General features: G+C 64.3%; 54 protein-coding genes, 1 tRNA gene, 2 pseudogenes and 1 riboswitch (1 of these 58 only partly in view). Of the genes and pseudogenes, 32 read left to right on the plus strand and 25 right to left on the minus strand.

The annotated features are described in order from the left end of the window. The first annotated feature begins 3 nt into the window (after positions 1-3). Genes FJ973_RS04530 through FJ973_RS04540 form a run of 3 tightly spaced genes read left to right on the plus strand, consistent with a single transcriptional unit; the run spans position 4 to position 1451 of the window. Positions 4-567 (plus strand): XRE family transcriptional regulator, encoded by a 564-nt coding sequence (locus FJ973_RS04530; RefSeq protein WP_140555380.1) that lies wholly within the window; start codon positions 4-6, stop codon positions 565-567. A 4-nt stretch (positions 568-571) separates the two neighbouring features. Continuing rightward, entirely contained in the window at positions 572-880 is a 309-nt protein-coding gene (locus FJ973_RS04535; protein WP_140516495.1) for a hypothetical protein, read from the plus strand. 49 nt (positions 881-929) lie between these two features. Then, the gene (locus tag FJ973_RS04540) at positions 930-1451 is read left to right on the plus strand and encodes a GNAT family N-acetyltransferase (RefSeq protein ID WP_140554973.1); all 522 of its coding nucleotides are present in this window, start codon (positions 930-932) and stop codon (positions 1449-1451) included. A gap of 3 nt (positions 1452-1454) precedes the next feature. Here the strand turns inward: FJ973_RS04540 and FJ973_RS04545 are convergent, their stop codons facing one another. Further along, positions 1455-2342 carry a LysR family transcriptional regulator gene (locus tag FJ973_RS04545; protein WP_140554974.1) on the minus strand — a complete coding sequence of 296 codons (888 nt, stop codon included), beginning with the start codon at positions 2340-2342 and terminating at the stop codon, positions 1455-1457. A 118-nt stretch (positions 2343-2460) separates the two neighbouring features. Between FJ973_RS04545 and FJ973_RS04550 the strand changes: the two genes are divergently transcribed. Further along, positions 2461-3612, plus strand: a complete 1152-nt coding sequence (locus tag FJ973_RS04550; protein WP_140554975.1) for a gamma-butyrobetaine dioxygenase — start codon at positions 2461-2463, stop codon at positions 3610-3612. Next, positions 3609-4199, plus strand: coding sequence for an HD domain-containing protein (locus tag FJ973_RS04555; RefSeq protein ID WP_140495362.1), 591 nt, complete (start codon positions 3609-3611; stop codon positions 4197-4199). The genes FJ973_RS04550 and FJ973_RS04555 overlap by 4 nt, the downstream gene beginning before the upstream one ends. Before the next feature lie 73 nt (positions 4200-4272). Here FJ973_RS04555 and FJ973_RS04560 read toward each other — a convergent pair whose 3' ends face one another. Next, positions 4273-6075: an NAD(P)/FAD-dependent oxidoreductase gene (locus FJ973_RS04560; RefSeq protein ID WP_140554976.1), complete on the minus strand. Its 1803-nt coding sequence runs from the start codon at positions 6073-6075 to the stop codon at positions 4273-4275. Positions 6076-6520: 445 nt separating this feature from the next. Here FJ973_RS04560 and FJ973_RS04565 point away from each other — a divergent pair, with 445 nt between their 5' ends. The 9 genes from FJ973_RS04565 (at position 6521) to FJ973_RS04605 (ending at position 17292) form a co-directional block, all read left to right on the plus strand. Then, a complete protein-coding gene (locus tag FJ973_RS04565; protein ID WP_140554977.1) occupies positions 6521-8302 on the plus strand; it encodes an acetolactate synthase 3 large subunit in 1782 nt (593 codons plus the stop codon). An 82-nt stretch (positions 8303-8384) separates the two neighbouring features. Further along, positions 8385-8957, plus strand: a complete 573-nt coding sequence (ilvN, locus tag FJ973_RS04570; protein ID WP_023676680.1) for an acetolactate synthase small subunit — start codon at positions 8385-8387, stop codon at positions 8955-8957. Between the two features lie 109 nt (positions 8958-9066). Next, positions 9067-9663 carry a LysE family translocator gene (locus tag FJ973_RS04575; protein ID WP_140554978.1) on the plus strand — a complete coding sequence of 199 codons (597 nt, stop codon included), beginning with the start codon at positions 9067-9069 and terminating at the stop codon, positions 9661-9663. A gap of 215 nt (positions 9664-9878) precedes the next feature. After that, positions 9879-11165: an efflux RND transporter periplasmic adaptor subunit gene (locus FJ973_RS04580; protein ID WP_140554979.1), complete on the plus strand. Its 1287-nt coding sequence runs from the start codon at positions 9879-9881 to the stop codon at positions 11163-11165. Continuing rightward, positions 11162-14323, plus strand: coding sequence for an efflux RND transporter permease subunit (locus FJ973_RS04585; protein WP_140554980.1), 3162 nt, complete (start codon positions 11162-11164; stop codon positions 14321-14323). Before FJ973_RS04580 ends, FJ973_RS04585 begins: the two co-directional genes overlap by 4 nt. A 73-nt stretch (positions 14324-14396) precedes the next feature. Next, positions 14397-15020: a nitrile hydratase subunit alpha gene (gene nthA / locus FJ973_RS04590; protein WP_140554981.1), complete on the plus strand. Its 624-nt coding sequence runs from the start codon at positions 14397-14399 to the stop codon at positions 15018-15020. After that, positions 15017-15676 carry a nitrile hydratase subunit beta gene (nthB, locus tag FJ973_RS04595; RefSeq protein ID WP_140554982.1) on the plus strand — a complete coding sequence of 220 codons (660 nt, stop codon included), beginning with the start codon at positions 15017-15019 and terminating at the stop codon, positions 15674-15676. The genes nthA and nthB overlap by 4 nt, the downstream gene beginning before the upstream one ends. Continuing rightward, positions 15663-16025: a nitrile hydratase accessory protein gene (locus FJ973_RS04600; RefSeq protein WP_181167329.1), complete on the plus strand. Its 363-nt coding sequence runs from the start codon at positions 15663-15665 to the stop codon at positions 16023-16025. The genes nthB and FJ973_RS04600 overlap by 14 nt, the downstream gene beginning before the upstream one ends. Before the next feature lie 139 nt (positions 16026-16164). Further along, on the plus strand, positions 16165-17292 hold the full coding sequence (locus FJ973_RS04605) for an ATP-dependent RecD-like DNA helicase (protein WP_140516474.1): 1128 nt from the start codon (positions 16165-16167) through the stop codon (positions 17290-17292). Here FJ973_RS04605 and FJ973_RS04610 read toward each other — a convergent pair. Continuing rightward, complete coding sequence (locus FJ973_RS04610) at positions 17285-17686, minus strand: STAS/SEC14 domain-containing protein (protein ID WP_140521265.1); 402 nt, start codon at positions 17684-17686, stop codon at positions 17285-17287. The two genes, FJ973_RS04605 and FJ973_RS04610, sit on opposite strands and share 8 nt — an antisense overlap. Before the next feature lie 112 nt (positions 17687-17798). Between FJ973_RS04610 and FJ973_RS04615 the strand changes: the two genes are divergently transcribed. The 3 genes from FJ973_RS04615 to FJ973_RS04625 all read left to right on the plus strand — a co-directional run bounded on the left by FJ973_RS04615 (position 17799) and on the right by FJ973_RS04625 (position 21643). Continuing rightward, the gene (locus FJ973_RS04615) at positions 17799-18539 is read left to right on the plus strand and encodes a pyridoxine 5'-phosphate synthase (RefSeq protein ID WP_140516468.1); all 741 of its coding nucleotides are present in this window, start codon (positions 17799-17801) and stop codon (positions 18537-18539) included. 103 nt (positions 18540-18642) lie between these two features. Beyond that, positions 18643-20562: a potassium transporter Kup gene (locus FJ973_RS04620; protein ID WP_140554983.1), complete on the plus strand. Its 1920-nt coding sequence runs from the start codon at positions 18643-18645 to the stop codon at positions 20560-20562. 40 nt (positions 20563-20602) lie between these two features. Then, positions 20603-21643 carry an aldehyde reductase gene (locus FJ973_RS04625; RefSeq protein WP_140554984.1) on the plus strand — a complete coding sequence of 347 codons (1041 nt, stop codon included), beginning with the start codon at positions 20603-20605 and terminating at the stop codon, positions 21641-21643. A gap of 39 nt (positions 21644-21682) precedes the next feature. Here FJ973_RS04625 and FJ973_RS04630 read toward each other — a convergent pair whose 3' ends face one another. Further along, positions 21683-22576, minus strand: a complete 894-nt coding sequence (locus FJ973_RS04630) for an SDR family oxidoreductase (protein WP_140554985.1) — start codon at positions 22574-22576, stop codon at positions 21683-21685. A gap of 134 nt (positions 22577-22710) precedes the next feature. On the opposite strand from FJ973_RS04630, the gene FJ973_RS04635 reads away from it, so the two are divergent. Beyond that, positions 22711-23121, plus strand: a complete 411-nt coding sequence (locus FJ973_RS04635; RefSeq protein ID WP_140495388.1) for a helix-turn-helix domain-containing protein — start codon at positions 22711-22713, stop codon at positions 23119-23121. Between the two features lie 80 nt (positions 23122-23201). On the opposite strand, the gene FJ973_RS04640 is transcribed toward FJ973_RS04635, so the two are convergent. Continuing rightward, positions 23202-23939, minus strand: coding sequence for a glutathione S-transferase family protein (locus FJ973_RS04640; protein WP_140554986.1), 738 nt, complete (start codon positions 23937-23939; stop codon positions 23202-23204). A 100-nt stretch (positions 23940-24039) separates the two neighbouring features. Here FJ973_RS04640 and FJ973_RS04645 point away from each other — a divergent pair, with 100 nt between their 5' ends. The 3 genes from FJ973_RS04645 to ilvC all read left to right on the plus strand — a co-directional run bounded on the left by FJ973_RS04645 (position 24040) and on the right by ilvC (position 26348). Further along, positions 24040-24498, plus strand: coding sequence for a MarR family winged helix-turn-helix transcriptional regulator (locus tag FJ973_RS04645; RefSeq protein WP_140516702.1), 459 nt, complete (start codon positions 24040-24042; stop codon positions 24496-24498). A gap of 150 nt (positions 24499-24648) precedes the next feature. Then, complete coding sequence (locus tag FJ973_RS04650) at positions 24649-25302, plus strand: TetR/AcrR family transcriptional regulator (protein WP_140554987.1); 654 nt, start codon at positions 24649-24651, stop codon at positions 25300-25302. A gap of 26 nt (positions 25303-25328) precedes the next feature. Continuing rightward, positions 25329-26348, plus strand: a complete 1020-nt coding sequence (gene ilvC, locus FJ973_RS04655) for a ketol-acid reductoisomerase (RefSeq protein WP_140495398.1) — start codon at positions 25329-25331, stop codon at positions 26346-26348. A 69-nt stretch (positions 26349-26417) separates the two neighbouring features. Here ilvC and FJ973_RS04660 read toward each other — a convergent pair whose 3' ends face one another. After that, positions 26418-26987: a BA14K family protein gene (locus FJ973_RS04660; RefSeq protein WP_140554988.1), complete on the minus strand. Its 570-nt coding sequence runs from the start codon at positions 26985-26987 to the stop codon at positions 26418-26420. Positions 26988-27175: 188 nt separating this feature from the next. Here FJ973_RS04660 and FJ973_RS04665 point away from each other — a divergent pair, with 188 nt between their 5' ends. The 3 genes and pseudogenes from FJ973_RS04665 to FJ973_RS04675 all read left to right on the plus strand — a co-directional run. Beyond that, complete coding sequence (locus tag FJ973_RS04665) at positions 27176-28288, plus strand: endonuclease/exonuclease/phosphatase family protein (RefSeq protein ID WP_140554989.1); 1113 nt, start codon at positions 27176-27178, stop codon at positions 28286-28288. A gap of 3 nt (positions 28289-28291) precedes the next feature. Further along, positions 28292-29008: a hypothetical protein gene (locus FJ973_RS04670; protein WP_140495404.1), complete on the plus strand. Its 717-nt coding sequence runs from the start codon at positions 28292-28294 to the stop codon at positions 29006-29008. An 85-nt stretch (positions 29009-29093) separates the two neighbouring features. Beyond that, positions 29094-29342: pseudogene (locus FJ973_RS04675) on the plus strand (PIN domain-containing protein); the annotation flags it as partial. Positions 29343-29366: 24 nt separating this feature from the next. Here FJ973_RS04675 and FJ973_RS04680 read toward each other — a convergent pair. From FJ973_RS04680 to FJ973_RS04690, 3 genes are read right to left on the minus strand one after another with little or no spacing between them, the layout of a single operon-like run. Further along, positions 29367-30584 carry an ABC transporter permease gene (locus tag FJ973_RS04680; RefSeq protein WP_140554990.1) on the minus strand — a complete coding sequence of 406 codons (1218 nt, stop codon included), beginning with the start codon at positions 30582-30584 and terminating at the stop codon, positions 29367-29369. A 2-nt stretch (positions 30585-30586) separates the two neighbouring features. Continuing rightward, entirely contained in the window at positions 30587-31294 is a 708-nt protein-coding gene (locus FJ973_RS04685) for an ABC transporter ATP-binding protein (protein WP_140516445.1), read from the minus strand. 4 nt (positions 31295-31298) lie between these two features. Beyond that, on the minus strand, positions 31299-32591 hold the full coding sequence (locus FJ973_RS04690) for an efflux RND transporter periplasmic adaptor subunit (protein ID WP_140516443.1): 1293 nt from the start codon (positions 32589-32591) through the stop codon (positions 31299-31301). Positions 32592-32721: 130 nt separating this feature from the next. Between FJ973_RS04690 and FJ973_RS04695 the strand changes: the two genes are divergently transcribed. Together FJ973_RS04695 and FJ973_RS04700 are read left to right on the plus strand one after the other, a co-directional pair. Continuing rightward, complete coding sequence (locus FJ973_RS04695; RefSeq protein WP_140554991.1) at positions 32722-33654, plus strand: PhzF family phenazine biosynthesis protein; 933 nt, start codon at positions 32722-32724, stop codon at positions 33652-33654. Between the two features lie 107 nt (positions 33655-33761). Continuing rightward, a tRNA-Lys gene (locus FJ973_RS04700) sits at positions 33762-33837 on the plus strand. A 128-nt stretch (positions 33838-33965) separates the two neighbouring features. Here the strand turns inward: FJ973_RS04700 and FJ973_RS04705 are convergent. Genes FJ973_RS04705 through cbiE form a run of 8 tightly spaced genes read right to left on the minus strand, consistent with a single transcriptional unit; the run spans position 33966 to position 40588 of the window. Then, positions 33966-34229: a hypothetical protein gene (locus FJ973_RS04705; protein WP_140516441.1), complete on the minus strand. Its 264-nt coding sequence runs from the start codon at positions 34227-34229 to the stop codon at positions 33966-33968. Positions 34230-34268: 39 nt separating this feature from the next. Continuing rightward, positions 34269-35279, minus strand: coding sequence for a nicotinate-nucleotide--dimethylbenzimidazole phosphoribosyltransferase (cobT, locus tag FJ973_RS04710; RefSeq protein ID WP_140495559.1), 1011 nt, complete (start codon positions 35277-35279; stop codon positions 34269-34271). 24 nt (positions 35280-35303) lie between these two features. Then, positions 35304-36080, minus strand: coding sequence for an adenosylcobinamide-GDP ribazoletransferase (cobS, locus tag FJ973_RS04715; RefSeq protein WP_140554992.1), 777 nt, complete (start codon positions 36078-36080; stop codon positions 35304-35306). A 3-nt stretch (positions 36081-36083) separates the two neighbouring features. Next, complete coding sequence (locus tag FJ973_RS04720) at positions 36084-37397, minus strand: cobyrinate a,c-diamide synthase (protein WP_140554993.1); 1314 nt, start codon at positions 37395-37397, stop codon at positions 36084-36086. Next, positions 37394-38212: a uroporphyrinogen-III C-methyltransferase gene (gene cobA, locus FJ973_RS04725; RefSeq protein ID WP_140495562.1), complete on the minus strand. Its 819-nt coding sequence runs from the start codon at positions 38210-38212 to the stop codon at positions 37394-37396. Before cobA ends, FJ973_RS04720 begins: the two co-directional genes overlap by 4 nt. Further along, positions 38209-38973 (minus strand): precorrin-4 C(11)-methyltransferase, encoded by a 765-nt coding sequence (gene cobM / locus FJ973_RS04730; RefSeq protein WP_140495563.1) that lies wholly within the window; start codon positions 38971-38973, stop codon positions 38209-38211. The genes cobA and cobM overlap by 4 nt, the downstream gene beginning before the upstream one ends. Continuing rightward, positions 38970-39356, minus strand: a complete 387-nt coding sequence (locus tag FJ973_RS04735; protein WP_140554994.1) for a cobalamin biosynthesis protein — start codon at positions 39354-39356, stop codon at positions 38970-38972. Before FJ973_RS04735 ends, cobM begins: the two co-directional genes overlap by 4 nt. After that, the gene (cbiE, locus tag FJ973_RS04740) at positions 39353-40588 is read right to left on the minus strand and encodes a precorrin-6y C5,15-methyltransferase (decarboxylating) subunit CbiE (RefSeq protein ID WP_140554995.1); all 1236 of its coding nucleotides are present in this window, start codon (positions 40586-40588) and stop codon (positions 39353-39355) included. The genes FJ973_RS04735 and cbiE overlap by 4 nt, the downstream gene beginning before the upstream one ends. A gap of 1 nt (position 40589) precedes the next feature. Between cbiE and FJ973_RS04745 the strand changes: the two genes are divergently transcribed. Continuing rightward, complete coding sequence (locus tag FJ973_RS04745; RefSeq protein WP_140554996.1) at positions 40590-41351, plus strand: cobalt-precorrin-6A reductase; 762 nt, start codon at positions 40590-40592, stop codon at positions 41349-41351. Here FJ973_RS04745 and FJ973_RS04750 read toward each other — a convergent pair. The 8 genes and pseudogenes from FJ973_RS04750 to FJ973_RS04785 form a co-directional block, all read right to left on the minus strand. Next, positions 41315-42079, minus strand: coding sequence for a precorrin-3B C(17)-methyltransferase (locus FJ973_RS04750; RefSeq protein ID WP_140521149.1), 765 nt, complete (start codon positions 42077-42079; stop codon positions 41315-41317). The genes FJ973_RS04745 and FJ973_RS04750 overlap by 37 nt on opposite strands. Beyond that, on the minus strand, positions 42076-42846 hold the full coding sequence (locus FJ973_RS04755) for a precorrin-2 C(20)-methyltransferase (RefSeq protein ID WP_140554997.1): 771 nt from the start codon (positions 42844-42846) through the stop codon (positions 42076-42078). The genes FJ973_RS04750 and FJ973_RS04755 overlap by 4 nt, the downstream gene beginning before the upstream one ends. After that, positions 42843-43475, minus strand: a complete 633-nt coding sequence (locus FJ973_RS04760) for a precorrin-8X methylmutase (protein WP_140554998.1) — start codon at positions 43473-43475, stop codon at positions 42843-42845. The genes FJ973_RS04755 and FJ973_RS04760 overlap by 4 nt, the downstream gene beginning before the upstream one ends. After that, positions 43399-44959 (minus strand): annotated as a pseudogene (gene cobG / locus FJ973_RS04765) (precorrin-3B synthase). The gene FJ973_RS04760 and the pseudogene cobG overlap by 77 nt, the downstream one beginning before the upstream one ends. Next, on the minus strand, positions 44956-48699 hold the full coding sequence (locus tag FJ973_RS04770; RefSeq protein ID WP_140555000.1) for a cobaltochelatase subunit CobN: 3744 nt from the start codon (positions 48697-48699) through the stop codon (positions 44956-44958). Before FJ973_RS04770 ends, cobG begins: the two are co-directional and overlap by 4 nt. 16 nt (positions 48700-48715) lie before the next feature. Continuing rightward, a complete protein-coding gene (gene cobW / locus FJ973_RS04775; RefSeq protein WP_140495572.1) occupies positions 48716-49768 on the minus strand; it encodes a cobalamin biosynthesis protein CobW in 1053 nt (350 codons plus the stop codon). A gap of 2 nt (positions 49769-49770) precedes the next feature. Continuing rightward, a complete protein-coding gene (locus FJ973_RS04780; protein ID WP_140495573.1) occupies positions 49771-50217 on the minus strand; it encodes a DUF1636 family protein in 447 nt (148 codons plus the stop codon). A gap of 37 nt (positions 50218-50254) precedes the next feature. Beyond that, positions 50255-50459: riboswitch (cobalamin riboswitch) on the minus strand. A gap of 29 nt (positions 50460-50488) precedes the next feature. Next, positions 50489-51688, minus strand: a complete 1200-nt coding sequence (locus FJ973_RS04785; protein WP_140495574.1) for a winged helix-turn-helix domain-containing protein — start codon at positions 51686-51688, stop codon at positions 50489-50491. A gap of 333 nt (positions 51689-52021) precedes the next feature. Between FJ973_RS04785 and FJ973_RS04790 the strand changes: the two genes are divergently transcribed. The 5 genes in view from FJ973_RS04790 to FJ973_RS04810 are tightly spaced (at most 4 nt apart) and all read left to right on the plus strand, a layout consistent with a single transcriptional unit that may run on beyond the window. Beyond that, a complete protein-coding gene (locus FJ973_RS04790) occupies positions 52022-52387 on the plus strand; it encodes an NADH-quinone oxidoreductase subunit A (protein WP_140495575.1) in 366 nt (121 codons plus the stop codon). After that, positions 52378-52959, plus strand: coding sequence for an NADH-quinone oxidoreductase subunit B (locus FJ973_RS04795; RefSeq protein WP_140495576.1), 582 nt, complete (start codon positions 52378-52380; stop codon positions 52957-52959). Before FJ973_RS04790 ends, FJ973_RS04795 begins: the two co-directional genes overlap by 10 nt. A 4-nt stretch (positions 52960-52963) precedes the next feature. Further along, positions 52964-53566: an NADH-quinone oxidoreductase subunit C gene (locus tag FJ973_RS04800; RefSeq protein WP_140495577.1), complete on the plus strand. Its 603-nt coding sequence runs from the start codon at positions 52964-52966 to the stop codon at positions 53564-53566. After that, a complete protein-coding gene (locus FJ973_RS04805; protein WP_140495578.1) occupies positions 53566-54756 on the plus strand; it encodes an NADH-quinone oxidoreductase subunit D in 1191 nt (396 codons plus the stop codon). Before FJ973_RS04800 ends, FJ973_RS04805 begins: the two co-directional genes overlap by 1 nt. Then, positions 54757-55659: the 5' portion of an NADH-quinone oxidoreductase subunit E gene (locus FJ973_RS04810; protein WP_140495579.1), read on the plus strand. 375 nt of this gene lie beyond the right edge of the window; 903 of the gene's 1278 nt are visible here — the first part of the coding sequence; it begins with the start codon at positions 54757-54759; its stop codon lies beyond the right edge, outside the window.

Raw genomic sequence — 55659 nt, forward strand, 5'->3', positions numbered from 1 at the left:
CGAATGGATGATATAGCGAACGACATCTCCTCGACAATCGGCAGGCGGATACACGCCGAGAGGACGATACGGGACTGGTCCCTGGCCGAACTCGCCGAGCGCTCCGGCGTCTCCAAAGCCATGCTGAGCACGATCGAGCGTGGCATAACCAGCCCGACGGCAGCGCTCCTGGTGCGGATCGCCGCCGCCTTCGGCATGACGCTGTCGACCCTTATCGCACGCGCGGAATTGCAGGGTGGGGGCTTGCTGCGGGCGAGCGACCAGCCCGTTTGGCGGGATCCCGACACCGGCTATGTCAGGCGGCATCTTTCGCCGGCCGGCGACATGCCGCTCGAACTGATCAGGGTTCATCTGCCGGCGGGCGCCAAGGTCAGCCTGCCCGCGGCATCCTACGCCTTCATCAAACAGCAGATATGGCTGATCTCCGGACGGCTGGAATTCACCGAGGGCGATCTGGTGCACAGGCTCGAGCCCGGCGACTGTCTGGCGCTCGGCGCGCCGTCGGACTGCACCTTCCATGCACTCGAGGCGGGCGCCGACTATCTCGTCGCGCTGGTCAGGGCCTGACATCATGCCGAGACGTCCAAAGCGCTCCCACAATGGGGGACCGCCGCTCGACGACTACAAGGGGCCGCCATGGGGCAAGGGCGATCCTTATATTTTCCTGGCCTGGCAGGCCGCGCATGCCAAGGCGTGGAAAGCACCGAGCCGCGACGTCATGCTGATGCGCGTGGACAAGGCGGAACGGCTGGGACTTACCTATGAGGAATACACGCTCGAACTCCTCGAACGCGGACGCCACCTTCAGGAAGAGGACACCGAACGCATCGCCGCGATCAAGGCGGCGCGCAAGGGAAAGCGATTCAGCGCTTTCGATTGACGCCCGTTCGACCGTATCGATCCTTCCATCTCAGCCAGGCAGAACGAGCATGCATTCCATCGAGATCAGAATGTTGACGCAGGACGCGCGGACACAGGCGTTGCTTGGCGATCTTCTGGTCGAAACGGTTGCCGCGGGCGGGTCGGTGAGCTTCATGCATCCGCTGGCGCCGGAAACCGCCCGCAGGTTCTGGGACACGTCGCTGACGGCGGCCGCAAGAGGTGAGCGGGTGGTGCTTGGCGCGTGGGAGGCAGACACGCTGGTCGGCACGGTCACGCTGCTGCTCGACTGTCCGCCCAACCAGCCGCACCGGGCCGAGATCGCCAAGCTGATGACGCGCCTCGATCGTCGAGGCAAAGGCGTGGCGACCCGCCTGATGCAAGCGGCCGAGGCCCTTGCGGTGGAGAGGGGCCGCACGCTTCTGGTTCTGGATACGGCGACCGAAGAGGGGGCGTCCGGGCTCTATGAGAGGCTGGGCTTCACGCTGACCGGGGAAATACCGGGCTATGCATTGAAGCCCCATGGCGGGCTGACCGGCACGCTCATCTACTGGAAGCGCATCGGCCGGTGAACGTCATGTCGGAGATGGCTCGCCGAGGCGCGACAGCAGCCATTGGCGGAAATCCTGCTCGGCACCGGTCAGTCGCGCGATCGGTGCCTTGGTCAGAAAATGCCCCGATGTGCTCGGGAACTCGAAATCGGAAAGCCTGGCCAGGGCCTTGCTTTCGAGTGCCGCGTCAATCAGCGGCCGCGAGCCCAGAAGCACGCCCGCGCCGGCTCGCGCAGCCTCCATCGCAGCCACGAAGCTGTCGAAGCGATGCGAGCGCCTGGGGTGACCGGCCAATCCCGCCGCGGCGAACCATTCCGCCCACATCTCGCGCGCACCGGCGACCAGGAGCAGCGGCAGGGATGTCCAGTCGGCATCACTGGCCAAGGCCGGGGCGGCCACCGGCACAAGCCGCTCGGCGGTCAGCCTGTCGGCCAGGCGTCCGGGAAAGGATCCGTTGCCGAAACGGATGTCCAGCGCTGAGCCCGGCAGGTCATAGTCGGTCGGGCGATGGATCGTCACCAGGTCGACATGGATGCGCGGCAGCGCCTTGGCAAGGTCGGGCAGCTTCGGAACGAGCACCAGCAAAGCGAAAGAGATCGGCGCTCGCAAGGTGACGGTCTCGACGGCGCGGGGCTCGAACAGTTCCGCCGTGCTGCTGCCGATGGTGGCGAAGGCTGATTGGATGTGGGGCAAGTAGGCGGCGCCCTCCGGCAACAGTGCGACGCCCCGCGCCAGCCGTGAGAACAGACGCGTCTTCAGCCGATCCTCGAGCAGCCGGACATGCTGACTGACGGCCGCCTGGGTCAGGCCGAGCTCGGCGGCGGCCGCCGTAAAATTCGAAAGTCGCGCCGCTGCCTCGAAGCTGCGCAGCCAGTCGAGCGGGGGCAATGTGGGGACGGTTCTCGCAGCCATTACGGTTTTCCAGCCATTGACCGAAAAATGATAATTTCAATTATACCTTCCGCTCGATCAACATGCAATCGAGGCCCCGCTGAGCGGACTGCGGGGCGCAATGGACAGGAACATCTCTATGTTGACCGATGCGCTGATAGGCGACGCAGGAAGAATGATCGAACTGGGCTGGAAGGACGGGACGCGCTGCCGGTTCCATGCCATGTGGCTTCGCGACAACGCACTCGACGACAAGACACGCAGCGCCGGCAACGGCCAGCGACTGATCACCATCCTCGATATTCCAGCCGAGACGCGGATCGGTGCCGCTTCGATCAAGGGCAATGCCGTGGAGATCAGATTCGTGCCCGAGAAGAAGACGGTCAGCTTTCCCGAGGCGTGGCTTCGAGCCAATGCCTATGATCGCGCCGAGGCCCGTCAGTCCGGATGGACCGCCGACGCGGTGCAGCGCTGGACAAGGGCGACGATGCAGAATTCGGTGCCGCGCGCCGGTTATCCGAAGGCAAGCCGCAGCCGCAGTGTGCTGCGGGAATGGCTCTTGGCGGTGAGGGCCTACGGTTTTGCAGTGATGGACGGACTGCCGGCCGAATCCGGCGCTCTGTGCAAGGTCTCCGACCTGTTCGGCTACATTAGGGAGACCAATTACGGGCGCTGGTTCGAAGTGCGCGCCGAGGTCAATCCGAACAATCTGGCCTACACCAATCTCGGCCTCCAGGCGCACACCGACAATCCTTATCGCGACCCGGTGCCGACGCTGCAGATCCTGTCCTGTATCGAGAACACGGTGGAGGGTGGTGAGTCCAGCGTGGTCGACGGGTTCGCCGTGGCGGCCGCCTTGCAGGCCGAGAATCCCGAAGGCTTCCGACTCCTGAGTTCGCATCCTGCCCGTTTCGAATATGCCGGATCGTCCGGCGTGCGGCTGCAGGCGAAGCGGCCTATGATCGAACTCGGGCCGGACGGCGAACTGATCTGCATCCGCTTCAACAACCGCTCGCTGGCGCCGACCATCGACGTGCCTTTCGCCGAGATGGATGCCTACTACGCCGCCTATCGCCGCTTTGCGGAGTTGATCGAGGATCCGGCTTTCGAAGTAACGTTCAAGCTTGAGCCGGGGCAGGCCTTCATCGTCGACAACACCCGCGTCATGCATGCGCGCAAGGCGTTTTCGGGAACCGGGAAACGCTGGCTGGAGGGCTGTTATGCCGACAAGGACGGCCTGCTGTCGACGTTGGCGGCGATCGAGCACGGTTTCAAGGAGGCGGCGGAATGAACGCACATGATCTGAACGCCGGCAACATCGTCGAATTCATCGCCGATATCTTCGAGCGCCGGGGAGCCGAATCCTATCTCGGCGAGCCGGTGACGATGTCCGAGCATATGCTGCAGGGCGCCTGGCTCGCAGAGCAGGATGGTGCGCCGGAAGAACTGGTGGCAGCAGCCCTGCTGCACGATATCGGCCACTACACCAGCGAGTTCGGTACCTATTCGCCCGATGACGTCGAGGACAAGCACCATGACGAGGCCGGCGGCGAGGTGCTGGCGCCGTTCTTCCCGCCGGTCATCGTCGAATGCGTCAGGCTGCATGTCTCGGCCAAGCGCTATCTCTGCGCCACCGACCCGACCTATTTCGACAAGCTGTCGCCGGCTTCGGTTCATACGCTGTCGTTGCAGGGCGGGCCGATGAGCCCGGACGAGGTGGCCGGGTTCCGCAAGAACCCGTTTCACGAAGAGGCGGTGCGCGTCCGCATCTGGGACGAGGGCGGCAAGGTCGCCGACATGAGGACGCGCACGTTTCGCGACTATGTGCCGTTGCTAGAACGCGTGGTGGCGCGGTTCGCGGCCGACCAGGCGGCGTAGCCGATCGCACCGATCAGGAAAGGGAGGCGCGGTCCAAAACCGCGCCTCCCTCGGTTTTTCGCCACGATCTGGCTTATCCCTTGTGGTGAACCTGCTGCAGCCCATAGACGGGCGTCGCAATGCCTTCCTGCCTGGCCTTCAACTGCAGCGACAGGAACTGCGAATAATGGCGCGACTGGTGCAGGTTACCGCCATGGAACCAGAGCGCCTCCTGCTGCGTCGGCTTCCACATGTTGCGCTGCTCACCTTCCCATGGGCCGGGATCCTTGGTGGTGTTCGAGCCGAGTCCCCAGCATTTGCCGACCTTGTCGGCAACCTCCTTTGAGATCAGCTCCGCCGCCCAGCCATTCATCGAGCCGTATCCGGTGGCGTAGACGATGACGTCCGCCGGCAGTTCGGTGCCATCGCTGAGCAGGATGGAATGTTCTTTGATCTCGGCCACATCGACGCCGCTCTTGAGCTTGATGGCGCCATCGATGATCAGCTGCGAAGCGCCGATATCGATGTAGTAGCCGGAGCCACGCCTGAGATATTTCATGAACAGGCCGGAGCCGTCGTCGCCCCAGTCGAGCATGAACCCCGCCTTTTCCAGGCCCTTGTAGAACGCCGCGTCGCGCTCCTTCATCTTCTCATAAAGCGGAATCTGGAACTCGTGCAGGATCTTGTAGGGCAAGGAGGCGAAGATGAGGTCGGCCTTGGCGGTGGTCATACCGTTCTGCACCGCCTGCTCCGAGTAGAGCGCGCCAAGCCCGATATCCATCAGCGTGTCGGATCTGACGATGTGGGTGGTCGATCGCTGCACCATGGTGACGTCGACGCCGGCTTCCCACAGTGCTGCGCAAATATCGTGCGCGGAATTGTTGGAGCCGATGACGACAACCTTCTTGCCGGCATATTGGTCGGGGCCGGGGTGCTTGGAGGAGTGGTGCTGATCGCCCTTGAAATTCTCCATGCCCTTGAACTTCGGCAGATTGGGACGGCCGGACATGCCGGTGGCCAGCACCAGCTGCTTCGGCTTCAGCGTGATGTCCTTGCCGTCGCGGTGGACGACAACCGTCCATTCCTTCTTCTCCTCGTCGTAGGAAGCGCTCTTGGCCTCGGTTGAGGACCAGTAATTCAGCTCCATCACCTTGGTGTACATTTCCAGCCAGTCGCCGATCTTGTCCTTGGGCGAGAAAACCGGCCAGTTCCGGGGAAAATCGATGTAGGGCAAATGGTCATACCAGACCGGATCGTGCAGGCAGAGCGACTTGTAGCGCTTGCGCCAGCTGTCGCCGGCACGTTCATTCTTCTCGATGATGATCGTCGGCACGCCGAGCTGCCGGAGCCGTGCGCCAAGCGCGATGCCGCCCTGGCCGCCGCCGATGATGACCGTATAGGGCTGCGTCTTGAAGCCAAGCTCGGCCGCTTCCTTCTCGCGCTCTTCCTTCCAGGTCGGGCGGTTCCTGCCGGAGCCGTGCTTGGCGCCCATGGGCCGGGCGAAGCCGGCCGGCTCTTCATAGCCTTTCAGCTCGACCATTGTGGTCAGCAGCGTCCAGATCTTGCCGTCCTTCAACCTGATATGGCCGAAGCCGCGCGCCACATTCGTCTCGAAGCTGATCCAGCCGTCGATCACCCCGTTCGCCTCGGTCGCGTCCTCGCCCCTGGCGATGGCGAAATGTGATGGCTTCGTCTTCGATAGCTGGCTTTCCAGCATGTCACGCACCTGATCGCGGCCTTCCATGGTCTTGATATTCCAGGTGAAGGTGACGAGGTCGCGCCAATAACAATCTTCCCGGAAGCATTCGACCGCCTTGTCGACGTCGCCGGCGGCAAGGGCCGCGCCAAATCGTTCGAGAAGGTCGGAAAGCTTCCTGTTCGGGGCCTTGTCGAGCATCAGTTTCCTCCGCTTTTTTGTTGATCGGCCTCGTTGCGAGCTGCCTTTGCCGAGCTTGGGGTCCGGCCTTGGACAGTATCGCGGCAAACCATGGGCCGCGTCACGTCGCCAAATAGTTCGCTTTGTTTTCAGAGGTTTGACCAGCGACCCGGCGTCGAGCCGGGTCTAAATGACGGCGTGCGCCTGCTTCGTGCCATGCACCGGGCAAGCCGGCATGAAAGCGGAATCGACCCCATTGACGAACGGCTGCTTTCACCCTTATGGTTCGCCACCATGAAAAAGGCACTCATTCTCGTAGGAAGGCGCGTGGGCAAGGCGGTGTAACCGCCGGGCGAAAACCTCCCATGCGCAACACACAGGCTCCCTCGGGGGCCTTTTTTATTGCCTGAAACACGACTAAACGACCAGCAAATCGCCAGATGGCGGACAGTACGGGACCAAACCGATGAGCAACGGACAGAGCGAGCGGCGCGAAATGACTGGCGCCGAAATGGTGGTGCAGGCGCTGAAGGATAATGGCGTCAAGCATGTCTTCGGTTATCCGGGCGGCGCGGTTCTCCCGATCTATGACGAGATCTTCCAGCAGGACGACGTCGAGCACATCCTGGTGAGGCACGAGCAGGGCGCCGGCCACGCGGCCGAGGGCTATGCGCGCTCGACCGGCAAGGCAGGCGTCATGCTGGTGACATCGGGTCCGGGCGCGACCAACGCGGTGACGCCTTTGCAGGACGCGCTGATGGATTCGATCCCGCTGGTGTGCCTGACCGGGCAGGTGCCGACCTCGCTGATCGGTTCGGACGCTTTCCAGGAGTGCGACACGGTCGGCATCACGCGCCCCTGCACCAAGCACAATTGGCTGGTGAAGGACGTCAACGAGCTTGCCGCAACCATTCATGAGGCCTTCCATGTCGCCACCACCGGCCGTCCCGGTCCTGTCGTGGTCGACATCCCGAAGGACGTGCAGTTCGCCAAGGGTTTTTATGTTTCTCCGCAAACCGCGCCGCGCACCAGCTATCAGCCGAAGGTGCAGGGCGACCTGGAGAAGGTCAAGGCGGCGGTCGAACTGCTGGCCGGTGCCAGGAAGCCGATCATCTACAGCGGCGGCGGCGTCATCAACTCCGGTCCGGAAGCGAGCCATCTGCTGCGCGAACTGGTCGACCTCACCGGTTTCCCGATCACCTCGACGTTGATGGGGCTCGGCGCCTATCCGGCATCGGGCAAGAACTGGCTCGGCATGCTCGGCATGCACGGCACCTACGAAGCCAACATGGCCATGCATGATTGCGACGTGATGATCTGCATCGGTGCGCGCTTCGACGACCGCATCACCGGCCGGCTCAACGCGTTCTCGCCGAACTCGAAGAAGATCCATATCGACATCGATCCGTCCTCGATCAACAAAAACGTCCACACCGACGTGCCCATTATCGGCGATGTCGGCCGGGTTCTGGAGGATCTCGTGCGGCTGTGGCGGGCAACCGCCAAGGCCGACAAGAAGGCGCTCTATCCCTGGTGGGAGCAGATCGCCAAATGGCGTGGGCGCGATTCGCTCGCCTACAAGATGAACAACGACGTGATCATGCCGCAATATGCCATCCAGCGGCTCTATGCCCTGACCAAGGACATGGACACCTACATCACGACGGAGGTCGGCCAGCACCAGATGTGGGCGGCGCAGCACTACCATTTCGAGAAGCCGAACCGCTGGATGACGTCCGGGGGGCTCGGCACGATGGGTTACGGCCTGCCGGCGGCACTCGGCGTGCAGATCGCGCATCCGAACGCGCTGGTCGTCGATATCGCCGGCGACGCTTCGGTGCAGATGACGATGCAAGAGATGAGTGCCGCGGTGCAGTTCGACGCGCCGATCAAAATCTTCATTCTCAACAACCAGTATATGGGCATGGTGCGGCAGTGGCAGCAGCTGCTGCACGGCAACCGGCTGTCGCATTCCTACACCGAAGCCATGCCTGATTTCGTCAAGCTGGCCGAAGCCTATGGCGGCCACGGTATTCGCTGCGACAAGCCGGACGAGCTGGACGATGCCATCAAGGAGATGATCTCGGTCAGGAAGCCGGTGCTGTTCGACTGCCGCGTGGCGACGCTCGCCAACTGCTTCCCGATGATCCCGTCGGGCAAGGCGCACAATGAGATGCTCTTGCCGGACGAGGCGACGGACGAAGCGGTGGCCAACGCCATCGACGCCAAGGGCAGGGAACTGGTTTAGCAGCGGACAGAGGCAGGGCTGTCGCGAGAAGCCGTGCGTAAACAGAGATTAGATCCAAGAGTTTGAAGTCGAGATTCACATCATGAACGCACAGCTACAACCGACCGGCTCCGCCTATTTCATCGCCAAGGAAACGGAAAAGCCCGAGAACCACACGCTTTCAGTGCTGGTCGACAACGAGCCGGGCGTGCTTGCCCGGGTCATCGGCCTGTTTTCCGGGCGCGGCTACAACATCGAGAGCCTGACGGTCTCGGAAACCGAGCATGAGAAACATCTGTCGCGCATCACCATCGTAACGCGCGGCACGCCGCATGTGCTGGAGCAGATCAAGCACCAGCTCGAGCGCATCGTGCCGGTCCACCGCGTCGTCGACCTCACCGTGCGCTCGCAGGAGTTCGGCCAGGAGCGGCCGCTGGAGCGGGAACTGGCGCTGGTCAAGGTCGCCGGCACCGGCGAAGCCCGCGTCGAGGCGCTGCGGCTGGCTGACGCCTTCCGCGCCAGCGTCATCGACGCCAACACCGAGCATTTCATCTTCGAGATCACCGGCAAGGGCTCCAAGCTCGACCAGTTCATCGCCATCATGAAGCCACTCGGCCTGGTCGAAATCTGCCGCACCGGCGTGGCGGCGATGAACCGTGGCCCGCAGGGGATGTAGCACCGGTAAGTTTCTCCACAGCGTGACGACGGGATCGGCCACCGGCCGAGGGTGGCATTTGTGCGGTCGTTGGAAGAGACAATAATACTGGCTTATCTGGGAGGATATCATGTCGCTCGACGCATTCCTCGCCTTGCTTGTCTACGCCTTCGTGACCTCGATCACGCCCGGGCCTAACAATCTGATGCTGCTCGCCTCAGGTGTGAATTTCGGCCTGGTGAGGAGCGTGCCGCATATGTTCGGCATCAGCATCGGGTTTCTTGTCTTGCTGCTGGCGGTCGGCCTTGGTCTTGGCGCCGTGCTGACGGCGTTCCCGGCGCTGCACACCGCGCTCAAGATCGCCGGCGCCGCCTATCTGCTCTACCTTGCCTGGAAAATCGCCATGTCGCGCTCGCTCAGCGGCAAAGGCGACACGAAGGCGCGTCCGATGCGTTTCATCGAGGCGGCGGCGTTCCAGTGGGTCAACGCCAAGGCCTGGGTGATGGCGATCACCGCCATGGCCGTCTACTCCAATCCGGAGCATCCGTTCCTGTCGGTGGCGCTGATCTCGGTGGCCTTCACCATCGTCAACCTGCCGAGTGTTTCAGTGTGGGCGGGATTCGGCACGGCGCTGCGCGGTTTCCTGTCCGATCCAGTGCGGCTGAAATGGTTCAACATCGCCATGGGCGTGTTGCTGGCCGTGACGCTTTGGCCGATGCTGCGGTGAGTTGTCCAGGGTCGCGATCCGCCTTTTGCACGCGATCATGGTGGCCAGCCCATCCATTGTGCAGTGCACATTAAATCTTCGTAATGCCGTGTTTTGGCCCTTTTCCGCCAAAGCCCTGTCCTATCTATTCAGCGAAATCGCGGCAGGGCGTCGTGATTTGAGCTAGAATACGACCACCTGGCTATGGCGTGTCGGACGGAGAGGGTCTTTTGTCGATGCGTGGAAAAGTCATTCTTTCATTGCTTGCGGTCGCCTGCGCAGGCGCGGCCTGGCTCTATCTGTCTCCCGATGCGCTGAGCAGGGCCCGGCAGATCATCGGTGTAAATCAGGTCGCGTCGGACAAGCCGGCGTCGGATAGCCAGGATCCGCAGGCAGGGGGCAAGCAGGCGGCTGGCGGCACTGGCGCCCGTTCGGCCTCGATCATCTCGGCCACGGCAACGACGGCCGATTTCCCGGTCCGGCGCTACGCCATCGGCTTCGTCTCCTCTCCCGCCGTGGTCAGCATCAACGCGCGCGTGTCCAGCCAGATCGTGTCGATCGACGTCAAGGACGGGCAGATGGTGAAAACCGGCGATCTCCTGTTTTCGCTGGATGACCGTGCCTTGAAGGCGCAGCTCGCCAAGGATCAGGCGACGCTCGCCAAGGATCAGGCGCTGCTTGCCAGTTCGAATTCCGATCTTCAGCGCGCCAAGGATCTTGTCGCCAAGCAGGCCGGTACGCAGCAGACCTACGACCAGGCCGTTGCCGCGCAGAAGGCGGCGGCAGCGACTGTCGATGCCGACAAGGCGACAATCGATGCAGACAATGTCCAGCTTGGCTTTGCCAGGATCACCGCGCCGATTTCCGGCAGGCTTGGCGCGGTCAACGTTGCCGTGGGCGATCTCGTGACCACGAGCAATGGCAGCAGCAGCACCTCGACCCCGCTCGTCACCATCACCCAGATGGATCCGCTGCAGGTGAACTTCAACCTGCCCGAAAGCAACCTTGCGCTGCTGCACAAGGCACTGGCAAAGCCACAGCAAGGGGCAGTGACCCTGACCCAGGACGGCGACCCGACACCCATTGGCAAGGGCACGCTCGATTTCGTCGATTCCAGCGTCGATACCGCTTCCGGCACCATCGCAACGCGAGCCAGCATACCCAACGCCGATCTGTCGCTGTGGCCGGGCCAATATGTGAATGTCGTGCTCGACGCCGGCATCATGCCGCAGATGACGTCCGTCCCCACGGTCGCGGTGCAGCCCAGCCAGAAGGGGCCGTTCGTCTATGTGGTCAAGCCTGACAACACAGTCGAAATGCGGCCGGTGCAAGTGGCGCTGACCGTGGGTCAGAGCGCCGCCATCAGCGATGGCCTGAAAAGCGGCGAGAAGGTTGTTATCGAAGGCCAGACGCGACTGAAGAACGGGGCTGCCGTGCACGAAGGCAAGGCATCCGCCGGATCCGGCGACCAGGCAGCACCCAAGATCGCGCAAGCGGACAAGGCCGGCGAGGCGGCCCAATGATCTCCGAGTTCTGCATTCGCAGGCCTGTCGCCACCCTCCTGATGTCGTTCGCCCTCGTTCTGGGCGGGCTTTTCGCCTACAAGTTCCTCCCGGTGGCCGCGCTGCCCAGTGCCGAATTCCCTGTCGTCAACGTCTCGGCTCAGCTACCCGGAGCCTCGCCGGAAACGATGGCAACGTCGGTGGCGACGCCGCTGATCAAGCAATTCGCCACCATTGCCGGAATCGATTCGATCTCGACCACCAACTCGCTCGGCCAGACCTCGATCGCCATCCAGTTCGTGCTCAACCGCGACATCGATGCCGCGGCCGCGGACGTGCAGGCAGCGATCGCGCGCACGCAAAGATCGCTGCCGCCGCAGATGACCTCGCCGCCGAGCTATCGCAAGGTCAATCCGGCCGACGCGCCGATCCTTTTGATGTCGCTGGTCAGCGATACGGTTCCGCTGACCGATCTCGATGCTTTCGCCGAAAACGTCATCTCGCCGTCGCTGTCGACCATCGACGGCGTGGCGCAGGTCTCCATCTTCGGCCAGCAGAAATATGCAGTCCGCATCCAGATCGACCCGACCGCGCTTGCCGCGCGCGGCATTTCGATCGACCAGCTGCAGGCGGCGATCGCATCCGCCAACTCCAACACCCCGCTGGGCGTTCTGAAGAACAACAAACAGCAGTTGACGATCACGGCCAATACGCAGCTGACTGACGCCGCCGGATTCTCCAACCTCATCATCGCCACCAAGAACGGTCATCCGGTGCGGCTGGGCGAGGTGACGCGCGTCGTTGATTCGGTGCAGACCACGACGACTGCGAGCTGGTATGACGGCACGCGCGCGATCATCATGGCGGTGCAGCGCCAGCCCGACGCCAACACTGTCGACGTCGTCGACAAGGTCAAGGCGATGCTGCCGTCCTTCCAGGACCAGATGCCGGCCGCCGCCCAGATCAAGCTGCTCAACGATCGTTCGACCTCGATCCGCCAGGCCGTGGACGACGTGCAGTTCACGTTGCTGTTGACCATCGCACTGGTGGTCATGGTGATCTTCGTGTTCCTGCGCCGCGTTACGGCGACCATCATCCCGGCCGTGGCGGTGCCGATCTCGTTGATCGCCACGCTCGGCGCGATGTTCCTGTTCGGCTTTTCCATCGACAACATCTCACTGATGGGCCTGACGCTCGCGGTCGGCCTCGTCGTCGACGATGCCATCGTGATGCTGGAAAACATCTTCCGCCATATGGAGGAGGATGGGTTGTCGGCGTTCGATGCGTCGCTGAAGGGCGCGCGCGAAATCGGCTTCACCATCATCTCGATTTCGATCTCGCTCGTGGCCGTGTTCATCCCGGTGCTTCTGATGGGCGGCGTCATCGGGCGCATCTTCAACGAGTTCGCCGTCGTGGTGACGGTCGCCATCCTGGCGTCAATGTTCGTGTCGCTGACGCTGACGCCGATGCTGTGCTCGCGGCTGCTGTCGGTGACCAAGGCCGACCGCGAGGCGCATGGCGATGGCCACAGGCGCGATTTCATCACCCGCGGCTACGACCGGATCCTGAGCTTCTGTCTGCGGCACACTTTCCTGGTGTTCCTGGTCTTCATAGGCACCGCGGCGGCGTCGGTGTGGCTGATCGAGGTCTCGCCGAAGGGCTTTTTCCCGCAGGAGGATATCGGCCAGATATCGGTGACGACCATTGCGCGCCAGGACATCTCGTTCGACGCCATGGCAAAGCTGCAGGGGCAGGTGGCCAGCGTGTTCTCGCATTCGCCCTATGTCGACCATGTTGCGTGGTCGGCGGGCAGCGGCAACAATGCGCTCAACCAGGGGCAGCTTTTCGTCCAGCTCAAGGGCAAGGACCAGCGGCCCAATATCGAGAAGGTGCTTGCGGATCTACGCAAGCAATTGGCCGGCGTCGCGGGCATCGAGACCTACATGCAGCCTGTGCAGAATCTGAGGCTGGGTTCGCGCTCGTCTGCCAGCGCCTACCAGCTCGTGGTTCAGGGCCTCGACACCGGCCAGACAGACATCTGGGCGCAGAAACTGAATGACGCGATGGCGGCCGATCATGCGACCTTCACCGACGTCACCAGCGATTTGCAGAACAATGCGCTGCAGGCGACGCTGGTGGTGGATCGCGACAAGGCGGCCCAGCTCGGCATCGACACCGACACGCTGCGCTCGGCGCTTTATGGCGGGTTCGGCACCGACCAGGTTTCGACGATCTTCGGCTCCGCCGACAGCTACGAAGTCATCACCGAGCTCGATCCCAAGATCGAGTGGTCGCCGGAGCGGATGCTGGCCATCCAGATGAGGACGGCGAGCGGCTCCCTGGTTCCGCTTGGCGCCTTCGCCCGGGTCGATCGCACGGCCGGCGCCTTGACGGTCAACCAGCTCGGCCAGCTTCCGGCCGTGACGATCTCCTATAATCTGCCGCAAGGCGTGGCGCTCGGCGACAGCGTGAGCCGCATCGATGCGCTCAAGGAGCAGATCGGCATGCCGGAGACGATCTCGACCAGCTTTGCCGGCACAGCCAAGACCTTCCAGGATTCGCTCGCCAACCAGGGCCTGCTGATCGGCGGCGCGATCCTGACCATCTATATCGTGCTTGGCATTCTCTATGAGAGCTTCATCCATCCGCTCACGATCCTCACAGGCTTGCCATCGGCTGTGCTGGGAGCGGTTGTCGCCTTGCGCTTCGCCGGCATGGACCTGTCCGTCATCGCGGTGATCGGCATCCTGATGCTGATCGGCATCGTCAAGAAGAACGGCATCATGATGGTCGACGTCGCGCTCGAATTGCGACGAGAAGGAATGTCGGCCACCGAGTCCATCCACAAGGCCTGCCTGATGCGGTTCCGGCCGATCATGATGACGACGCTGGCCGCCTTGATGGGCACGTTCCCGATCGCGCTCGGCACGGGCGCCAGCGCGGAGCTGCGCCAGCCGCTGGGCGTCGCCGTTGTCGGCGGTCTGCTCGCCTCGCAGGCGCTGACGCTGTTCGTCACACCGGTAATCTATGTCTACATGGAAAATTTCTCGGGCTGGCTGGTCGGGCTGATGCCGAAGCGCAAGCCCGAATTGCATCTGGTCGAAGCGGAGGATCAGCCTTCGCTGTTCGACGATGATGACGAAATCCGAGGCGAGCCGCAAAAGACGGCCGCGGAGTAGTGTATCCGCGTCGCGCCCACTGGCCCAAGTCGTCATGCTTGCGGCCGGCGGATCCCAGCCGTAGTTTATGACCATGTCCCACGATCATGACCACGACAACGAACTCGATCCGTTTGCCGCCCGCGTGCGCGCGCTGGAAACCATTCTCACCCGCAAGGGATTGATCGATCCGGCCGCGATCGATGTCATCGTCGATACCTACGAGACTAAGATCGGTCCCCGCAACGGCGCGAGGGTGGTGGCCAAGGCCTGGAGCGATCCCGCTTTTGCCGACTGGCTGAAGCGCGATGCTACGGCGGCGATCGGATCGCTGGGCTATACCGGCCGGCAAGGCGAGCACATGCAGGCGGTGTTCAACACCGAAGAGACTCACAATCTCGTCGTCTGCACGCTGTGCTCCTGCTATCCGTGGTCGGTGCTCGGCCTGCCGCCGGTCTGGTACAAGGCGCCGCCCTATCGCTCGCGCGCGGTCATCGATCCGCGCGGCGTGCTTGAGGAATTCGGGCTGACGCTGCCGGCCTCGACAAAGATACGCGTCTGGGATTCGACCGCGGAGTTGCGCCATCTCGTCGTCCCGATGCGGCCTCAAGGAACCGAAGGCTGGAGTGAGGAGCGCTTGTCCGAATTGGTAAGCCGCGATGCGATGATCGGCACTGTGCTAGCCCAAAAACCGGAAAAAACGGGGGATCCGGCATGAACGGCCCGCAGGATGTCGGCGGACAGATGGGATTCGGGCCGGTGGCGCCGGAACGGGACGAGCCGTATTTCCATACCGACTGGGAGCGGCGGGCGCTCGGCGTGACGCTCACCGCCGGCGCCATGGGCGCCTGGAATATCGATGAGAGCCGGCATGCGCGGGAATCGCTGCATCCGGCCGACTATTATGCCTCCAGCTACTACCAGATCTGGATCAAGGCGCTGGAAACCCTGCTCAAGCGCCATGGTTTCGTCAGCGAGCGTGATCTCAAGGCAGGCGAGGCGATCGATGCGGCGGCGACGCCCAAAAGAGTGCTGAAGGCCCATGACGTTCCGGCAGTGCTTGCCAAGGGCGCTCCGTGTAACCGGCCGGTCGAAACGGCGCCGCGGTTCAGGGCCGGCGACCGCGTGCGGACCAGGAATTTCAATCCGATCGGCCACACCAGACTGCCGCGCTACGCGCGCGGCAAGCATGGGAGGATCGAAGCGGTGCGCGACGGCTTTGTGTTCCCCGACACCAACGCGCATGGGCAGGGCGAGAACCCGCAATGGGTCTATACGGTGGTTTTCGACGGAGCCGAGATCTGGGGCGACGGGGCCGATCCGACGCTGACCGTGTCCATCGATGCCTGGGAGAGCTATCTTGAACCGGCCTGAGGCGAACGGGCCTGCCGGTCTGCCCGCCGGCCTCGATGCGCCCGTCTTCGCCGAGCCCTGGCAGGCCGAAGCCTTCGCGATGACGGTGGCGCTGCACGACAAGGGCCTATTTTCGTGGAGCGAGTGGGCGCAGGCACTGTCGGCCGAAGTGAAGAAACCCGGCGCCGGGGCTGACGGCCATGACTATTACGAACATTGGTTGGCGGCGCTGGAAGCGCTGCTGGCGTCGAAAGGATTGGCCGCCAAGCCCGATGTCGATGCAATGGCACGGGCCTGGGAGCGCGCCGCGCATGCCACGCCGCACGGCAAGCCGATCCTGCTGGAGAACGATCCGCACGCCGTCGGGTGATCGTGCGGACACGCCGCCCGTTCCCTTTACGTTCCCGTCCTCGCCTGATAGGCTGAAGCGCAGGGAGTTCGCCACCAAGCCGCGTCGATGGCGGTGGCGCTATCTTGTCTTTCTCTCGCGAATCCGGTCACACGATCAGATGGAATTTTCACCCCAACAGGACGAGGCGCTGCAGGCGGTCGCGCGCTGGCTCAAGGCCGGCAAGCCGCAATTGTTCCGGCTGTTCGGCTATGCCGGCACCGGCAAGACGACGCTGGCGCGCTATTTCGCCGAACATGTCGACGGCCAGGTGCAGTTCGCCGCCTTCACCGGCAAGGCGGCGCAGGTGCTGCGCTCCAAGGGCGCGGTCAATGCCCGCACCATCCATTCGCTGATCTACAGGCCCAAGGGGGAGGAATCGGTCGAAGACGAGGTGACTGGCAAGACGTCGATGTCGCCGACTTTTTCGCTCAACCGGCAGAGCCCGATCTCGCGTGCGAAACTGGTCATCATCGACGAATGCTCGATGGTCGACGAGCAGCTTGGCCGTGACCTCTTGAGCTTTGGCACGCCGATCCTGGTGCTGGGCGATCCCGGCCAGTTGCCGCCGATCTCGGGCGGTGGCTTCTTCACCGACCACGAGCCGGATTTCCTGCTCACCGAAATCCACCGGCAGGCGCGCGACAATCCGATCCTGCGGCTGGCGCTCGACGTGCGCGAGGGGCGCGAATTCATGCGCGGCGACTACGGCACGGCGCAGGTGATCGGCAAGGAAGACGTCAACCAGGACCTAGTGCTGAGGGCGGACCAGGTGCTGGTCGGCACCAACCGCACGCGCCGCCGCTACAACCAGCGCCTGCGCGAGCTCAAGGGGTTCAATGCCGACTATCCGCAGGCCGGCGACAAGCTGGTGTGCCTGCGCAACGACCCGGCCAAGGGCCTGCTCAACGGTTCGCTGTGGAAGGTGATGACCTCGTCGCGCGAGACGGTGAAACCTGGCATCAACCTCCTGGTGTCGCCCGAAGAGGATGATCCGGACCGCGGTGTCGCCAAGATCAAGCTGCTCAAGGCGGCGTTCGAGGATCCCGACGCCGATATCCCGTGGCAGCAGAAGAAGCGGTTCGATGATTTCGACTATGGCTATGCGCTGACCGTGCACAAGGCGCAGGGGTCGCAGTGGAACGAGATCGTGCTGTTCGACGAAAGCTGGGCGTTCAAGGAAACGCGCCAGCGCTGGCTTTACACCGCGATCACCCGGGCGGCCGAACGGTTGACGATCGTCAGGTAGCGGAGCCCAGTTGCCTGGCGCCGAGCCATTGCCAGGCATCGGCCTCGTCTTTGAAATGCCTGAGTTCGACCGGCGGCGGGGTAGGGAGGAAGTCTCGCGCCTGCGCCGTCCAGTCCGGCTCGCCGATCGCGGCACAACGGCCGATATGCTCTGCGGCCTGGACCGCGCCCTGTCGCAGCGTCTCGTCCGATATGTCGCTCCAGTCGACGCCGTCATGATCGATCACGCGCACCAGCACATCGATTCGCGGGTGAAGCGCGTAAGCCGCTTCGAGCAGGCCGAACAGGTTTTCCGCGTCGGCCGCCGAGACATGGCCGACGATATCGATGGCGAAGAGATCCTCACGGTCCGTATCGATGCGCCGGATTGCCGGCACGGCTTCGAGGAAATTCAAGGGATCGTATCCTTTCACAAACGTCATCCGATCTTCTGGAACACCGGAAACCCCCTATCTGTTCCCGTCAAAGGCGGTATAGATGCGCCGAAATCGAGCAGGATCCGAAGCCATGCCCGCAAAGCTTTCCGTCAATCTCAACGCCATCGCCATGCTGCGCAACCGGCGCGACCTGCCGTGGCCCGATGTGATCAGGCTTGGCCGCATCGCGCTTGCGGCGGGAGCGCATGGGCTGACGGTGCATCCTCGCCCGGACGAGCGCCATACCCGCCGTTCAGACCTGCCTGAGATCAGGGCCTTGATCGACGATGAGTTCCCGCGAGCCGAATTCAACATCGAGGGCCATCCGACCGAGGATTTCCTGGCTCTCGTGGAAAAGCATCAACCGGAACAGGTGACCCTGGTGCCTGACGATCCCTCCCAGGCAACCTCGGACCATGGCTGGAACTTCATCGCCGATGCAGCGTTCCTGACACCGATCGTGAGACGCCTGAAGAAGGGCGGTTTCCGGGTCTCGTTGTTCTCCGATGCGGATCCTGCCGGCATAAACGCCGCGCGCGATACCGGCGCCGACCGTATCGAGCTTTACACGGGACCTTATGGCAGTTGCCATGCCGATTCCGCCAAGGCGGCCAAGGAGCTGGAAAGACTGGGAAAAACCGCCGATGCGGCCTTTGTCGCGGGCCTTGAGGTCAATGCCGGGCACGATCTGACGGTGAGCAACCTGCCGGCCCTGGCGCGACGCGTTCCGGCATTGGCCGAAGTGTCGATCGGACATGGGTTGACAGCCGACGCGTTGGAGTATGGCATGGCCGGCACGGTGGGCCGATTTCTCAGGGCTTGCGGGTGGTAATGGTGGCAGCCTCGCGTGCAAAGCATGGCAGCCATAACGCGACGGTACTTGATATTGCATCGCAGCAAGCGTAGAGCACCGCCCGCTTATCGGAGTGTCGTTCATGGCCCTTGCCAACACTGGTAGTGAGGCAGAAACCGTCGAACAATCGAGCCATCCTGAGATCGAGCAGCACAGCACCAAGGTGTTGATGCTCGGCGCGCTCGGCGTTGTTTACGGCGATATCGGCACCAGCCCGATCTACGCGTTCCGCGAGGCGCTGGTGGCGTCGTCGGGCGGCGAAGTGGCCGACCGTGGCGACATTCTTGGCGTTCTCTCGCTGATCATCTGGTCACTGACGATCATCGTCACCATCAAATACATCATGTTCGTGCTGCGCGCCAACAACCGCGGCGAAGGCGGCGTGCTGTCGTTGATGGCATTGGCGCGCGGCAGTTTCCCGAAGCGCTCGGCGATCATTCTGGGCATCGGTATCGTCGGCGCCTCGCTCTTCTTCGGCGACGCCGTCATAACCCCGGCAATTTCGGTGCTGTCGGCGGTCGAGGGCATGAACGTCGTCACGCCGACCTTCCAGCCCTATGTCGTGCCGCTGACACTGGTCATCCTGGCGGTACTGTTTTCGGTGCAGCGCTTCGGCACCGGCGGCGTAGCGCTGATCTTCGGCCCGATCACCGCGGTCTGGTTCCTGGCCATCGGCCTGTCCGGTCTCAACCATATCATCGCCGATCCGGAAATCCTGTGGGCGATCAGCCCGCACTATATCGTCGCCTTCCTGATCAATTCGCCCGATGTCGCCTTCGTCACCATCGGCGCCATCTTCCTTGCGGTCACCGGCGCCGAAGCGCTCTATGCCGATCTCGGCCATTTCGGCCGCAAGCCGATCGTGCTCGCCTGGCTGGCGATCGTGTTCCCTTGCCTGCTGCTCAACTATGCCGGCCAGGGCGCCTTCGTGCTGGCCAAGAACGGCGTGGTCGGACATCCCTTCTTCGAAATGAACGAGGGCTGGACGCTGATCCCGATGGTGATGCTGGCGACCGCCGCGACGGTCATCGCCAGCCAAGCGGTGATTTCAGGCGCATTCTCGCTGACCAGGCAAGCGGTGCAGCTCAACATGCTGCCACGGCTGGAAATCCTGCACACGTCGGAAAAACAGTCCGGCCAGATCTACATGCCGCGCGTCAACCTGTTGCTGGCGCTGGTGGTGATGATGCTGGTGGTGGGCTTCGGCGAATCCAGCAGGCTGGCTTCGGCATACGGCATCTCGGTGACCGGCAACATGCTGGTGACCACGGTGCTGCTGTTTGTCGTCATGACCCGCATCTGGAAATGGCGGCTGTGGGTGGCTGTCGCGATGACGGCGTTGTTCGGTTTCATCGATGTCGGTTTCTTTGCTTCCAACATCGTCAAGGTGTTCGAAGGCGGCTGGGCCTCGCTGGCGGTGGCCTTCACCATCGTTCTGGCGATGTGGACCTGGGTGCGCGGCAGCCGTTATCTCTTCGACAAGACCCGCCGCAACGAGATCCCGCTCGATTTCCTGGCCGGCAATCTGTTGAAGAAAAAGCCGCAGCTGGTATCCGGCACCGCGGTGTTCCTGACCAGCGATCCGCTCAGCGCGCCGACCGCGCTGATGCACAGCCTGAAGCACTACAAGGTGCTGCACGAGCAGAATGTGATCCTCTCGGTGGTGACCGCGCCGCAGCCGGTGGTGCCCGACAGCGACCGGGTCAAGATGGAGACGGTCAACGAGCTGTTCATGCGGGTGACGCTGACCTTCGGCTATATGGAGCAGCCCAACATCCCGCGCGCGCTGGCGATCTGCCGCAAGCAAGGCTGGAAGTTCGACATCATGACGACGTCCTTCTTCCTGTCCCGGCGCTCGCTGAAAGCCTCGCCCAATTCCGGCATGCCGGTGTGGCAGGACCGGCTGTTCATCGGGCTGGCGCGCACGGCGGCCGACGCCACCGAATATTTCCAGATACCGACCGGCCGTGTGGTAGAGATCGGCACGCAGGTGGCGATCTGACTGTCTCGATCGCCTTGGGCTGACGCTTCGGGGGACGGGCATGAGCGGCGAATTGGTGCTTGTCACCGGCGGATCTGGCTTTCTCGGCGCCCACTGTATCCTTGAACTGCTGAAGGCGGGCTACCGCGTGCGCACCACCGTGCGCTCGGCCAGGCGGCAAGCCGATGTCCTGGCCATGCTCAAGGCAGGTGGCGTCGAGCCGGATGACAGGCTCTCCTTTGCAATCGCCGATCTCATGAGCGATGCCGGCTGGCCGCTAGCCGCTGCAGGCTGCGACTATGTCCTGCATGTCGCCTCGCCGTTCCCGCCCGGCGTGCCCAAGCATGATGACGAGCTGATCATTCCGGCCCGTGAAGGCGCGTTGCGGGTGCTGCGGGCGGCACGAGATGCCGGCGTCAGACGCGTCGTGCTGACGTCCTCCTTCGCGGCTGTCGGCTACGGCAAGATGCCGCCCGACGGCCGTCCGTTCACCGAGGAGAACTGGACCGATCCGATGGGAAGGGTCAGCGCCTATGTGAAGTCGAAGACGCTCGCCGAGCGCGCGGCCTGGGATTTTATCGCCGCCGAGGGTGGCGGGTTGGAGCTTGCTGCCGTCAACCCCGTCGGCATCTTCGGGCCTGTGCTTGGCCCGGACCATTCGACCTCCACCGAATTTGTCCAACGCATGATGAATGGAGCCATGCCGGGGCTGCCGCGCCTGTCCTTCGGCGCCGTCGATGCACGCGACGTGGCGGACCTGCATGTCCGCGCCATGACCGATCCAGCTGCCAATGGCGAGCGCTTCCTGGCGGTGGCCGGCGATTTCATGACCGTGCGGGAAATCGCGCAAACCTTGAGAAAGCGGCTCGGCAACGCGGCGAAGCGCGTTTCGACCAGAGAGCTTCCCGATTGGCTGGTGCGCATGGTGGGACTGTTCAATCCGGAAGTCGCGCAGCTCGTGCCTGAGCTGGGCAAGGTCAAGAATGCCACCAATGCCAAGGCGGTTCGCATGCTCGGCTGGAAGCCGCGTTCGCGCGAAGACGCGCTGGCGGCGACCGGAGAGAGCCTTATTCGGCACGGCCTGATCAAAACATCGAAGTAGGGGCGGAAAGTCGAGAACAGACTTCCCGCCGCGTGGATTTCAACCTGCCAAGGCAGCCTTGTTCGCCTCGAGGAATTGTCTCAACGTCCTTGGCGTCCTGCCGGAAAGCATCTCGATCGCGTCCGTCACCATGGCGATGCGGCCGGCACGCGTGTTGACGTCGAAGGAAACGACGACGCCGGCAAAATCCTCGGGAACGCCTGATGCCTTTACCCCTTCGGTCAGGACATCATCCGAAACCTGCACGACATCGAGCGGCTTGCCGGTGACTTCGCTGACGAGGGCGGCGATCTCGGCCGTCGTGTACGCTTGCGGGCCAGTCAGCGTGTAGGTTTTGTTGTCGGTCGTGCCAGAAGCGAGACCGGCGGCGATCGCCGCTGCCATGTCTTCGCGTGCGCCATGGGCGATGCGGCCTTCGCCGGCGGACGTGTACCAGTGCCCCGAGGCGATCGCGTGCGGCAGCGCCATGAACAGGTTCTCCTGGTACCAGCCGTTGCGGAAGATCGTGTAGGGGATGCCGCTCGCCTTGATTGCCTGCTCGGTGCTGTAGTGGTCACCGGCAAACAGGACCGGCGACACCGGTTCCGGGTTGGGCATCGAGGTGTAGAGCAGGTGCGAAACGCCGGCGTTTTTGGCCGCCGCGACTGCATTCTCGTGCTGCTTCAGGCGCTTGCCGCCTTTGAGATCGAGATCGCCGGTCGAAATGATCAGCGCCTTGTCGGCACCCTTGAACGCGGTTTCCAGCGAAGCGGAGTCGTTGAAGTCTGCGGCCCTGACAACGACGCCGCGCACCGCCAAATCTGCCAGGCTTTCGGGATTGCGCGTGGTGGCGATGATCTTTGCAGGCGGAGTTTTATGCGCGTCCAGGAGATAGCGGATGACGCCGCGGCCAAGCTGGCCGGAGGCGCCGGTGACGAGAAGGGTTTCGGTCATCGGAGATCCTGATTTGTGCCGAAGCGGCGGGTGCTCTAGTGGTCTCAGAAGGAGACCAGCACTAAAATAGGAATTGACCTGTCACCGTAAAGAAGGCAGTTTTTCGGGAGGTAGGCACATCCAGGGAACCAGCGATGGACGGCAAGGTCACCAATCTGAAATCGAAGCTGGAGACCTACAAAGCGATGAGCGGGGGCGGTAATTTTGCCGACTGTCCGGTTCGCAATGTCATCCAGGGCGTCAGCGGCAAATGGAGATCGCTGCTGGTGATGGCGCTGGCTGAAAGGCCGTATCGCTTCGGTGAGTTGCGGCGGCTGGTGCCCGACATTTCGCAGCGCATGCTGACCCAGACACTGCATGATTTGCAGCGCGACGGCTATGTGCATCGTGAAGTGTTCCCGACCAAACCACCGAGCGTTGAATACAGCCTGACCGATCTCGGGCGCTCGATGTTCGGCGCCTTTCATCAACTGATCCTATGGGCCGAACTCAACCATGATGCGGTGCGCGAAGCGCGTGCGGATTTTGATGCCGCCCAGGCATAAGCCGCGGGGTGGCGCCGCGACGCCGCGCATTCGCCGCAGTTCCTCGCCTCAATGGTGGGCCGGCACGGTGGTCCATCCGTTCAGGCGAACTGGGCTGGCGGAAGCGCGCTGGCCGGATCGTTCTTACGAATGACCGTCGAAAGATACGATCCCTTCGCCCGCAGGAAGGCATGCAGGCGCAGTGGATAGTCCTGCGCCACGGCATGCTTGACGGACGGGCGTCCACTCAATGCCTGGCGCCAGGCCTGGACGAGCGGTTTGCCGTCCAGAATGCCGAAATCGCCGATCCGGTCGAAGGTATCGATGTAGCGGAAGACAGGGCCGTAGACTGCGTCGACGAGCGAAAAGCGCCCGCCTTCGAACCATGGTCCAGTCCGGCCGGCTTCGCCCGCCAATTCGGTCTCCACACGATCGAACATTTCCGACAGCGTCCGAGACTCGGCAAGGAATCCTGCCTCGGTCGACGCCGAATAGAACCGGCCGACGGCGTTGAGGATGGCTGAGCCATACTCGATCCAGGCACGATGCCGGGCACGGGCATAGGGGTCGGCCGGGTGGAGGGGATTGGCCTCAGTTTCTTCGAGGAATTCGAGGATGACGGCGGATTCGAAGATCACCGTCTCATCGTTCCCCCGCTGCACGCGCAGCAGCGGCACCTTGCCGAGCGGCGAGACCGCCTTGAACCAGTCAGGCTTGTTGGCGAGGTCGATGTCGACGCGCTCGAACGGCACGCCTTTTTCGGTCAGCGAGATCGCCGCACGCTGGACATAGGGGCAAAGGGGATGGCTGACGAGAATGAGGGTGTTGGCATGCTTCATCGGATTTGCCTCTCAATATCGATGCATTCGCATCTATCTAGATGCAAATGCATTGGTCGTCAAGCTTGATGCAATTGCATCTATCTCTTATGATGCCGTCATGATCGAGACAGCCATGCCATCGCCGGAGGCCATCAAGACCTGGGCACGCCTGATGCGGGTATCACGCCAGCTGGTGGAACGTGCCGAAGACGCGCTGAAGGAAGGCGGCCTGCCGCCGCTTGCCTGGTATGACGTGCTGCACGAACTCGCTGAGGCGGGCGAGGGCGGCTTGCGGCCGTTCCAGCTGATCGAACGAACCCTGTTCGCGCAGTATAATATTTCGCGGCTGCTGGCCCGACTTGAAGCCGATGGGTTTGTCGAGAAGCTGCCGGTGGCTGATGACGGCCGCGGCCAAACCGTCCGCATCACGGCCAAGGGACGAGAGACGCGCCGCCGTATGTGGGCCGTCTATGGCAGGTCGATCGCGGAGCTGGTTGGCGACAAGCTCTCGCCGCAAGAACTGAACACGGTATCGGCCTTGCTCGGGCGGTTGCGCGATCCGCCAGCCGGCGACTGAACATACGCGTTGCGCGGCTGCGGGGACACGGGAAAAACATTTCGTCATTTTGGCCTTGCGCCGATCTTCGAATTGCGCAATATGCCGAACCGTAACGTACGGTACTGAGCTCGGGCGATCTACGGCTCTACCATCAAACGGGAACAGAGCGTGTTGCAGGCAAATGCCGATATCGACAACGGCGAAGCGCTGACGGAGCGTCAGAAGGCGGTCCTGGATGCAGCGCTCCGCCTGCTGGTCGAAGAGGGCGACAATCTGACCATGACCGCAGTGGCGCGGCGGGCGAGCTGCTCCAAGGAAACGCTCTACAAATGGTTCGGCGACCGCGACGGACTGCTGACGGCGACGGTGCAATGGCAGGCCTCGAAGGTGCGGGTGACGGCGGTCGACGGCAGGGGGCTCGACCTTGCGTCGTTGGCCGCGAGCCTGGAGCGATTTGCTTCCGACTGGCTGAAGGTCATTTCCAGCGACACTTCTGTCGCGCTCAACCGGGTGGCGGTCGGCCATGCCGGTTCGGGCAAGGATGATCTTGGCGCGGTGGTGCTGGAGAACGGGCGCTTTGCCCTCGCCAAGCGCCTGAAGCCGGTGCTGGAGGCCGGCCGCCAGGCCGGGCTGCTCGATTTCTCGGACGCCGAGACGGCGTTCCGTACCTTTTTCGGGCTGGTCGCCCGCGACGTGCAGATCCGTCTCTTGCTTGGCGACCGGCTGGAATTGACTGAGGCGGCGATCGGCGGTGATGCCGTCCGCGCGACGCAGCAGTTTCTCGCTCTTTTCGGAGCAAAAACCGGGCCGCAAGGCCTCTGATCTTCAAACGGGAAGGAAGACAAAAAATGCGCGTCTATTACGATCGTGATGCCGATCTCAACCTGATCAAGGGCAAGAAGGTCGCCATCATCGGCTATGGCAGCCAGGGCCGGGCGCATGCGCTCAACCTCAAGGATTCCGGCGCCAAGGAGATCGCCATCGGCCTCAAGGCCGGATCGGCGACCGCCAAGAAGGTCGAGGCCGACGGGCTCAAGGTGATGAGCGTGGCCGACGCCGCCAAATGGGCCGACCTGATGATGATGGCGACGCCCGACGAATTGCAGGCCGACATCTACAAAAACGAGATCGCGCCGAACATCCGCGACGGCGCGGCAATCGCCTTCGCGCATGGCCTCAACGTGCATTTCGGCCTGATCGAGCCGAAGTCGACGGTCGACGTCGTCATGATCGCGCCGAAGGGGCCCGGTCATACGGTGCGCGGCGAATACCAGAAGGGCGGCGGCGTGCCGTGCCTGGTCGCCGTCAACCAGGATGCTTCGGGCAACGCACTCGACCTCGCGCTCTCCTACGCCTGCGGCGTCGGCGGCGGCCGTTCGGGTATCATCGAGACCAATTTCCGCGAGGAATGCGAGACCGATCTGTTCGGCGAGCAGGTCGTGCTGTGCGGCGGCCTGGTGGAGTTGATCCGCGCCGGGTTCGAGACGCTGGTGGAAGCCGGCTATGCGCCCGAAATGGCCTATTTCGAGTGCCTGCACGAGGTCAAGCTGATCGTCGACCTGATCTATGAAGGCGGCATCGCCAACATGAATTACTCGATCTCGAACACCGCCGAATGGGGCGAATATGTCTCGGGGCCGCGCATCATCACCGCAGAGACAAAGGCCGAGATGAAGCGGGTGCTGAAGGATATCCAGACCGGCAAGTTCACCTCGGAGTGGATGCAGGAATACCGTGCCGGCCTGTCGCGTTTCAAAGGCATCCGCCGCAACAACGACAGCCATCAGATCGAGGAAGTCGGCGCCAAGCTGCGCGCGATGATGCCGTGGATCTCCAAGAACAAGCTGGTCGACAAGGCGAAGAACTGAGCGATCCACGCTCCAAAGGAAACGGCGCCGCGCGGCGCCGTTTTTTATTGCAGGATTGTGCGGCCTGGCTCAGCGATAGGGCGAGTAGCACTGCTGGCGTGGGCCGTTATAGGGCTGGAAGGTGTTGTCGTAAGCGCGATACGAGCGGTATCTGTTGTAGCACCACCGGACATGGGCGCTCGACAGCCGGCCGGCCCGATAGTAGCGGCGCGGCGGTGCATCGTAGTAATTGTAGTTGTTGTACATGCTGCCGAGGCCGAGCCCCAAGCCAAGCCCCAGGATCGCGGCGCCGGCGCTGTCATCATAGTAGCGGCCGCGATAATGGTGGCGGCGCCAACGCCAATCATCGCCGCCGTTCCAGTGACGGCCGCTCCAGTGACGACCGCTCCAGTGACGGCCGCCCCAATCGCCGCGGTTCCACCCGCCCGACCGGCGCCATCTCCAGTCGTTGTTGAAGCTCCGGTTGTTGCCGCCGGCCCAGCTGTCACGCACAGGCGTGACCGTCGGCGCCGCGGTGCTGGCTGGGATCGACAGCTCCGGCTGAAGGATTGGTCCGGCAGCGGATGGTGCCGTGATGCCGGAGAAGATACCGAGCGCTATCAGCCCGGATTTGACTGTGGAAGAAAAGAGCGCGTTCATTGCACTTCTCCAAGAGGACAGGCCCCACGCCGACCCTGGGATGGGCCCACTGTGGGTCTTTGCGTCTGAACGGCGGATGAACGGAAAGGTTCCCTCAACCATGGCGCGAGGCGCGCCAGGATCAATCGATTCCAGCTGGTGGTTGCCCGGCCTTGTTTTCTGCCGCGCTTGCGGGCAAAGGTCATGATATGTCGCTGCGTCTTGCAACCTTCAATGTCGAGAACCTGATGAACAGGTTCGATTTCTCCGGATACCGCAACCAGCTCAACGAGGACCGGACGCTGGCTCTCTTCGATATCCAAAGCGAGGCCGAGTACAAGATGCTGGAGCAGGCCCGCGCCATCGCGCAGTCGGACGACATGCGGCAGCTGACGGCGCTGGCCATAGCGGCCACGCGCGCGGATATCATCTGCATGCAGGAGGTCGACAATATCGAAGCCCTCAAGGCGTTCGAATATGGCTATCTTTTCAAGATGGTGGGGCAGGGCTACCGCCAGAAGTACACCGCTGCCGGCAATGATTCGCGCGGCATCGACGTCGCCGTGATGATGCGCAGCGAGACCGCGCAGGGCCAGCCCATCGAATTCGTGCGCATGACCAGCCACGCCTATGTGACCTATGAACAGTTCGGGCTGCACACGCCGGAGCTGGCGGCGCTCGGCAACCAGCCCAATGAACGCATCTTCCGGCGCGACTGCCTGGAAGTGGACATTACCGTTGGCGGTTCGCCGCTGACACTCTATCTCGTGCACTTCAAGTCGATGGGCTCGCCCCGCAACGGGCTCGACGGGCGTGAAGCGACGATGCCGATCCGCATCGCGGAGGCGCAGGCGGTGCGCCGGATCATCGAGGAGCGCTTCGGGGCGGATCATGCAGCCGACAAGCGCTGGGCGATCTGCGGCGACATGAACGATTACCGCCAGCGCGTGAAGATCGCCGGCGACGAATTCGACGGCTATCGTTTCGAGGTGGTCGACGAGAACCTGTCCTGCATCAACGTGCTGACGGCCGGCGGTTTTTGCGAAAACGTGGTCGAGAGGCGGCCGGAAATGAACCGCTGGACCTTCTACCACACGCGTGGGCCGCAAGAGCGGCATTTGTGCCAGCTCGATTATATCCTGCTGTCCAGGGGATTGGCGGCTAAGAACGCCACCGCCGTCCCGGACATCATCCGCAACGGCCAGCCCTGGCGCACGATCTTTCCTGCCGGCCAGGAAGTGGAGCGCTTTCCGCGCGCCGGCTGGGACCGGCCGAAGGCATCGGACCATTGTCCGGTGGCGATCACGCTGGACATGGCCTGAACCGTGAGCTTCGACCTGCCGCGCAATGTCATTTTGCCGGTCGACGCCGTCGATGTCAGGCTCGACCCCGGCCCGCATCCTTTCGCGCTGGACAATGCCGAGGCGATCGCCGCGAACTGGCAGCACGAGATCGCGGCCAACCCCGCGCTGTTCGACGGTCCCGTGGTGCTGCTCTCGCGACTTGCCTGGCGCGACAATCGCCTCGTCGGCCGGTGCCACGCGGTCAACTACTCCACCTTCATGCTCTGGCGGAAGCGGCGCGAGAATTCGGGCGCCGAGCACGCCTATGCCCATGCCATGCTCGTGGCCGGCGACAATGCGCTGGTGGCGATTCGCATGGCCGCCCACACCGTTACTGCCGGCCGCGTCTATTTCGCCGCCGGTTCATTTGAACCGGCGGATTTTCGCGATGGCCTCGTCGATGTCGATTTCAACATGATCCGCGAGGTGCGGGAAGAAACCGGCCTCGACATTTCAGGCGCCGCACGCGGCCTGCATTACCATGCCCTGTCGACGGAAAGCGGCACGGTGATCTTCCGCCGATACCGGGTTCCCGAGCCCGCCGAGGAGATCGCGCGGCGCATCTCGGCCTTCGTCGCAACCGAGGCCGAACCGGAGATCGTGGGTCCGGTCATCATCCGCCACGCCGCCGACCTGCCGCACGGGCTGATGCCGCACATGAAGCCGCTGATCGAGTGGCATTTTGCGAACGCGGACTAAACCTTACCTTCCGTGCTGATCGCCAATGCCGGCATACGAAGGTCTGAGTGGCTGCCTGCAACCCCAAACATCGGGTGCGTGCGCGGACAATCGTCTCGATCAGGATGTGTTGCCACTGTTTGCAGGCCGCATTCTGCCTTTCGACCTCGACGCGTCGCGCGCCTATGCCGACCTCATGGTAAAGGCGAGAGCCTCAGGCAAGGCGATCGGCAATGCGGATGCCTACATCGCGGCCACGGCCGCAGCAAACGGTCTTACGGTCGCCACCCGCGACACCGGCCCATTCGCGGCCGCCGGATTGAATACGATCAATCCCTGGGAAACAGCCTCGTAGCCGCGCCTTTGCTTTCCAATCGCCTTATTCATGCCGCAGCGCGTCGATCGGGTCGAGCCTGGCGCCGCGCAGCGCCGGGAAGAAGCCGAAGACCATGCCGATCAGCGCGGAAAAGCCGACGGCGAGCAGGATGACTGCCGGGCTCGGCGCAAAGGGAATGGTCAGCGTCGCCGAGGCGAGACCGGCCAGCGAGAGCCCGATCAGGATGCCGATGATGCCGCCGAGAAGCGACAGCACCGTCGCCTCGACCAGGAACTGGATGAGGATGTGCTTTTCATGCGCGCCGATGGCGAGCCTTATGCCGATCTCGCGGGTGCGCTCGGTGACCGACACCAGCATGATGTTCATGATGCCGATGCCGCCGACCAGCAGGCTGACGCCGGCGACCGCGCCCAGCATGCCTGTCATCGTGGTGGTGGCGCTGGCCATCGCATCAGCGATCTGGGTCATGTCGCGGATCGCGAAATCGCTTTCGTGGTCGGGCGTGAGGCGTCTGGCGTCGCGCAGAATATCCTCGACGCGCGGCTGCAGCTCGCTGGTCGGGGTGCGGTCGTCGGCGGCGACGTAGATGTTGTCGATGTTGCGGTTGCCCGCAATGCGCCGCTGATAGGCATGCAGCGGCATCAACACGACATTGTCCTGGTCCTGGCCGAAGCCGGTATAGCCCTTCGGCTCGAGCAGGCCGATGATCTTGCAGGAGGTGCGGTTGACGCGGATGATTTCGCCCTCGGGGTCGCCGGCACCGAAGAACTGCTGGCGCACCGTCTCGCCGATCAGGCATACGCCGGTACCCGAGCGGGTCTCGGACTCGCTGAACGAACGGCCTGAGACCAGTTTCCAGTCGCGGGCATCGAGATAGGCGCTGTCGGTGCCGGTAACGCCGGAGGTCAGGCTCTCGGTACCGAAGATGACGCGGACCTGCTTCTGCGAGGCCGGCGAAATGGCGCGTGCGCCTGTCAGATGGGCAATGAGCGCGGCAAGATCCTTTTCGGTGAGCGGACGGACGACCTGGTCGAGCCCGCCCGGGCCGCCGGGACCGGCCGGGCGGCCGGAGCGCACAACCAGAAGATTGCTGCCGAGCTTGGCGATGTCGTCCTTGACCTTGGCGGTGGTGCCGGCGCCAATGGTGAGCATGGCGATGACCGCGGCGACGCCGATGACGATGCCGAGCAAGGTCAGGAACGAGCGCAGCATGTTGCGGCGGATCGAGCGCAAGGAGAGGCGGACGGTTTCCCAGAGCATTGTCAGGCCACCTCGACGGTCATGGTGTCGGAGGCGACATGGCCGTCGAGGAAGCGCACCGTGCGCTCGGCATATTCGGCGACGTCGGCCTCGTGGGTGACCATGGTGATGGTCAGGCCAAGCTCCTTGTTCAGTTGCGTCAGCAACTCCATGATCTCGTGCGTGCGGGCAGTGTCGAGATTGCCGGTCGGTTCGTCGGCGACGAGCAGCGTCGGCCTCGTGACGATGGCGCGCGCGATCGCCACGCGCTGTTGCTGGCCGCCGGAAAGCTCGGCCGGAGTGTGATGCTCGCGACCGACAAGGCCGACTTGCGCCAGCGCCTGCATGGCAAGATCGCGGCGCTCGCGGCTGGCCACGCCGCGATAGATCAGCGGCAGTTCGACATTTTCCGCCGCCGTGGTGCGCGCCAGCAGATTATAGCCCTGGAAGACGAAGCCGACATAGAGGTTGCGCAGCATGGCGCGGCGGTTGCGGTCGAGCCGGCCAGCATCGACGCCCATGAAGGAATAGGTGCCGGCGGTCGGCGTGTCGAGGCAGCCGATGATGTTCATCGCCGTCGATTTGCCGGAGCCGGACGGGCCCATGATGGCGACGAATTCGCCGCGCCGGATCGCCAGGTCGACGCCGGCCAGCGCGTGCACCTTGGCTTCGCCATGGCCGTAGCTCTTCCAGACCTTGTCGAAGGTGATGAGGGGGGCGCCCATCGCCACGAAGTCAGCTCCGCTGCTGCGAGGCCGTGATGACCTGCGCCCCCTCTGACAGGCCCGAGGTGATCTCGGTCAGCTCGCCGTCGGTCGAGCCGATCCTGACGTTGACCGGATGCGGACGGCCTTTCTCCAGCACGTAGAGCATGCGTGAGCCGTCGGTCGGCGGCGCTGCCGCCTGGCGCTGGCGATTGCCGCCGGGACGTCCCATGCGGCCGGTGAACAGGTCGCTCAGGCTCCAGCCGCGGGCGGCCTGCTGCGCAGGACGATAGCGGAAGGCGGAGGAGGGGACGGTCAGCACGTCCTTAGCCTGCCGGGTGACGACCGAAACAGTGGCGGTCATGCCGGGGCGCAGCAACAGCTCGTCGTTGTCGACCTCGAGCCGCGCATTGTAGGTGACGACGCCGTCGGTGGTGACCGAGGCGTAGGAGATGTCGCGGATCTCGGCGTCGAACGGCCGCTCCGGGAAGGCGTCCACGGTGAAGCGGGCATGCTGGCCCGGCTTCACCGCGCCGATATCGGCTTCGTCGACCGCCGCCACCAGTTCCATGTTCCTGAGATCGGCGGCGATGATGAACAGCACCGGCGCCTGCAAGGAGGAGGCGACCGTCTGGCCGGGGTCGACAGAGCGCGTCAGCACGATGCCGTCGATCGGCGCATAGATGGTGCTGTTGGCAAGGTCGGTCTGCTGCGATTTCAGGTCGGCGTTGGCGATGGCGAGATTGGCCTCGGCGCTATCGAGCGCTGCCTTCGAACGGTCGCGGGTCGCGGTCGCCGCTTCGAGCGACTGGTCGGTGGCCATGCCGCGCTTGGTGAGGGCGGCGGCGCGCACGAGCGCGCTTTCATTCTCGGCCAGCGTCACGGTGGCGTCCGCGACATTGGCGGCGGCCGCCTTGGCGGATGCCTCGGCGCGTTCGATCTGCACCTGCAGCTTGGCGGTGTCGAGCGCGGCCAGCACATCGCCCTTCTTGACCTGCTGGTTCTCGTTGACCGAGACTGAACGAATGATGCCCGAGAGCTGGCTGGAAATGTCGACCTGGGTGAGGGGCTGCAAGGTGCCGGTCGCCGAAACCTCGACAGTGAGGTCGGCCTTGGCGGCGGGCGCCGTCGTATAGTCGATCTTGACCGGCGAGCCGGCATACCACTGGTAGCCGGCAAAAGCCGCGACAAGGACGATCAGCGCCAGCAGCGCATAGAGCCAGCCGCGGCGGCGATTCTTGCGCCGCCCCGTCTGGTCGAGCCCGAGCGCGGTCTCGATGGCGGAATCCGATTCCGTCTTTGGCAGATTGACAATCTGGTCCACGCCGGACCCCCTGAAGCGCAATATGTCCCTATGAGTGCACAGATCAGTGCTAATGGTTCGAATATCAAATTAAATTTCGCTCATGTTGGGATTGAGGCAGAAATTCGGATCAAAGCGGAAGGTTTCCTCCATGAGACGCGATTACTTGCTTTACGATGTGTTTACGACCGATCGGCTGGCCGGCAACCCGCTGGCGGTGGTGTTGGACAGCGGCGGACTGGACACGGCTGCGATGCAGGCTATCGCGCGCGAGTTCAACCTGTCGGAATCGGTGTTCGTGCTGCCGCCGGATAATCCCAAGCACCGCGCCCGTATCCGCATCTTCACGCCCGATTATGAAATGCCTTTCGCCGGCCACCCGACCGTGGGCTCGGCGATCGCGCTGGCCGAACTGGCCGATATCGCGCTCGCTGAAATGGCCGACAATGACGGCGCTGCGAGCATTTTCGTGCTGGAGGAAAACATCGGCCCGGTGCGCTGTGCCGTCAGCAAGCATGATGGCGCGACATTCGCCGAATTCGACCTGGCGAAGTTGCCGGAGCCGCTGAAGCTCGAAGCCGACCCGGTGGCGATCGGCGCCGCCCTTGGCCTGGCGCCGCACGAGATCGGTTTCGAGAATCACCGCGTCGCGTTCTGGTCAGCCGGCGTGCCCTATGTGACCATACCGGTGGCCAATCTGGAGGCGGCGAGCCGGATCCGGCTCGACAACCAGGCCTGGTCGGAACTGGCGCCGCGCAAGAGCGAATGGGCCTTTGCCAGTCCCTATGTCTATTGCCGAGAGACGGTGAACCACGAGAGCGCCTTCCATGTGCGCATGATCGTGCCCGGCACGCCTTCCTACGAGGACCCGGCGACCGGCTCGGCGGCGGCGGCTTTCGCCGGCGCCGTCATGCATTTCGACGCTCCGACGGATGGCGTTTCGCAGCTGTGGATCGAACAGGGGCTGGAGATGGGGCGGCCCTCGCGCATCCGCCTGGAACTAAGTGTACAGGGCGGAAAACTGGTCTCGGCGCGCATCGGTGGCAACGCGGTCAAGGTGGCGGAAGGCAAGCTGTTCGTCTGACCATCTGCGTCACTTCAGCGATTTGTCGGGAAATGATTCCGGCAGGGCTGGACAGGACCGGCATCGGCGGCTATATGCCCGCCAACGCCGGTTTTTGCCGGCCGAGTGGGTGCGTAGCTCAGTTGGTAGAGCAGCTGACTCTTAATCAGCGGGTCCACAGTTCAATCCTGTGCGCACCCACCAAATTCTTCAAAGACTTGGTGGAAAGACCTGAATGGGCCGGTTCAATTGCCGCGCTCGTTCATCGGCTGCTTTCGCCGCCGGGCCGCCTTTGGCCAGGAGAGATGTAGGATTTGCAGCTTGGTCAAAGACTACGATTGGCCGCGCCGAAAAACGCGGCTCAGAAACCTGCCGAACCGAAAAGCCATGCCGTTGTCCGCGCTCCGACCGTCGTCGGCATCAATGGCGGCCTTTCCGCCTGAGAAATCGCTGATGAGCCACCAGAAGAAAACCAGAAAAACAACGAGAATTGCGGTGTCGATCGGGCCGTAAGTTGAATATCCACTGTGCCGAAGCACACCAGCAAGCAGCACGGCGATAGTCATAGCAGCGGCAGCCGGGTGAAGCTTTTTCATCCACCAGATCTATTCGAGAATCGCTACAACCGGAAGATGTTACTTCTCCGACACGCCGGCCTCGGCAAAGCTCGCCATCCTCGCATGGCACTCCAGCGCCGAGCGGACGATGTTGACGGCGAGGCAAGCGCCGGAGCCTTCGCCGAGCCGCATGCCGAGGTCGAGCAGCGGCGGCAGGTCGAGCGCTTCGAGCAGGCCGCGGTGACCCGATTCAGCCGAGACGTGGGCGGCGATCGTATGAGCAAGGCCTGTGGAGTGCAGCTTTGCCAAAGGTGCTGCGGCTGCGGTGCAGACGAAGCCGTCAAGCAGCACCGGTATGCCCATGTGACGGGCGGCAAGCGTGGCGCCGAAGATGGCGGCGAGTTCGCGGCCGCCGAGCGCCGCGGCAACCCCCAGGGGGTCGGCAAGAATGGCGGCGTGGCGCTTCAAGCCCGATTCGATGGCAACCACCTTGCGCTCGAGGCCGGCATCGTCGACGCCGGTGCCGCGTCCGGTCCATTTTTCGGCATCGCCGCCGAACAGCGCCGCCGAGATCGCGGCGGCCGGCGTGGTGTTGCCGATACCCATCTCGCCGAAGCAGACGAGATCGAGATCATCAGTCACCGCATCGTAGCCGGCCGAGACGGCGGCAAGAAATGCCTTGTCGTCCATCGCCGGCGTTTGCGTGAAATCGCCGGTCGGATGGTCGAGATCGAGCGGAATGACGTCGAGTTCGGCGCCCGCGATGCGGGCGAGCTGGTTGATGGCCGCACCGCCGCCGGCGAAATTCGCCACCATCTGCACCGTGACTTCCGAAGGATAAGCCGACACGCCTTGCGCGGTAACGCCGTGGTTGCCGGCGAAGACGAAAACTTTCACCCGCTCGAGCCTAGGCATGTCGCGGCCCTGCCAGCGCGCCAGCCACGCGGCGATGGACTCAAGCCGGCCGAGGCTGCCCTGCGGCTTGGTCAACGTGTCCTGGCGGCGAGCGACCGCGCTCGCGGCGGCGTCATCGCCATCAGGCAGGTCGAGGCAAGCAGCGCGCAATTCATCTAGGGATTTGAAAGGCATGGAAGGAAATTCTCCGAAACAGAGTCAGGAAAGGGCTACGGAAGCGACGAGCAGCACCGCGATTTCGCTCACCTGTTGCATAGCGCCGATCGTGTCGCCGGTCTGGCCACCGATCTGGTTGAGGCAAAGCGCGTGGAAGGCGGCAAACAGCAGTCCGAGCAGGATAAGCGCCGCGATGGCGCCGCCAAGCCCGAGCAGGAGGAGCGGGATGGCGCCGAGCACGGCGCCGGCGAGGGCAATTTCCCGCGAGACGGTGCCGGCGCCGGCCGAGAGGCCATCGTCGCGCGCCGGGGGCAAGAGATGCATGAAGGCGCCGAATACGCCGCGCGAGGCCGCATGGGCGGCCAGGAGCGCGAAGAGAGCTTGTGTGGGATCGACGAATTCCGACAGCGCGCTCCAGCGGATGAGCAGCGACAGCGCCAGCGCCATGGCGCCGTAGGCGCCGATTCGGCTGTCGCGCATGATCTCCAGCTTTCGACCGCGCGTGTTGCCGCCGCCAAAACCGTCGGCGACATCGGACAGCCCGTCCTCGTGCAGGCAGCCGGTGGTGACCGCGGTTGCAACCAGGGCAAGGGCTGCCGCCGACCCGATGGCAAGGCCAAACCGTTCCGCCGTGGCAAAGACGATGGCGCCGATCAGGCCGACGACGAGGCCGGCGACCGGGGCGGCCCAGATCGCGGCGGCAAGGCTGCGGCCGCGAAAGTCGATGACGGGCAAGGGCAGCCTGGTGAAGAAGACCAGGCAGAGGGCAACATCGCTGGGGATTTGCCGGGGCGAAAGGGTGACCTTCGGGAACTTCATGCCTCAGCCCCTTGCGATGGCATGGAAGAAGGTGCCGCTGACTTGGCCGCGCCGGTAGCCCGAGGCGCCGATCGGATTGCCTTGCCCGTCTGCGAGGTCGGCCAGGGGCTCGTCATCGCCGGTCGCCGTCATCTGCGCATAGTGGAATTCGTGCCCACGGATCAACGCGCCCCGCGGGCCGAGCGGACAGTCGGCGCGCAGCCGTGCTTCGCGATAACCGAGGTTCATCTTGCGCTTGGCGAAGCTGGTTGAATGGCCGAGCAGGCCGAGCATTTTGTGTGTTTCGCCAGATGCATCTTCCAGAGCTTCGCCAAGCACCATGAAGCCACCGCACTCACCATGGATGGGCTTCGTCCCGGCAAACCTTGCCATTCCTCTCCGAAAATTCGCAGCAGCGGCGAGACGGCCGGCGTGAAGCTCGGGATAACCGCCGGGCAGCCAGCAGACGTCGCAGCTGTCGTCGGGCGCCTCGTCCGCGAGCGGCGAGAACGGAACCATCTCCGCGCCGGCCTTGCGCCAGTAGGCCGCGACGTGCGGATAGAGGAAGGTGAAGGCGGTATCCTCGGCAAGTGCGACGCGCTGGCCGGGCGGCTGCAGCGCATCGTCGAAGCTGCCGGGCTCCGGGGCGAGAGGTGTTGCCAGCGCCATGACGGCGTCGAGGTCGAGCGACTTTTCCGCCATGTCGGCCAACCGGTCGAGATGCGCCATCAGGTCATCATATTCACCGGCCTGGACGAGGCCGAGATGGCGTTCGGGCAGGTTCAAGGTGGGATCGCGCAGGATGGCGCCGACGACCGGCAGGCCGATCGCCTCGATGGCGTCGCCGGACAGCCGGCGGTGGCGCTCGCTGCCCAGCCGGTTGAGCACGACGCCCGCCATGCGAACCTCCGGATCATAGGTGGCGAACCCCTTGGCGACGGCCGCCGCCGTGGTCGACTGGCCGGAAACGTCCAGCACCAGCAGCACCGGCAGGCCGTAGAGCCGCGCGAGATCGGCCGCCGAACCGCTGCGGCCCGGCGCGGCCGGAATGCCGTCGAACAGGCCCATGGCGCTTTCGAGGATGACAAAATCGGCGTCGTCGGCGGCATTTACGGCCAGTGCGTTGAGCAGCGACGGCGACATCGCCCAGCTGTCAAGATTGACGCCGGACAGGCCGGTGGCGGCGGTGTGGAAGCCGGGATCGATGTAATCGGGGCCGGACTTGGCGCCGCGTACTTTCAGGCCGCGCCGGGTGAGTGCGCGTAAAATACCGATGGTGACGCTGGTCTTGCCCGAGCCGGAGCGCGGCGCGCCGATGATGATCGCGCGGGCGCTCACGACGCACCCGCCAGCGCCGCGCGCATGGCGACGATGCCGCCGACGACGATCAGCGCCGGTGCGGACAGGCCGGCGGCGGCGGCTTCCTCGGCGATGGTGGCCAGCGTGGCGACGACGATGCGCTCCTGCGGCGTCGTCGCGGCGACGATCACCGCCGCCGGCGTCGATGGCGCCAGCCCGCCGTCGAGCAATGCGGCCGATATCACAGGCAGATTGGCCATGCCCATGTAGACCACAACAGGCTGGCCGGTGCGCGCGATCGCGGCCCAGTCGAGATCGTCATCGGTGCCGGCGGCATGGCCGGTCGCCAGGATTACCGCCTTGTTGATGCCGCGCATGGTCGCGGGGATGCCGGTGGCGGCCAGCGCGCTGAGGCCCGAGGTGAGGCCGGGCAGGACGCGGAACGGGATGTTTTCCCGCGCCAGCGCCAGCGCCTCTTCGCCGCCACGGCCGAAAATATAGGGGTCGCCGCCCTTCAGCCTGACGACGCGGCGGCCCTGGCGCGCCAGCCGGACCAGCAGGGCGGTTATGTCGTCCTGTTTCATCGAGGGTTTTCCGCCGCGCTTGCCGGCAAAGAAAAGCTCGGCGTTTTCGGCAACCGCGACGACGTCCGGGGAGACCAGCGCATCGTAGACCAGCGCATCCGCCTCACTCAGCGCCGCCAGCACTTCCAGCGTCAGGCAGCCGGGATCGCCGGGGCCGGCGCCGGCGAGCCAGACATGGCCGGGCTCAAGCGTCCGCGGCTTGAAGTTCAGCCGGGCAAGCGCCTGTTGGAGCGCGGCGTTCTCGCCCTTATTTTTGGTGCTGTCGCTCACAATCCGTCCCGTCCGCGAAAACGCCGCTGGTAATGCGCGTCGTACAATGAACTCTCGCCAAAGCCTTCCGCCGCCAGCGAGCGGCCGACGAAGATGATGGCCGTACGCTCCATCGGGTCGGCGGCCAGTTGTGCCTCGATGGTTTCCAGCGTGCCGGTCAGCACGCGCTCGTCCGGCCAGGAGGCACGGAAGACGACCGCCACCGGGCAATCGCGGCCATAGAGCGGCGTCAGCTCGGCGACGATGCGATCGATGGCGTGGATGGCAAGATGAATGGCAAGCGTGGCGCCGGTGCGGCCGAAGCCGGCCAGCGTTTCGCCAGGCGGCATTTTTGAAGCGCGGCCGGAGACGCGGGTCAGCACCAGGCTCTGGGCGACTTCGGGAATGGTCAGCTCGCGCCGCAGAGCAGCCGCCGCGGCAGCGAAAGAGGGAACGCCCGGCGTCAGCGTGTAGGGAATGCCGTGCCTTTCAAGCCGGCGGATCTGTTCGGCAACCGCGCTCCATACCGACAGGTCACCGGAATGCAGCCGCGCGACATCATGGCCGGCCTTGTGGGCGGCCAGATATTCGGCCTCGATCTCGTCGAGCGACATCGGCGCGGTGTCGATCAGCTTCGTTCCCGGGGCGCAATGCTGCAGCAATTCGGGCGCCACGATCGAGCCGGCATGGAGGCAGACCGGGCAGCTTGCCAGCAGCCGCGCGCCGCGCAGGGTAATGAGGTCGGCGGCGCCCGGACCGGCGCCGATGAAATGCACGGTCATGCCGCGTCTCCGCTGATGGCGATGGCGCAGGTGACCGGGCCGAGCACGATGCGTGGTCCCAGCAGCCTGGCGCCTTCGCCGGCGACGGCCAGCGCCGATGCTTCGGAAACCGACGGTGTGCCGGCCAGATCCTGCGAGAGGCTGGAGTTGCTGAGCGCCTTCGTCGACGCTGCTTTAAGCGCTGCCTCATCGACAACGATGACGGGAAGGTTGAGTGTGCGACCTGCGGCAGCGATCGCCTGTTCATCTTTCTTGAGCGTGGCGGTGGCGAGCGACGAGAGCGCCGTCATCGCCAGCCCGTGCGCTTCGAGCGCGGTTTCTATCGCGGCAAGCACGTCCTCGACGCTCACGCCCTTTCGGCTGCCGATGCCCGCGACCATCATGGCTTGATCCAACTCCATTGGGTAACCGGCATCGCCGGCCGCCAGGCCTGCATCGAACCGACAGGCGCGGCGCGGGATATGGCGATGCGGGTGAGATCGCCCCCGAGCTCGGTATGACGGGCAAGAAGCAGCGTCTCCATTTCCAGCGTCACCGCATTGGCGACAAGGCGGCCGCCGGTGCGCAGCGCCTTGATGGCGGCGGTCAGCACGCCGGCATCGCTGCCGCCGCCGCCGATGAAAATCGCATCTGGCGTCTCGAGCCTTGCAAGCGCCTTGGGAGCGCTGCCTTCGACCACGATGAGGCCGGGGACGCCACACGCGGCAGCATTGTGGGCGATGCGGGCGGCGCGGATCGGGTCGGCTTCGATGGCAACAGCGCGCATCGAGGAATGGGCGAGCATCCATTCGATGCCGATGGAACCGGAGCCGGCGCCAACATCCCACAGCAGTTCGCCGCGCCTCGGCGCCAGCGCCGACAGCGTGATGGCGCGGATCTCATGCTTGGTGATCTGGCCGTCATGGTCGAACAGATGATCGGCGAGGCCTGATGTCAAAGGCAGGATACGCGCATCCGGACCAGATTCAATTTCGAGCGCCAGCACATTGAGCGGATTGATGTTTTCGAGGTTGAACGCATCGGCCCGGGCCGTGCGCAGGTTCTCGTTCGGCCCGCCCAATGCCTCCAGGATCGTCAACCGCGAGGCGCCGAAATCAAGCTCGGTGAGCAGGCGGGCGATTGCCGCCGGTGCATCGCCGTCGGATGTCAGGGCCAGGATACGCGCGTTGGGCTGCAGCAATGGCCGGATCAGGTCGATGGGGCGGCCATGCAACGAGATGGTTTCGATGTCCTGCAGCGCCCAGCCGAGGCGAGCGGCCGCCAGCGAAATGGCCGAGGGCGCGGGAATGACATGCATCTCCCGCGGCTTAACCTTGCGGGCGAGGGTGACGCCGACGCCGTGGAAAAAGGGATCGCCGGAGGCAAGAACGCAAACGCGCTTGCCGGCGAGCGACAGCACGTCGTGCATCTCGGCATCGAAGGGAACCGGCCATGGGCGCGGATCGCCCTTGGCGAATGATGAGACGAGCGCCAGATGCCGCTTGCCGCCAAAGATGATTTCAGCGTCGGCGATCCGCTGCTTGGCCTCGTCGCCGAGACCGGCTACACCGTCCTCGCCTATGCCGACGATGGTGAGCCATTTTTGGTTGGCGCCGCGTAGACTCTTAGCAGGCATGATGACCCACCGCATTCTGATCCTCGGCGGAACCACCGAAGCCCGGCAACTGGCTGGAAAACTGGCAGCCGGTCACTCGGTGACGCTGTCGCTGGCGGGCCGCACCGAAAGCCCGGTGACGCAGGGCGTGCCGGTACGCAGTGGAGGGTTTGGTGGCGCCGATGGTCTGGCCGCCTATCTCAAGGAGACAAGCATCGAGCTGCTGATCGACGCCACGCATCCCTACGCGGCGCGAATTTCCGCCAATGCCGCGCAGGCCGCGCGCATGGCTGGGGTGCCGATCGTCGCTCTGCGCCGTCCCGGCTGGGAGCCTGTCGAGGGCGATCGCTGGACGCAGGTCGATACGACAGGCGATGCCGTGCAGGCGCTTGGACCGGCGCCGCGCCGTGTATTCCTGGCTCTCGGCCGGCAGGAGGTCGCGGTTTTCGAAGCCGCGCCCCAGCACCACTATCTCATCCGCAGCGTCGATCCGGTCGAGCCGAAGCTGGCAGTGCCCGATGCCACCTATCTCCTGGCGCGCGGGCCGTTTCGCGAGGCGGAGGAACGCACGCTGCTCCAGCGGCACGGTATCGACATCGTTGTATCCAAGGACAGCGGCGGCGCGGCGACTTATGGCAAGATCGCCGCGGCGCGGGCGCTTGGCCTCGACGTCGTCATGGTGCACAGGCCTGCGCTGCCGGAGATTCCTTCGGCTGCGACCGTTGATCAGCTTGCCGACATGGTCGATCATCTTGTCGAGCCTGCCGCGGAGCGCGGCGTGTAGACCAGCGCCGGCCTGTTACCGCGCCTGATGATCCGGGTTTCCGGCGAACCAATGATGATGCAGGTTGCCATGTCCGCCTTGTCGGCATCGGCATCCGCCAGCAGGAACACCTCGATGCGTTCGTCAGGCCGGCCTGCGGCGCGGCCGAAGATGACGGGCGTGGTGCCCGGCAGAATGGCCTTCAGACATTCGAAGGCGCGGCCAAGCTGCCAAGGGCGCGCCTTGCTGATCGGATTGTAAAGCGCGATGACGAAGCCGGCGCCGGCGGCCGCCAGCAGGCGCAGTTCGATCAGGTCCCATGGCTTCAGATTGTCGGACAGCGAGATGGCGCAGAAATCATGGCCGAGCGGCGCCCCGATGCGGGCGGCGACTGCGAGCATGGCGGTGACGCCAGGCACGATTGCGAGATCGATCGCGCGCCATTCGGAGGGGCCGGCTTCGATCGCCTCGCAGACGGCCGCCGCCATGGCGAAGACGCCTGGATCGCCCCCGGAGACGACGGCGACATTGTGACCTTCGGCCGCCTTCGCCAGCGCCTCGTTGGAGCGGGCAAGCTCTTCGCGATTGTCGGAGGCGATGCGGGTCTGGTCCGGGCGCAATTCCAGCCGGTCGAGATAGGGCTTGTAGCCGTAGAAGAAGCTTGCCTCGGCGACGGCGTGGCTCGCCTGCGGCGTCACCTGATCGGCGTTGCCAGGTCCGAGCCCAATGACAGTGAGGCGGCCGCTCATGCGCCACCCGCCGACGCGACAGGGCGTCCGGACCAGCCGGCAACGAGCACAATGGCGAAATAGGGCGCCTTGTCGTCCGGCTTGTCGGTGAGCCGCATCGAGACGCTGCCCGGCATGGTGCCGCGCTCGACATAGACGGCGCGTGTCAGCTTGCCGGTGGCCTCCAGCGCCCGCCGGATTTTGGGCAGGTTGCGGCCGACCTTCATGATGACGGCGGCATCGGTGTCGGCGAGGCGCCGGGTCAGTTCGAACTCGCTCATCGTGCCCGGCAGCACGGTCAGCACGTCGTCGCCCTGAACGATCGGCAGGCCGGTCGCCGACCAGCAGCCCGACATGGCGGTAACGCCGGCAATGACCTCGGTCGGAAAACGATGGGCGAGGCGCACATGCAGATGCATGTAGGAGCCGTAGAAGAGCGGATCGCCTTCCGACAGCACGGCGACCATCCTACCGGCATCCAGATGACCGGCAACGGTCTCGGCGGACTCCTCGTAGAAGGCCGATATCTGCGCGCGGTAATCGTCGTGATCCTTGTCGATCTCCGTGGTCACGGGATAGAGCAACGGCAGCTCCAGCATGTCGGGCCGGAAGCGCGTCTCGACGATGGCGCGCGCATTGCTGTTGTTGCCGCGCTTGGCGAAATACGCCACCACATCGGCCTCGGCCAGCGCACGCGCGGCCTTCAGCGTCAACAGTTCTGGGTCGCCGGGACCGGTACCGACGCCGACCAGGCGGCCCCTTGAGCCGGTTTTGGGAAGCGCGTTCATAGGCCGGGCCTCGCCAGGGAATTGAGGGTTGCCGCGGTCATGGCGCTGCCGCCAAGCCTGCCGCGCACGATTGCATAGGGTACGCCGTAGGAATTCTGCGCCAGCGCATCCTTCGATTCGGCGGCACCGACGAAGCCCACCGGCATGCCGATGATGGCGGCCGGTTTCGGCGCACCGTCGCGCAGCTTCTCCAGGAGGTAGAAGAGTGCGGTCGGCGCATTGCCGATGGCTACCACCGAACCGGCGATGCGCTCGCCCCACAGGTCGATCGCGGCGGCAGAACGTGTGTTGCCGATCGTCCTGGCGATTTCATGCGTGCGCGGATCGCGCAGCGTGCAGATCACCTCGTTGCCGGCAGGCAAGCGGGCGCGGGTGACGCCGTGCGAGACCATTTCGGCGTCGCAGAAGATCGGCGCGCCGGCGGCAAGCGCGGCCCGTGCGGCGGCAACGAAATCGCTGGAGAAGACAAAATCCTTGGCGGCTTCCACTTGGCCGCAGGCATGGATCATACGGACCGCGACATCGGCCTCTGCTTCGGAAAAGCGCGCGAGATCAGCCTCGGCGCGGATGATGGCAAAGGAGCGTTCGTAGATCGCCGTGCCGTCGTGGATGTAGTCGTAGGCGACCATTGTCATTCCTGTCGATAAGCCTCTGCGATGCCGGCCGGCCCCAGCCTCGTCAGGCAGGCGGCGGCGGTCTCGCCCTGATAGCGTGCGCTGCGGATTGCCGCCGCGACGCGGCCGATGCCGCGCGCGGCGTCATAGCCCGGCCTGTAACCGGCAGGAAGGGCCTTTGCCGTCGCGTTCACGACAAGTCCGGCTCCATTTTCGCCGCCGACCACGGTCAGCGCCGCTGGGCCGGGATGCGCGCAACCCTTGGCGCAGCCAGAAACATGCAAGGTGAAGTCAAGACTATCGGCGTTTTCGGTGGCGATCGCCTCGGCAATGTCGCGCGTGGCGATGCGACCCGAGGCGCAAGCCGGCGCGCCGGGACAAGCAGCGATGCGCGTGCGCGGGTCGGTGGGGGCGGTGACGAAGCCGAGGGTGGCGGCTGTTTGCTGGAGGGAAGGATTGGCGGCTGGTGGCTGGCCGAGGAAGAGCAGGGCGCGGCCCGGGGCGAGGCGGATTTCTGACGTCCCGAGGGTGAGAGCGCTTTGAGCGAGGGCGATGAGCCTTTCGGCGGGCATGCTGCCGTAGGGGAGACCGATGCCGAGAGCGCGGCCAGTGTTCAAGTCGAAAACGCCAATCGGCGAGCGAGGGTGCTCTACGGCGCCCCCCTCTGTCCTGCCGGACATCTCCCCCACAAGGGGGGAGATTGGCGGTTCGGGCGCCGGCTCTCCTTCTGCATCCCAGGAAATTGGCAAAGGCGAGCGTGAATGAGCAATCTCCCCCCTTGTGGGGGAGATGTCCGGCAGGACAGAGGGGGGCGCCGTAGAATGCCAACTTGCGAGAGACGCTATTTGCCTCTCCGATAAATCCCGTGTGTGCGCTTCGCGGCCTTTTTCAGCCACCATCCTAAGCGCTGCGACGGCTATGTCTCTAGCGGCATGCGCGTTGACCTTTGCCAACACTTTCGCATTCCGCCCGTCACCGGCAACCGACACCCGCCAGCGGATTCCCGCCTCGGTGCTCGCCGCCTTCAGCCGCACGTCGGCCGTCACAGCATCCATCGTCAGTTGCCCGCCACCGTCGACAACGACCGAAACCTTCGGCCCGAGCCGCTGCGACAGCCCGGCGTCCTCGACCGCTTCCCTGATCCGATCAGCCAGCGGCCTGGGGTCGACGATCTCCTGCGGATCGATGCCGGCCAGTGGTCCGGTCTCCACTGGTACGCCAGTGCGGACCACAATGCCCAGCGCATCGACTTCCTTCGCCAGCAGGGTTGCACTTTGCGTGGTCAATCCGCGTATTTGCAAGCTGCCGCGCGCTGTCACTTCCATGATGCCGTTGCCGTGCCGCAGGGCGGATTCTGCCAGCCCGATCAGAAGCTTCGGCGACAATCCGCCAGAAGATGGGCCTCCGGCGACCGGGTTGAGCCGCACCAGCAGGCCGTCGCCGGTCTGCATCGGCGCCGAAAGGGCCGGGCAGGCGCCGCGGCGGGAGTAGGCGTTCATGCCGCCAACTCCCGTGCCTCGGCAATCAGTGCCGCGAGGTCGTCGTCGATCGAATTGCGCAAGGGATGCCAGAGGCCCCGCCGTCGCGCCGACAGGAGGCGTTCGGCAATGGCTTTCGCGGCGGCCGGGTTTTCGCGCAGGATGAAGGCGCGGACGTCCGCATCGCCGAGATAGGCATCGTGCACGGCGTCTATCAGCGCGCCCGGTATGGCCTGTGTGGTTTCGGCGAAGCCAACCAGCCGGTCGACCGTTTCGGCGAATTCCGAGGCGCCGCGCGGGCCGTGGCGCATCTGGCCCGCTATGAAGCGGGCGTTGACGGCGCGGGCGCGCACGACGCGCGTCACGGCCTCACTAAGTGAACGCGGCTTCGGCCTCTGCGGATCGGTCGTGTCGAGCACGATGACGTCGGCATTCCTGCCAAGCGCTGCAAGGGCGGCCGAGAAGCCGCCGATGAAAGCGACATCGGCCGAGCCTTCGAGGATGTCGCGGCCGGGATCGTCGCCGGTGTGGACGAGAAGATCGGCTTCGGCGATGCGGTTCTCGAATGCGCCGGGCGCGGCGATCCCCTCACCGCCGGCGCCGCCATAGGCATGCGATGTGGCATCGAGATAGGCGCGGCCGATTTCCTCGCGCGCCGCCCAGTCGCCGCTCGACAGGATTTCCTCGACGCCAGCGCCGTAAGTGCCAGGCGAGGTGCCAAAGATGCGCGGGCTGATCTTGCCCTCGGCGCGGGTCCTTGCGGCGAGCGGATTTTCCGAATCGTCCTCGTCGCGCGCGGCAACGGCGTTGGCAGCGGCATCGATCAGCGCGATCTGGGTCGGGAACATGTCGCGGAACAGGCCCGATATGCGCCAGGTGACGTCGACGCGCGGGTGGCCAAGCGCTGCCGGCGCCAACACCTCGATGCCGGTGACGCGGCCTGTGGCGGCATCCCATTGCGGGCGGCAGCCCATCAGCGAAAGCCCCTGCGCGATCTCCTCGCCGCCGGTGCGCAAAGACGCCGAACCCCAGAGGTCGATGATCAGCGAGCGCGGCCAGTCGCCATGCGATTGCATATAGGCGCGCACCACTTCCTCGGCGGCAGCCTTGCCGATGTCGTAAGCCGTCGGCGTCGGCATGGCGCGCGGGTCCGACGTGAACAGGTTGCGGCCGGTGGGCAGAACGTCGGAACGCCCGCGCGCGGGCGCGCCGGCCGGGCCCGCGGTGACATGACGACCGTCGAGCGCGGCAAGAAGGGCGGCCTTTTCGGCCTCGGCGCTTTGCCGGCGCATAAGGTCGGGCTCTTCGTCGGGCGCGCGGCCGTAGACATGCAGCCCATCCTTGATAGCGAAATCCTTCAGGTCGCAGAGCCAGGCATCGATGCGGCGCAGGGCCTCGTCCGGCGCGTCGGTGCGGGCAACGCCGGCCTCCGCGGCGAGGCCCGTCGTCTGCGCGGTTTCGACGATCAGACTGGCCAGACGGTCGCGGCGGCGGCGGTCGAGACCGTCAGCCTGGGCGTATTCGTCGACCAGCCGTTCGAGCCTGTGCTGGTTCTTGTCCAATCCGGCGCCGGTGAGCGGCGGCGGCAGATGGCCGAGCGTGACGGCGGCGATCCGCCGCTTCGCCTGCGCCGCCTCGCCGGGATTGGAGACGATAAAGGGATAGATGACGGGCAGGGGACCGGTGACGATCTCGGGGAAGCAGCTTTGCGAAAGCGCAACCGTCTTGCCCGGCAGCCATTCCAGCGTGCCATGCGCGCCAACATGGATGAGCGCATGGACGCCGAGCAATTTGCGCAGCCACAGGCCGAAGGCGAGCAACGCATGGCGCGGCGGCAGCGTCGGGTCGTGATAGTCGGCGCGGCGGTCGGCCGAGCGGCCGCGGTCTGGAGCCAGCGCCACGGTGATGTTGCCGAAGGTCGCGGCGCGGAAGGGGAATTTGGCGGCGGGCAGCGCTTGAACACCCCCCTCTGTCCTGCCGGACATCTTCCCCGCAAGGGGGGAGATTGGCAGTTTCGACGCTGGAGCTACTCTTGCAACGTTGGAGATTGGCGAAGACAGAGATGACGGCGTAATCTCCCCCCTTGCGGGGAAGATGTCCGGCAGGACAGAGGGGGGTGCCTCGCGCAAACCTGTCTCGCCTTCGGCTTTGCCCCAAGCTGCTTCTACGGCAGCAATTGCTGCGCCCGGCAATTCCGTTGAGAGGGCAAGGTACTCATCCAGCCCCAGCCCGGCCTTGCCGGACTCCAGCAAATCCAGCAACGCACGCGGCGATTGCGGGATCCCTTCAACCGCATAGCCCTGTTCCTGGAGGTCGTGCAGCATCGCCAGCACGCTGGATGGCACATCCAACCCGACCGCATAGCCGGTGCGGCCGGGAGCGCTTGGGTAATCGGGGATCAGGATAGCGACCTTGCGCTCGGCGCGCGGCGTTTCCCGAAGCCTGATGAAGGCCGCGACCCGGTCCGCCACCTGTTCGACGCGATCGGGCTCCGGCCGGTTGGCAAAGGCGCGGTGGCCGAGCGCCGGGTCGGTCTCGCTTTCGCCCTTGAACGAAACGGCGCCGGCGAGGATGCGGCCGTCCAGTTCGGGCAGAACGACATGCATGGCGAGGTCGGCGGGGGCCAGCCCGCGCTGGTTCTTCTCCCATACGTCGCGGCGGGTGGTGGCGACGATGACCTGGAAGACGGGAACGCCGGCGCGGTCGAACAGGGTTTCGACGCCGGGTTCGGCGCCGGACGCGAAAGCGGTCGCGGTGATGATGGCGGCGGGCTTGGGCTGGGCAATCGCGGTTTCAACAAAAGCCAGAGATTCCGGGTCTTTCAGGCTGGAGACAAAGATCGGCACCGGCAGCATGCCGCGCTGCCGTAGCGCCTCGAAAAGCGCGTCGATGGGCGCGACATCGGCGGCGAGCAGCATCGAGCGGTAGAAGAGGATGGGAATCACGGGTGGGTTGACGTTGCCGGCGTCGAGTTCCGTCACACCCCCCTCTGTCCTACCGGACATCTCCCCCGCAAGGGGGGAGATTGCTCTTTCATCGACGATTTCGCCTATCGCGGATGGTCGAGATAAATCCCTGTCCAAGGGGACAGAAGAGGAGCCGGCCTTGATGACAGCCGATCTCCCCCCTTGCGGAGGAGATGTCCTGCCGGACAGAGGGGGGTGTGAAGGATCGTCAACATTCGATAAGTCCGGCTTCTCCACGACTCCGCGCCCCGGCTCATAAAACCCGGCTTTCGGCACGCTTACCGGCTCGGCAATCTCGCCATCAGACCCCGCCAATCGCGCCAGCCTGCGCACCAGCGCGCTCATATTGGCCGGGCCGCCCTGGCGGAAATAATTGAGCAGCCCGTCCAGTTCCTCGCGCGGCAGCGTCGAGGCTTCGATCAGCCTGATATCCTCGTCATGGCTCTCGCCGGGCAGCAGCGCCAGCTTTATGCCGCGCTCGCGGGCAACCACGGCCAACTGGTCGCAGCCGTAGCGCCACCACTCGTAACCGCCGAGAATACGCACCAGAATGACTTTGGCGTGACGGGCGACGCTGTCGATCCAGAGGTCGACGGACATGGGGTGGCGCAGGTCGCGCAGCGCGGCCAGCCGCATCGTGGGCAGCCGATCGGCGTCGCCTTTCCAGGCCGCTGCCAGTCCGGCCAGGTCGCTGTCCGTGAAGGACAGCGCCACCATTTCCGCCGGCGTCTGCCGCAGATCGACCGGCTCGGCGAGATCGTCGAGCGAGGCGGATGTGGTGGTGAGGATGTGCATCGCGGTCGGTGTTGCCTCAGCCGGCGAGGATATGCTCGATCGCCGGGCGGTTCAGCCCCTTGAGGCCGATGACGACCAGGCGCGAGCGGCGGTCGTCGTCAGCCGTCCAGGCGCGGTCATAATAATGATTGACGCGCGGACCGACCGCCTGCAGCAACAGCCGCATCGGCTTGCCGCCGACCTCGACGAAGCCTTTCACCCGCAGCACGTTCTCCTGTTCGGCGGCGGTCGCGACGCGCTTTGCCAGGTCGTCCGGGTTGGCGATCGAGGGGATGTCGACGATGAACGTATCGAAGTCGTCGTGCTCGTGGTCGAAGGCGCCGTCATGATGGGACTTGCGGTTCTCGATGTCGTCCTCGACGGCGAGGCCTAGCCCGAGCAGCACGGACGGATCGACCTTGCCATGAGCCGTCGGCACGACCTTCACGGCGCGGGCGGAGTGTTCGCCAATGATGGCGTTGGCGCGAGCCGAACCTGCGGCATCCATCAGGTCGCTCTTCGACAGGATGATGAGGTCGGCGCAGGCGATCTGGTCCTCGAACACCTCCTCGACGGGGTCGTCGTGGTCCAGTGTCTGGTCCTGCGCGCGTTGCGCCTGCAGGGCGTCCATGTCGTTGGCGACGCGCCCCTCGGCCAATGCCGGACCGTCGACCACGGCGATTACGCCGTCGACTGTCACCCGGCTCTTCACTGTCGGCCACTGGAAGGCCTGGACCAGCGGCTTGGGCAGAGCCAAGCCTGAGGTCTCGATCAGGATGTGGTCGACCTTCGGCGTCAGCGACAGGATCTGGTCGAGCGCCGGGACGAAATCGTCGGCGACGGTGCAGCAGATGCAGCCATTGGCCAGTTCGACGATGTTTTCCTCCGGGCAGGTGTCGATGCCGCAGCCCTTGAGGATCTCGCCGTCGATTCCGATGTCGCCGAATTCGTTGACGATGATGGCGATCCGCTTGCCGCCCGCGTTCTCCAGGAGATGGCGGACCAGCGTGGTCTTGCCGGCACCCAGGAAGCCGGTGACCACGGTACAGGGGACGCGGGAGAGAGTGGCGGCGGAAACTGCGGCGGTCATGATCAGTCCTTCAGCATGTCGAGGGGAGGAATGCGGGCGACGAGGCCGCGCTTGAGGGAATCCGGGCGACCACGCCACGGAATGAGGCCGTTGGTCGAAGCGGCGAAGAGTTTCGCGCCGGTGACGAGATCGGCGCCGCTGGCGATGTTCAGGTCGCCGAAGACATAACTCCAGCAGCCGTCGCGAAGAATCGCGGCACTGAGACGGCGCTTGCAGTTGCCGAGGCATTCGACGGTGCGGACACGGACATTGTCGGCCGTTGCGGCTTGGCGCGTATCTTGAGCCAAAACTTCGCCGGCGCGGGGATGGGCATCGGAACCGGTCTCGTCGCGGCAGGAAGCGCAGATGATGACAGTGACGCCGGCCAAGGCGTCGCTATCGCCAGACAAGTCGCTATCGCCAGACAAAATGTCCGCTGTTTCAGCCGGGAAACTGCTGTCGCGTTCCAAATCGGGCTCCTTGCCCGGAAAACCCGCCGGGCGATCGGATTCTTATGTCTCAGACGGCAGGTCTCCTGGCTCGCGGGTCATCGCCTTCGTGCCGCCTTCCCGGGACCGTCCCAGTGGTTTTCGGCCTTGGCTCGTCGCTTACAGTTGCGGGGACAGCCGCGGATTTGAAATCGAGATTTCGCACCGCATTCCCTCTTGGCTCCTCCCTTTGCCGAGAGGAGACCGTCTGGAATGGATTTAGGCTCTTGCAGGCGGCGGTGTCAACGCGCGTCTACGACACGGCAATGTCGGCGAGCGGCTGCCCAAGGTCGCCGGCGGGCGTAACCTCGATCCGTTCGAGGCCGAGCCAGCCCTGCATCTGCGTCAATTCCTGGAAGAGTTGCGCGGCGGTTTCAGGCGGCGCGCCGGGCTCGGCATAGGCCGCGTGGACGCGTAGCACGCTGGCCGGCCGGTCGGCCTTGAGGTCGACGCGCGCCACGATCCTGTCGCCGAGCAGGAACGGCAGGACGTAATAGCCGTATTGCCGTTTTTCGGCAGGGGTGTAGATTTCTATGCGGTAGTGGAAATCGAACAGCCGCTCCGTGCGCGAGCGCTCGAAAACGACCGGATCGAACGGCGCCAGCAAGGCGCGGGCCTCGATTTTTCGTGGAATACGGGCCTCCTTATGGAGGTAAGCCGGTTTGTTCCAGCCCTCGACACGCACCGGCACCAGCTCGCCTGTTTCAACCAGCTCCTCCAGCCGGCCCTTCATGTCGGCCGGCGACAGGCGGAAATAGTCGCGCAGGTCGCTTGCTGTCGCGACGCCATGAGCGCGGGCGGATATCCGCAGCAATTCCCGATGCGCGTCCTCGGCTGACGGCACCGGCAGATCGAGGATCGCCTGCGGCAGCACGCGCTCGGGCAGATCGTAGAAGCGTTCGAAGCCACGGCGGTGCGCGGTGGTGATGCGTCCTGCCCAGAACAGCCATTCGAAGGCATGCTTGGCGTGGCTCCAGCCCCACCAGCCGCCGGACCCTTTCTGGCCTTCGAGCGCGGAGGCGGCGATCGGGCCGCGCTCCGCGACCTCGCGGTAGATCTCTTCGATATAGGCGGCGTGCTCGCGGCCCCATTTGGCGAGACCCAGATACATTTCATCGCCACGCTCCGCGCGCTGCATGCGCCAACGCATCAGGGGATAGGTCTCGACCGGCAGGAAGGAAGCCTCGTGCGCCCAGTATTCGAAAACCGTGCGCTTGCGCGTGACGGCGGCGTTGTCGAGCAAGGCGAACGGGTAGGGACCAAGGCGCGAATAGAGCGGCATGTAGTGAGCGCGCACCACCGCGCTGACGGAATCGATCTGCAGCAGGCCGGTACGCGAGAGCACGCGGGCGAAGTGGCGTCGGTCGGGCGTGCCGGCGGGGCGGGGATCAGTGAACCCTTGGGCGGCGAGCGCGATACGCCGGGCCGTGGCAAGCGAGATCTTTTCCTTCATTCGGATGCGACTCTGATGGCTTGTTGAGCGTCGTTCGGACAGTTGATTCCGGCCATGTTAGCAGGGTTTTGGCGGCAACTCTGTCAGGAGAGAAAAGTGGAGTAAAAAGCGAAGGAAATCAGACAGGAGCGGATCGGACCAGTTTCTTCCCTTATGCCGTCCAGGCCAGTGTTTTGAACAAGGTTTGACTTGCTTCGCCGGAAGCGCTGCGCTAACCCTCGCCGCGTTGCAGCAAAGGCCCCTTAAAACGGTTCAGCGGTTAAACTGTCACGCTTCCGAAATGGGGTCTGGTGCTGTAATCAAAATGGATTGGCGCCAACGGAAAGCCGCAGCATGAACGCACTTCTCAGTTCGTACCTGCCCATCGTCCTGTTTATCGCAGTGGCGGCGGCTGTCGGCGTCGCGCTTATCGTGGCGCCGTTCCTGGTGGCCTACCGCAATCCCGACCCGGAAAAGCTTTCCGCCTACGAATGCGGGTTCAACTCGTTCGATGACGCCCGTATGAAGTTCGACATCCGCTTCTACCTGGTGTCGATCCTGTTCATCATCTTCGACCTGGAAGTGGCCTTCCTGTTTCCGTGGGCGGTGTCGTTCTCGAAAATCGGCATGCTCGGTTTCTGGTCGATGATGGTGTTTTTGGCGGTGCTGACCATCGGCTTTGCCTATGAATGGAAAAAAGGAGCGCTCGAATGGGATTGAGCGACAGTTCCGGCACGCTCGTCGCGCCGAAGCCCAAGGGTCTGATCGATCCCAATACCGGCAGGCCGGTTGGGTCCGATGATCCGTTCTTCCTCGAAATCAACAACGAACTCGCCGACAAGGGCTTTCTCGTCACCTCGACCGAGGCGCTGATCACCTGGGCGCGCAGCGGCTCGCTGATGTTCATGACCTTCGGCCTCGCCTGCTGCGCCGTCGAGATGATCCACACCTCGATGCCGCGCTACGATTCGGAGCGGTTCGGTGTTGCTCCTCGCGCGTCTCCGCGCCAGTCCGACATCATGATCGTTGCCGGCACGCTGACCAACAAGATGGCCCCGGCGCTGCGCAAGGTCTACGACCAGATGCCGGAGCCGCGCTACGTCATCTCGATGGGCTCCTGCGCCAATGGCGGCGGCTATTACCACTATTCTTATTCGGTGGTGCGCGGCTGCGACCGCATCGTGCCGGTCGACATCTATGTGCCCGGCTGTCCGCCGAGCGCCGAAGCGCTGCTCTATGGCATTCTTCTGCTGCAGAAGAAGATCCGCCGCACCGGCACGATCGAACGGTAAATCCATGGCCGCATCCCTGAGCGAACTGTCGACCTATCTCGGCGAAAAATTGATTGGCCGCGTCAATGAAGCAGTGTTCGCCTATGGCGAACTCACCATCCATGTCGAACCGCGCGATCTGATCGAAGTGGTGACTTTCCTGCGCGACGATCCGCGCTGCCAATTCATCTCGGTCATCGATGTCTGCGGCGCCGATTATCCGTCACGGGCCAAGCGCTTCGACGTCGTCTATCACCTGTTGTCGCCGAAGCAGAACGTGCGTATCCGCATCAAGGTGCAGGCCGACGAGGAGACGATGGTGCCGTCGATCACCGGCGTCTATCCCGGCGCCGACTGGTTCGAGCGCGAGACCTACGATCTCTATGGCGTGCTGTTTTCGGGTCACCCGGATCTGCGGCGCATCCTCACCGATTACGGTTTCGACGGTCACCCGCTGCGCAAGGATTTCCCGCTGACCGGCTTCGTCGAGGTGCGTTACGACGACGAGGCCAAGCGCGTCATCTACGAGCCGGTGGAACTGAAGCAGGAATTCCGCAATTTCGATTTTCTGTCCCCATGGGAAGGCACCGATTACGTGCTGCCAGGGGATGAGAAGGCAAAGCAGTAATGGCTGAAACCTCCGTCCGCAATTTTAACATCAACTTCGGACCGCAACACCCTGCCGCGCATGGTGTTTTGAGATTGGTTCTGGAGTTGGACGGCGAAGTGGTCGATCGTGTCGATCCGCATATCGGGCTCTTGCATCGCGGCACCGAAAAGCTGATCGAGCACAAAACCTACCTGCAGGCAGTGCCTTATCTCGACCGGCTCGACTATTGCGCGCCGATGAACCAGGAGCATGCCTTCGCACTGGCCGCCGAGCGCCTGCTCGGCATCGAGGTGCCGAAGCGCGGTCAGCTGATCCGCGTGCTCTACTGCGAGATCGGCCGCATCATGTCGCACATCCTCAATGTGACGACGCAGGCGCTGGACGTCGGCGCGCTGACGCCGCCTCTGTGGGGCTTCGTCGAGCGCGAAAAGCTGATGGTGTTCTATGAGCGCGCCTCGGGTTCGCGCATGCATGCCGCCTATTTCCGTCCGGGCGGCGTCCACCAGGACCTGCCGCAGAAGCTGCTCGAGGACATCGGCAAGTGGATCGATCCGTTCCTGAAGTCGATCGACGACCTCGATCAGTTGCTGACCGGCAATCGCATCTTCAAGCAGCGCAATGTCGATATCGGCACGGTTTCGCTGGCCGACGCCTGGGCCTGGGGCTTTTCCGGCGTCATGGTGCGTGGCTCGGGCGCTGCCTGGGACCTGCGCAGATCGCAGCCCTATGAATGCTATTCGGAGCTCGATTTCGATATTCCGATCGGCAAGAACGGCGACTGTTTCGACCGCTACCTCGTGCGCATGGAAGAGATGCGCCAGTCGGCGAAGATCATGCGCCAGTGCATCGATCTCCTGCTCGGCAAGGAAAGCGCCGGGCCGGTGTCGAACCTCGACGGCAAGGTCGTGCCGCCAAAGCGCCAGGCGATGAAGCGCTCGATGGAAGCGCTGATCCACCACTTCAAGCTCTACACCGAGGGCTACCGCGTGCCGGCCGGCGAGGTCTATGCGGCGGTCGAGGCGCCCAAGGGCGAGTTCGGCGTCTATCTGGTCTCCGACGGCACCAACAAGCCTTATCGCTGCAAGCTGCGCGCGCCCGGTTTCGCGCATCTCCAGGCCATGGATTTCCTGTGCCGCGGTCACATGCTGGCCGACGTCACCGCCGTCCTCGGCTCCCTCGACATCGTGTTTGGTGAGGTCGATCGCTAAATGTCAGTCCGTCGTCTCGCAGAAGCCAGCGTCCAGCCAGCATCCTTCGCCTTCAACCGGGCGAACGCGGCCGCGGCCAAGCAATGGATCAAGAAGTACCCGAAGGGCCGGGAACAGTCTGCGATCATTCCACTGCTGATGCTGGCGCAGGAACAGGAAGGCTGGGTCACCAAGGCCGCGATCGAGACGATTTCGGACATGCTCGGCATGCCGCGCATCCGCGGGCTCGAGGTCGCGACCTTCTACACGCAGTACCAGCTGAATCCTGTCGGCACGCGGGCGCACATCCAGGTTTGCGGCACCACGCCCTGCATGCTGCGCGGCTCGGAAGCGCTGATGGACGTGTGCCGCTCCAAGATCCACCATGACCAGTTCCACACCAACGACAAGGGAACGCTGTCGTGGGAAGAGGTCGAATGCCTCGGCGCCTGCGTCAACGCGCCGATGGTCATGATCTTCAAGGACACGTTCGAAGACCTGACGCCGGAACGGCTGGCCGAAATCATTGATCTCTACGATGCGGGCAAGGGGGCCTCGGTGACGCCGGGGCCGCAGAACGGCCGCACCGGCTCGGAGCCGGCCGCCGGCCTCACGACGCTGAAAAGCGAGAAGGCGATCCTCAAGTCGACCCGTGACAGGGAGGCCAGGGAAGCCGCCAAGGCCGCCAAGGCGGCACCCGACGCGATCATCGCGGCGCCGGTGCCAACGCCGGCCGCCACCCCTGTCGCGCCGTCCAATGCCAGCAAGCCGAAAACCGATGCGGCTGAAACCAGCCCGGCGCTGAAAACGCCGTCGCCGGCCAAGGTCGCGTCGGCAACGGAAAAAGCGGCGAGCGTCGCGGCTCCCCGCCACTCGGCGACAAACGCCAACAAGGCGGCGCCCGAGGTCGAGAAAGTTTTGAAG

This window comes from Mesorhizobium sp. B2-1-3 (assembly GCF_006442495.1).
In the GTDB taxonomy this organism is placed as follows: domain Bacteria; phylum Pseudomonadota; class Alphaproteobacteria; order Rhizobiales; family Rhizobiaceae; genus Mesorhizobium.

What these genes read in the sequence shown, in the direction of transcription:
- FJ973_RS04680 (WP_140554990.1), bottom strand. Translation starts at nt 30,584, where the DNA reads ATGCTCTGGGAAACCGTCCGCCTCTCCTTGCGCTCGATCCGCCGCAAC.
- FJ973_RS04540 (WP_140554973.1), top strand. Translation starts at nt 930, where the DNA reads ATGCATTCCATCGAGATCAGAATGTTGACGCAGGACGCGCGGACACAG.
- cobS (WP_140554992.1), bottom strand. Translation starts at nt 36,080, where the DNA reads ATGAAGTTCCCGAAGGTCACCCTTTCGCCCCGGCAAATCCCCAGCGAT.
- FJ973_RS04735 (WP_140554994.1), bottom strand. Translation starts at nt 39,356, where the DNA reads ATGATGGTCGCGGGCATCGGCAGCCGAAAGGGCGTGAGCGTCGAGGAC.
- FJ973_RS04705 (WP_140516441.1), bottom strand. Translation starts at nt 34,229, where the DNA reads ATGAAAAAGCTTCACCCGGCTGCCGCTGCTATGACTATCGCCGTGCTG.
- ilvC (WP_140495398.1), top strand. Translation starts at nt 25,329, where the DNA reads ATGCGCGTCTATTACGATCGTGATGCCGATCTCAACCTGATCAAGGGC.
- FJ973_RS04545 (WP_140554974.1), bottom strand. Translation starts at nt 2,342, where the DNA reads ATGGCTGCGAGAACCGTCCCCACATTGCCCCCGCTCGACTGGCTGCGC.
- FJ973_RS04615 (WP_140516468.1), top strand. Translation starts at nt 17,799, where the DNA reads ATGCCCGCAAAGCTTTCCGTCAATCTCAACGCCATCGCCATGCTGCGC.
- FJ973_RS04530 (WP_140555380.1), top strand. Translation starts at nt 4, where the DNA reads ATGGATGATATAGCGAACGACATCTCCTCGACAATCGGCAGGCGGATA.
- FJ973_RS04585 (WP_140554980.1), top strand. Translation starts at nt 11,162, where the DNA reads ATGATCTCCGAGTTCTGCATTCGCAGGCCTGTCGCCACCCTCCTGATG.
- FJ973_RS04550 (WP_140554975.1), top strand. Translation starts at nt 2,461, where the DNA reads ATGTTGACCGATGCGCTGATAGGCGACGCAGGAAGAATGATCGAACTG.
- nthA (WP_140554981.1), top strand. Translation starts at nt 14,397, where the DNA reads ATGTCCCACGATCATGACCACGACAACGAACTCGATCCGTTTGCCGCC.
- FJ973_RS04635 (WP_140495388.1), top strand. Translation starts at nt 22,711, where the DNA reads ATGGACGGCAAGGTCACCAATCTGAAATCGAAGCTGGAGACCTACAAA.
- FJ973_RS04565 (WP_140554977.1), top strand. Translation starts at nt 6,521, where the DNA reads ATGAGCAACGGACAGAGCGAGCGGCGCGAAATGACTGGCGCCGAAATG.
- FJ973_RS04805 (WP_140495578.1), top strand. Translation starts at nt 53,566, where the DNA reads ATGGCTGAAACCTCCGTCCGCAATTTTAACATCAACTTCGGACCGCAA.
- ilvN (WP_023676680.1), top strand. Translation starts at nt 8,385, where the DNA reads ATGAACGCACAGCTACAACCGACCGGCTCCGCCTATTTCATCGCCAAG.
- cbiE (WP_140554995.1), bottom strand. Translation starts at nt 40,588, where the DNA reads ATGCCTGCTAAGAGTCTACGCGGCGCCAACCAAAAATGGCTCACCATC.
- FJ973_RS04800 (WP_140495577.1), top strand. Translation starts at nt 52,964, where the DNA reads ATGGCCGCATCCCTGAGCGAACTGTCGACCTATCTCGGCGAAAAATTG.
- FJ973_RS04630 (WP_140554985.1), bottom strand. Translation starts at nt 22,576, where the DNA reads ATGACCGAAACCCTTCTCGTCACCGGCGCCTCCGGCCAGCTTGGCCGC.
- FJ973_RS04755 (WP_140554997.1), bottom strand. Translation starts at nt 42,846, where the DNA reads ATGAACGCGCTTCCCAAAACCGGCTCAAGGGGCCGCCTGGTCGGCGTC.
- FJ973_RS04640 (WP_140554986.1), bottom strand. Translation starts at nt 23,939, where the DNA reads ATGAAGCATGCCAACACCCTCATTCTCGTCAGCCATCCCCTTTGCCCC.
- FJ973_RS04770 (WP_140555000.1), bottom strand. Translation starts at nt 48,699, where the DNA reads ATGCACATCCTCACCACCACATCCGCCTCGCTCGACGATCTCGCCGAG.
- FJ973_RS04620 (WP_140554983.1), top strand. Translation starts at nt 18,643, where the DNA reads ATGGCCCTTGCCAACACTGGTAGTGAGGCAGAAACCGTCGAACAATCG.
- FJ973_RS04575 (WP_140554978.1), top strand. Translation starts at nt 9,067, where the DNA reads ATGTCGCTCGACGCATTCCTCGCCTTGCTTGTCTACGCCTTCGTGACC.
- FJ973_RS04790 (WP_140495575.1), top strand. Translation starts at nt 52,022, where the DNA reads ATGAACGCACTTCTCAGTTCGTACCTGCCCATCGTCCTGTTTATCGCA.
- FJ973_RS04795 (WP_140495576.1), top strand. Translation starts at nt 52,378, where the DNA reads ATGGGATTGAGCGACAGTTCCGGCACGCTCGTCGCGCCGAAGCCCAAG.
- FJ973_RS04785 (WP_140495574.1), bottom strand. Translation starts at nt 51,688, where the DNA reads ATGAAGGAAAAGATCTCGCTTGCCACGGCCCGGCGTATCGCGCTCGCC.
- FJ973_RS04560 (WP_140554976.1), bottom strand. Translation starts at nt 6,075, where the DNA reads ATGCTCGACAAGGCCCCGAACAGGAAGCTTTCCGACCTTCTCGAACGA.
- cobM (WP_140495563.1), bottom strand. Translation starts at nt 38,973, where the DNA reads ATGACCGTGCATTTCATCGGCGCCGGTCCGGGCGCCGCCGACCTCATT.
- FJ973_RS04580 (WP_140554979.1), top strand. Translation starts at nt 9,879, where the DNA reads ATGCGTGGAAAAGTCATTCTTTCATTGCTTGCGGTCGCCTGCGCAGGC.
- FJ973_RS04535 (WP_140516495.1), top strand. Translation starts at nt 572, where the DNA reads ATGCCGAGACGTCCAAAGCGCTCCCACAATGGGGGACCGCCGCTCGAC.
- FJ973_RS04605 (WP_140516474.1), top strand. Translation starts at nt 16,165, where the DNA reads ATGGAATTTTCACCCCAACAGGACGAGGCGCTGCAGGCGGTCGCGCGC.
- FJ973_RS04695 (WP_140554991.1), top strand. Translation starts at nt 32,722, where the DNA reads ATGAGACGCGATTACTTGCTTTACGATGTGTTTACGACCGATCGGCTG.
- FJ973_RS04750 (WP_140521149.1), bottom strand. Translation starts at nt 42,079, where the DNA reads ATGAGCGGCCGCCTCACTGTCATTGGGCTCGGACCTGGCAACGCCGAT.
- FJ973_RS04625 (WP_140554984.1), top strand. Translation starts at nt 20,603, where the DNA reads ATGAGCGGCGAATTGGTGCTTGTCACCGGCGGATCTGGCTTTCTCGGC.
- FJ973_RS04660 (WP_140554988.1), bottom strand. Translation starts at nt 26,987, where the DNA reads ATGAACGCGCTCTTTTCTTCCACAGTCAAATCCGGGCTGATAGCGCTC.
- cobW (WP_140495572.1), bottom strand. Translation starts at nt 49,768, where the DNA reads ATGACCGCCGCAGTTTCCGCCGCCACTCTCTCCCGCGTCCCCTGTACC.
- cobT (WP_140495559.1), bottom strand. Translation starts at nt 35,279, where the DNA reads ATGCCTTTCAAATCCCTAGATGAATTGCGCGCTGCTTGCCTCGACCTG.
- nthB (WP_140554982.1), top strand. Translation starts at nt 15,017, where the DNA reads ATGAACGGCCCGCAGGATGTCGGCGGACAGATGGGATTCGGGCCGGTG.
- FJ973_RS04760 (WP_140554998.1), bottom strand. Translation starts at nt 43,475, where the DNA reads ATGGTCGCCTACGACTACATCCACGACGGCACGGCGATCTACGAACGC.
- FJ973_RS04665 (WP_140554989.1), top strand. Translation starts at nt 27,176, where the DNA reads ATGTCGCTGCGTCTTGCAACCTTCAATGTCGAGAACCTGATGAACAGG.
- FJ973_RS04745 (WP_140554996.1), top strand. Translation starts at nt 40,590, where the DNA reads ATGACCCACCGCATTCTGATCCTCGGCGGAACCACCGAAGCCCGGCAA.
- FJ973_RS04555 (WP_140495362.1), top strand. Translation starts at nt 3,609, where the DNA reads ATGAACGCACATGATCTGAACGCCGGCAACATCGTCGAATTCATCGCC.
- FJ973_RS04645 (WP_140516702.1), top strand. Translation starts at nt 24,040, where the DNA reads ATGATCGAGACAGCCATGCCATCGCCGGAGGCCATCAAGACCTGGGCA.